The 57,201-nt window shown below is 60.9% G+C and carries 51 protein-coding genes (2 of these 51 running past the window's edge); 24 read left to right on the forward strand and 27 right to left on the reverse strand.

What is annotated here, in order from left to right; all coding sequences use genetic code 11:
* From IAE77_RS21830 to IAE77_RS21840, 4 genes are all read right to left on the reverse strand, one after another.
* A protein-coding gene (locus IAE77_RS21830) for a PQQ-binding-like beta-propeller repeat protein (protein ID WP_294231333.1) crosses the window boundary here: on the reverse strand, positions 1–445 show its 5' end (the start). 770 nt of this gene lie to the left of the window's left edge; the window shows 445 of its 1,215 coding nt (coding positions 1–445); its start codon is at positions 443–445; the stop codon falls past the left edge of the window.
* A 9-nt stretch (positions 446–454) separates the two neighbouring features.
* Positions 455–1,495: a tRNA (adenosine(37)-N6)-threonylcarbamoyltransferase complex transferase subunit TsaD gene (gene tsaD / locus IAE77_RS21835; RefSeq protein WP_294231336.1), complete on the reverse strand. Its 1,041-nt coding sequence runs from the start codon at positions 1,493–1,495 to the stop codon at positions 455–457.
* 615 nt (positions 1,496–2,110) lie between these two features.
* Positions 2,111–2,308 (reverse strand): CPXCG motif-containing cysteine-rich protein, encoded by a 198-nt coding sequence (locus IAE77_RS30960; RefSeq protein WP_345781007.1) that lies wholly within the window; start codon positions 2,306–2,308, stop codon positions 2,111–2,113.
* 72 nt (positions 2,309–2,380) lie between these two features.
* Entirely contained in the window at positions 2,381–5,080 is a 2,700-nt protein-coding gene (locus IAE77_RS21840) for a PQQ-dependent sugar dehydrogenase (RefSeq protein ID WP_294231339.1), read from the reverse strand.
* An 88-nt stretch (positions 5,081–5,168) separates the two neighbouring features.
* Here IAE77_RS21840 and IAE77_RS21845 point away from each other — a divergent pair, with 88 nt between their 5' ends.
* The 4 genes from IAE77_RS21845 to IAE77_RS21860 all read left to right on the forward strand — a co-directional run bounded on the left by IAE77_RS21845 (position 5,169) and on the right by IAE77_RS21860 (position 8,338).
* Positions 5,169–6,047, forward strand: a complete 879-nt coding sequence (locus IAE77_RS21845) for a hypothetical protein (RefSeq protein WP_294231341.1) — start codon at positions 5,169–5,171, stop codon at positions 6,045–6,047.
* Positions 6,048–6,137: 90 nt separating this feature from the next.
* The gene (locus tag IAE77_RS21850; RefSeq protein ID WP_294231343.1) at positions 6,138–7,139 is read left to right on the forward strand and encodes a sugar phosphate isomerase/epimerase; all 1,002 of its coding nucleotides are present in this window, start codon (positions 6,138–6,140) and stop codon (positions 7,137–7,139) included.
* A 115-nt stretch (positions 7,140–7,254) separates the two neighbouring features.
* On the forward strand, positions 7,255–7,845 hold the full coding sequence (locus IAE77_RS21855; RefSeq protein ID WP_294231345.1) for a Uma2 family endonuclease: 591 nt from the start codon (positions 7,255–7,257) through the stop codon (positions 7,843–7,845).
* Positions 7,846–8,050: 205 nt separating this feature from the next.
* On the forward strand, positions 8,051–8,338 hold the full coding sequence (locus tag IAE77_RS21860; RefSeq protein ID WP_294231347.1) for a hypothetical protein: 288 nt from the start codon (positions 8,051–8,053) through the stop codon (positions 8,336–8,338).
* A gap of 22 nt (positions 8,339–8,360) precedes the next feature.
* On the opposite strand, the gene IAE77_RS21865 is transcribed toward IAE77_RS21860, so the two are convergent.
* Positions 8,361–9,728 (reverse strand): neutral/alkaline non-lysosomal ceramidase N-terminal domain-containing protein, encoded by a 1,368-nt coding sequence (locus IAE77_RS21865; protein ID WP_294231349.1) that lies wholly within the window; start codon positions 9,726–9,728, stop codon positions 8,361–8,363.
* 71 nt (positions 9,729–9,799) lie between these two features.
* Between IAE77_RS21865 and IAE77_RS21870 the strand changes: the two genes are divergently transcribed.
* On the forward strand, positions 9,800–10,780 hold the full coding sequence (locus IAE77_RS21870; RefSeq protein ID WP_294231351.1) for a hypothetical protein: 981 nt from the start codon (positions 9,800–9,802) through the stop codon (positions 10,778–10,780).
* A 3-nt stretch (positions 10,781–10,783) separates the two neighbouring features.
* Here the strand turns inward: IAE77_RS21870 and IAE77_RS21875 are convergent, their stop codons facing one another.
* A complete protein-coding gene (locus IAE77_RS21875; protein ID WP_294231352.1) occupies positions 10,784–12,001 on the reverse strand; it encodes a PQQ-binding-like beta-propeller repeat protein in 1,218 nt (405 codons plus the stop codon).
* Positions 12,002–12,139: 138 nt separating this feature from the next.
* On the opposite strand from IAE77_RS21875, the gene IAE77_RS21880 reads away from it, so the two are divergent.
* The 3 genes from IAE77_RS21880 to IAE77_RS21890 all read left to right on the forward strand — a co-directional run bounded on the left by IAE77_RS21880 (position 12,140) and on the right by IAE77_RS21890 (position 16,143).
* Complete coding sequence (locus IAE77_RS21880; protein WP_294231354.1) at positions 12,140–14,509, forward strand: Tex family protein; 2,370 nt, start codon at positions 12,140–12,142, stop codon at positions 14,507–14,509.
* A gap of 21 nt (positions 14,510–14,530) precedes the next feature.
* Positions 14,531–15,472, forward strand: a complete 942-nt coding sequence (locus IAE77_RS21885; RefSeq protein WP_294231356.1) for a DUF1186 domain-containing protein — start codon at positions 14,531–14,533, stop codon at positions 15,470–15,472.
* A gap of 89 nt (positions 15,473–15,561) precedes the next feature.
* Positions 15,562–16,143, forward strand: coding sequence for a hypothetical protein (locus IAE77_RS21890; RefSeq protein WP_294231358.1), 582 nt, complete (start codon positions 15,562–15,564; stop codon positions 16,141–16,143).
* Positions 16,144–16,228: 85 nt separating this feature from the next.
* Here IAE77_RS21890 and IAE77_RS21895 read toward each other — a convergent pair whose 3' ends face one another.
* The 7 genes from IAE77_RS21895 to IAE77_RS21925 all read right to left on the reverse strand — a co-directional run bounded on the left by IAE77_RS21895 (position 16,229) and on the right by IAE77_RS21925 (position 22,651).
* Positions 16,229–16,459, reverse strand: coding sequence for a hypothetical protein (locus IAE77_RS21895; RefSeq protein ID WP_294231360.1), 231 nt, complete (start codon positions 16,457–16,459; stop codon positions 16,229–16,231).
* A 143-nt stretch (positions 16,460–16,602) separates the two neighbouring features.
* A complete protein-coding gene (locus tag IAE77_RS21900) occupies positions 16,603–17,331 on the reverse strand; it encodes a hypothetical protein (RefSeq protein ID WP_294231362.1) in 729 nt (242 codons plus the stop codon).
* Between the two features lie 212 nt (positions 17,332–17,543).
* Positions 17,544–19,010, reverse strand: coding sequence for an ammonium transporter (locus tag IAE77_RS21905; protein WP_294231364.1), 1,467 nt, complete (start codon positions 19,008–19,010; stop codon positions 17,544–17,546).
* A 14-nt stretch (positions 19,011–19,024) separates the two neighbouring features.
* A complete protein-coding gene (locus IAE77_RS21910; protein ID WP_294231367.1) occupies positions 19,025–19,726 on the reverse strand; it encodes a hypothetical protein in 702 nt (233 codons plus the stop codon).
* A gap of 22 nt (positions 19,727–19,748) precedes the next feature.
* A complete protein-coding gene (locus IAE77_RS21915; protein WP_294231369.1) occupies positions 19,749–20,036 on the reverse strand; it encodes a hypothetical protein in 288 nt (95 codons plus the stop codon).
* A 200-nt stretch (positions 20,037–20,236) separates the two neighbouring features.
* Positions 20,237–21,499: an efflux RND transporter periplasmic adaptor subunit gene (locus IAE77_RS21920; RefSeq protein ID WP_294231371.1), complete on the reverse strand. Its 1,263-nt coding sequence runs from the start codon at positions 21,497–21,499 to the stop codon at positions 20,237–20,239.
* 72 nt (positions 21,500–21,571) lie between these two features.
* The gene (locus tag IAE77_RS21925; protein ID WP_294231373.1) at positions 21,572–22,651 is read right to left on the reverse strand and encodes an alanine--glyoxylate aminotransferase family protein; all 1,080 of its coding nucleotides are present in this window, start codon (positions 22,649–22,651) and stop codon (positions 21,572–21,574) included.
* A gap of 136 nt (positions 22,652–22,787) precedes the next feature.
* Between IAE77_RS21925 and IAE77_RS21930 the strand changes: the two genes are divergently transcribed.
* On the forward strand, positions 22,788–23,561 hold the full coding sequence (locus tag IAE77_RS21930) for a hypothetical protein (protein ID WP_294231375.1): 774 nt from the start codon (positions 22,788–22,790) through the stop codon (positions 23,559–23,561).
* A gap of 4 nt (positions 23,562–23,565) precedes the next feature.
* On the opposite strand, the gene IAE77_RS21935 is transcribed toward IAE77_RS21930, so the two are convergent.
* Entirely contained in the window at positions 23,566–24,465 is a 900-nt protein-coding gene (locus IAE77_RS21935; protein ID WP_294231377.1) for a TIM barrel protein, read from the reverse strand.
* 46 nt (positions 24,466–24,511) lie between these two features.
* On the opposite strand from IAE77_RS21935, the gene IAE77_RS21940 reads away from it, so the two are divergent.
* The 5 genes from IAE77_RS21940 to IAE77_RS21960 all read left to right on the forward strand — a co-directional run bounded on the left by IAE77_RS21940 (position 24,512) and on the right by IAE77_RS21960 (position 29,117).
* Positions 24,512–25,294, forward strand: coding sequence for an SDR family oxidoreductase (locus tag IAE77_RS21940; RefSeq protein WP_294231379.1), 783 nt, complete (start codon positions 24,512–24,514; stop codon positions 25,292–25,294).
* A 98-nt stretch (positions 25,295–25,392) separates the two neighbouring features.
* Positions 25,393–26,304, forward strand: coding sequence for an ROK family protein (locus IAE77_RS21945; protein ID WP_294231381.1), 912 nt, complete (start codon positions 25,393–25,395; stop codon positions 26,302–26,304).
* A gap of 86 nt (positions 26,305–26,390) precedes the next feature.
* A complete protein-coding gene (locus IAE77_RS21950) occupies positions 26,391–27,170 on the forward strand; it encodes an SIS domain-containing protein (RefSeq protein ID WP_294231383.1) in 780 nt (259 codons plus the stop codon).
* Between the two features lie 12 nt (positions 27,171–27,182).
* The gene (locus IAE77_RS21955; RefSeq protein ID WP_294231385.1) at positions 27,183–28,004 is read left to right on the forward strand and encodes a hypothetical protein; all 822 of its coding nucleotides are present in this window, start codon (positions 27,183–27,185) and stop codon (positions 28,002–28,004) included.
* A gap of 75 nt (positions 28,005–28,079) precedes the next feature.
* Positions 28,080–29,117: a methionine synthase gene (locus IAE77_RS21960; RefSeq protein WP_294231389.1), complete on the forward strand. Its 1,038-nt coding sequence runs from the start codon at positions 28,080–28,082 to the stop codon at positions 29,115–29,117.
* Between the two features lie 175 nt (positions 29,118–29,292).
* Here the strand turns inward: IAE77_RS21960 and IAE77_RS21965 are convergent, their stop codons facing one another.
* Together IAE77_RS21965 and IAE77_RS21970 are read right to left on the reverse strand one after the other, a co-directional pair.
* Positions 29,293–30,123: a protein phosphatase 2C domain-containing protein gene (locus IAE77_RS21965; RefSeq protein ID WP_294231391.1), complete on the reverse strand. Its 831-nt coding sequence runs from the start codon at positions 30,121–30,123 to the stop codon at positions 29,293–29,295.
* Positions 30,120–31,229 (reverse strand): aldose epimerase family protein, encoded by a 1,110-nt coding sequence (locus IAE77_RS21970; RefSeq protein ID WP_294231393.1) that lies wholly within the window; start codon positions 31,227–31,229, stop codon positions 30,120–30,122. The genes IAE77_RS21965 and IAE77_RS21970 overlap by 4 nt, the downstream gene beginning before the upstream one ends.
* Before the next feature lie 216 nt (positions 31,230–31,445).
* On the opposite strand from IAE77_RS21970, the gene IAE77_RS21975 reads away from it, so the two are divergent.
* The 4 genes from IAE77_RS21975 (at position 31,446) to IAE77_RS21990 (ending at position 36,214) form a co-directional block, all read left to right on the forward strand.
* Positions 31,446–31,721: a hypothetical protein gene (locus tag IAE77_RS21975; protein WP_294231395.1), complete on the forward strand. Its 276-nt coding sequence runs from the start codon at positions 31,446–31,448 to the stop codon at positions 31,719–31,721.
* Positions 31,714–34,803, forward strand: a complete 3,090-nt coding sequence (locus tag IAE77_RS21980; protein ID WP_294231397.1) for a protein kinase — start codon at positions 31,714–31,716, stop codon at positions 34,801–34,803. Before IAE77_RS21975 ends, IAE77_RS21980 begins: the two co-directional genes overlap by 8 nt.
* Positions 34,800–35,495 (forward strand): sigma-70 family RNA polymerase sigma factor, encoded by a 696-nt coding sequence (locus tag IAE77_RS21985; RefSeq protein WP_294231398.1) that lies wholly within the window; start codon positions 34,800–34,802, stop codon positions 35,493–35,495. The genes IAE77_RS21980 and IAE77_RS21985 overlap by 4 nt, the downstream gene beginning before the upstream one ends.
* 71 nt (positions 35,496–35,566) lie before the next feature.
* On the forward strand, positions 35,567–36,214 hold the full coding sequence (locus tag IAE77_RS21990) for a transposase (protein ID WP_294231401.1): 648 nt from the start codon (positions 35,567–35,569) through the stop codon (positions 36,212–36,214).
* 55 nt (positions 36,215–36,269) lie between these two features.
* Here IAE77_RS21990 and aspS read toward each other — a convergent pair whose 3' ends face one another.
* The gene (aspS, locus tag IAE77_RS21995) at positions 36,270–38,105 is read right to left on the reverse strand and encodes an aspartate--tRNA ligase (RefSeq protein ID WP_294231402.1); all 1,836 of its coding nucleotides are present in this window, start codon (positions 38,103–38,105) and stop codon (positions 36,270–36,272) included.
* 114 nt (positions 38,106–38,219) lie between these two features.
* On the opposite strand from aspS, the gene IAE77_RS22000 reads away from it, so the two are divergent.
* Both IAE77_RS22000 and IAE77_RS22005 read left to right on the forward strand, forming a co-directional pair.
* Entirely contained in the window at positions 38,220–39,716 is a 1,497-nt protein-coding gene (locus IAE77_RS22000) for a sulfatase (protein ID WP_294231404.1), read from the forward strand.
* 339 nt (positions 39,717–40,055) lie between these two features.
* On the forward strand, positions 40,056–40,652 hold the full coding sequence (locus tag IAE77_RS22005) for a sigma-70 family RNA polymerase sigma factor (protein ID WP_294231406.1): 597 nt from the start codon (positions 40,056–40,058) through the stop codon (positions 40,650–40,652).
* Between the two features lie 52 nt (positions 40,653–40,704).
* On the opposite strand, the gene dtd is transcribed toward IAE77_RS22005, so the two are convergent.
* The 3 genes from dtd to IAE77_RS22020 are packed head-to-tail and all read right to left on the reverse strand — an operon-like array spanning position 40,705 to position 43,365.
* On the reverse strand, positions 40,705–41,157 hold the full coding sequence (gene dtd / locus IAE77_RS22010) for a D-aminoacyl-tRNA deacylase (RefSeq protein WP_294231408.1): 453 nt from the start codon (positions 41,155–41,157) through the stop codon (positions 40,705–40,707).
* 39 nt (positions 41,158–41,196) lie between these two features.
* The gene (locus IAE77_RS22015) at positions 41,197–42,120 is read right to left on the reverse strand and encodes an amidohydrolase family protein (protein ID WP_294231410.1); all 924 of its coding nucleotides are present in this window, start codon (positions 42,118–42,120) and stop codon (positions 41,197–41,199) included.
* A gap of 12 nt (positions 42,121–42,132) precedes the next feature.
* Positions 42,133–43,365 carry a thymidine phosphorylase gene (locus tag IAE77_RS22020; protein WP_294231412.1) on the reverse strand — a complete coding sequence of 411 codons (1,233 nt, stop codon included), beginning with the start codon at positions 43,363–43,365 and terminating at the stop codon, positions 42,133–42,135.
* 69 nt (positions 43,366–43,434) lie between these two features.
* On the opposite strand from IAE77_RS22020, the gene IAE77_RS22025 reads away from it, so the two are divergent.
* Complete coding sequence (locus tag IAE77_RS22025) at positions 43,435–45,864, forward strand: PSD1 and planctomycete cytochrome C domain-containing protein (protein WP_294231415.1); 2,430 nt, start codon at positions 43,435–43,437, stop codon at positions 45,862–45,864.
* A gap of 10 nt (positions 45,865–45,874) precedes the next feature.
* Here the strand turns inward: IAE77_RS22025 and IAE77_RS22030 are convergent, their stop codons facing one another.
* The 6 genes from IAE77_RS22030 to IAE77_RS22055 form a co-directional block, all read right to left on the reverse strand.
* A complete protein-coding gene (locus IAE77_RS22030; protein WP_294231417.1) occupies positions 45,875–46,648 on the reverse strand; it encodes a hypothetical protein in 774 nt (257 codons plus the stop codon).
* A gap of 60 nt (positions 46,649–46,708) precedes the next feature.
* Positions 46,709–48,118: a pyruvate kinase gene (gene pyk / locus IAE77_RS22035; RefSeq protein ID WP_294231418.1), complete on the reverse strand. Its 1,410-nt coding sequence runs from the start codon at positions 48,116–48,118 to the stop codon at positions 46,709–46,711.
* Between the two features lie 83 nt (positions 48,119–48,201).
* A complete protein-coding gene (locus tag IAE77_RS22040) occupies positions 48,202–49,086 on the reverse strand; it encodes a TatD family hydrolase (RefSeq protein WP_294231420.1) in 885 nt (294 codons plus the stop codon).
* Positions 49,087–49,144: 58 nt separating this feature from the next.
* Entirely contained in the window at positions 49,145–50,827 is a 1,683-nt protein-coding gene (locus IAE77_RS22045; RefSeq protein ID WP_294231422.1) for a Do family serine endopeptidase, read from the reverse strand.
* 195 nt (positions 50,828–51,022) lie between these two features.
* Entirely contained in the window at positions 51,023–52,003 is a 981-nt protein-coding gene (locus tag IAE77_RS22050; RefSeq protein ID WP_294231424.1) for a Gfo/Idh/MocA family oxidoreductase, read from the reverse strand.
* Between the two features lie 38 nt (positions 52,004–52,041).
* A complete protein-coding gene (locus IAE77_RS22055) occupies positions 52,042–53,340 on the reverse strand; it encodes a PQQ-binding-like beta-propeller repeat protein (protein ID WP_294231426.1) in 1,299 nt (432 codons plus the stop codon).
* A 116-nt stretch (positions 53,341–53,456) separates the two neighbouring features.
* Between IAE77_RS22055 and IAE77_RS22060 the strand changes: the two genes are divergently transcribed.
* Positions 53,457–54,188: a metallophosphoesterase family protein gene (locus IAE77_RS22060; RefSeq protein WP_294231428.1), complete on the forward strand. Its 732-nt coding sequence runs from the start codon at positions 53,457–53,459 to the stop codon at positions 54,186–54,188.
* A 7-nt stretch (positions 54,189–54,195) separates the two neighbouring features.
* On the opposite strand, the gene IAE77_RS22065 is transcribed toward IAE77_RS22060, so the two are convergent.
* Entirely contained in the window at positions 54,196–55,800 is a 1,605-nt protein-coding gene (locus IAE77_RS22065) for a cellulose synthase family protein (RefSeq protein ID WP_294231431.1), read from the reverse strand.
* Positions 55,801–55,847: 47 nt separating this feature from the next.
* Here IAE77_RS22065 and IAE77_RS22070 point away from each other — a divergent pair, with 47 nt between their 5' ends.
* Both IAE77_RS22070 and IAE77_RS22075 read left to right on the forward strand, forming a co-directional pair.
* On the forward strand, positions 55,848–56,642 hold the full coding sequence (locus IAE77_RS22070; protein WP_294231432.1) for a class I SAM-dependent methyltransferase: 795 nt from the start codon (positions 55,848–55,850) through the stop codon (positions 56,640–56,642).
* A 126-nt stretch (positions 56,643–56,768) separates the two neighbouring features.
* On the forward strand, positions 56,769–57,201 hold the 5' end (the start) of the coding sequence (locus tag IAE77_RS22075) for a Calx-beta domain-containing protein (protein WP_294231434.1). Its footprint extends 8,468 nt past the window's final position; the window shows 433 of its 8,901 coding nt (coding positions 1–433); it begins with the start codon at positions 56,769–56,771; the stop codon falls past the right edge of the window.

Consider the following 57,201-nt stretch of genomic DNA (forward strand, 5'->3'; position numbering starts at 1 on the left):
AATCGAGCTCGGCGACGGTGTCGTAGCGCCAGCGCAGCTCGCCCGTGTCAAAGTCGAGCGCCTCCACGATGCCTTCCGGCCCGTGAGTGACGACTTTTCCTTCCGCAATGCACGGAACCGCCCGCGGGCCATTGTCGAAGCCGAAACTGTCGCGGTAGTTCGTCTTGTAGCTGTGCTTCCAGATCGGTTGTCCATCAGCCGCGCTGAGCGCCTCAGTGGTCATGGCGTCGTCCTGGCGGTAAAAAACGATCACGCGACCTTTGGCGACGACAGCGCCTGCGAACCCCGTTCCGAGGCGGCGCTGCCACACGATCTCCGGTTCCACGTCGCCACGGATTTCCTTTTCATCGACTGCCGTGCTGGTGCGATTCGGGCCGAGAAACTGCGGCCAGTCGCCGGCCTGGAGGGTGGAGACGGCGCAGAAGAACAAAAGGAGGGAGCGCATGGCGGGAGATCAATCAACGAGGGACAGATTGGGATTCACATCTGCCTCCAACGGCGAGGTGTGACCGGCATTGAAACGTTGCACAGCGGCAAAAGCGATCATGCCGGCATTGTCGGTGCAGAGATCAGGCCGTGCGAGCAGCAGTTGCAGTCCTTCCTTGCCACAGCGTGCGGTCAGGGCTTCGCGCAGGCCACGGTTGCAGCTCACACCGCCGCTGACGGTCACGAGTGTTTCACGACTGCGTTTGGCGGCGAGCACGAGCTTCTCCACCAGCACCTCAATGATGGCCGCCTGAACGCTGGCGCAGAGGTTGGTGAGTGTCTGCTCGTTCTGCAGATCGAGTTTGGGCAGCTCATAGAGCACGGCGGTCTTCAATCCGCTGAAGCTGAATTCCAGGCTGGTGCCGTCCAGGAAGCTGCGTGGAAATGCAAAGGCTGCGGGATCGCCTTGGCGGGCCAGTTTGTCGATCTCCGGGCCGCCAGGGTAGGGGAGGCCGATCATTTTGGCCACCTTGTCGAATGCCTCGCCGGCGGCATCATCCCGCGTGCGTCCGAGCAGTTCGTAGCGGCCCGTCTCACGCACATGCACGAGCATCGTGTGACCGCCGCTGACGATCAGTGCGACGCTGGGCCGCACGGGGCCGTTTCCATTCATGAAGGGTGAAAGCAGATGACCTTCCATGTGATTCACGGCGAGAAACGGCTTGTTCTCTGCCACGGCGAGGGCCTTGGCCATCGAGGTGCCGATCAGCAACGAACTGACGAGGCCGGGCCCGCTTGTGGCCGCGAATGCGGCCATGTCGCCCAGTTCTTTGCCGGCATCCGCCAGCACCTGCTCCACCAATGCACGGGCGTGCAGGATGTGATTGCGTGAGGCCACCTCCGGCACGACGCCGCCATACTGGCGATGAATGTCGATCTGCGAGGCGATGCGGCTCGAGATCAACTCACCATCCAACGTGCACACCGCAGCCGCAGTCTCGTCGCAGGAGGACTCAAGGGCGAGCAGGCAGTGCTGGCTGCGGGGTTCAGGAGGCTCGGTGCTGGACATCGGGATGTTGATGAGTCGCTGCGATCCAGATTCAAGCATCCAGTCACCGGCATCCAATAAAAAAGCCGCCGTTCCCCGGTTGGGTAGGGAACGGCGGCGCAGATTCAGTTATTCCTGTCAGATCAGTGCTTGTGGCCTTCCTTGCAGCAAGCCTTGCCGTCTTTCGAGCAGCAGGCGGACTTCGCTTTGGCGTCGCACGTGGCACATTCTTTCTTCGTCGCGCAGGATGCCAGAAGCATCGAGCTGGCTGCGAGGAGAACAGAGGCAATTCGGATCATTGAAGTGATCAGATGTAAGATTGAAAGTCTGCCGCTTTGAACGGCGGATCACTTACTTGCCGGTCTGCATCGGAGGCGGGGGCGGAGGAGGAGTCTGCTGCTGGCAGGAGCTAAGGACGGCGGAAGCCGCGATGAGGGTGAGGATAGCGAGTTTCATATGTGTGGGTGTTAACCAGTTATTTGAGATGCCCATCCACCAGACTCCTGGCAGCGGGATTTTCGAGAGTAACGACAACTTCTGCTTTTGCAAACATCCAAAGTGATTTCTGTGAGAAAACACATAGGGCAGGGGCGCATGAGAGAAACTTGAGAATGCTGGAATGTCAGGAACGTCATCTCAGCCAAAAACACCGGCGGCTCCCAGCCCATATGCGTTTCCAGTGATCTCGCCACCGTCCTCGTCGAAGTAGATTCGCATCGGCCGGCAACAGACTTCGCAGTCGTAGTCCACATCGCATGGCACCTCTTGTGCCGCGGGCGCTGGGACGTCGAACTCTTCAAAACAGCTTGGACATGTCACGGATACAGCATGCATCCGCCTCAGAACGCATCTCGCTCGTCCGTCAGATGTATGATTTTTCACCAGCCTTCATCATGCGGGCAGCCTTTATTTCAAACTCGCGAGAAAGGCGATCAAATCCGCCGCCTCCTGCTCCGTCATCGCTTGCAGCAAGCCTTCCGGCATGAGTGAGGCAGGCAGCACTTTCTGGCTGCGGATCTGGTCCCGCGCAAAAGTCTGCGGCTGGCCCGTGGGTATCTTCAAGGTGACGGCGGCGTCACCTGGATTCACCACAAAGCCTGTTTGAGCTCCACCGTCCTTCAGGGTGAGCATCCACGTTTCGTAGCCCTTTGAGATGACTTTGGAAGGCTGGTGGATGCTTTCGAGAATCTGTTCGCGGCTCAGGCGTGATCCGACCTTGCTCAAATCCGGCCCAAAATCGCGACCGCTGCCATTGATGATGTGGCAGGCAAGGCACGCGGCCATTTTCCCGGTCATGCTGACGAGTTCGGAGCCACGCTTCGCATCGCCCTTCGCGGCGAGCAGCTTCTTCGCATCGAGATTCATGCCGAGCGTCTTCACGCGCTGGTCGTGGGGCAGGAAACCCTCGAAATAGCATGCGATCTCGGGATTCGCATGTTTCGCCAGCGTCGGATCGAAGGTCTCCCCGGCACGATGGAACGCATTGGCTGCAAGCAAGGCGTCGGAGGGAGATTCGACTTTTTCCGGGCCCTCGGTCTCCTGGCCTGCCGCGATCCAATCCCACAGCAGCCGGAAGCCGTCGGGATCGACTTCGCGGGCACCGATCATGGGCATGTGGCCGGTTCCGCTCCGGGCGATGCGGGCCAGCAGCACGCTTTGATGCGGCTTTCCAGGAGCGATGATGCGGGCGTCCGTCAACGACAGGTCACCGCGCACCGGCTTTTCGTCGAGCAGCATGGCCTCTGTCGTGGGGAGATCGGCGTTCACCATCAATTGCACGCTGCCGCCGCCGTGCCGGCGATGGCAGTGGGCGCAGTTCGCGTGGAGCCAGGAACGTGCACGGTCCTCCAGGGAGGCCCTTTCATCGTGGCTGGCGACGAGGCGTGTTTTCAGACGCTCGAAGAACGGGCCGTCAAAGATCGCAGCTTCCTCCGTCTTGCTTCCACCGATGCTGGCGAGTTGATCCGGCTGGAAGCCGATCGTGAAGCCGCTCCAGTTCGTGTGGCAACGGGCACATTCCGCGCGGCCGTGGATGCGCCAGGGCTGTTTTTCAATGGTGAACTCCTCGCCATCGGCACCGACGAGCTGCGCCTCTGTTCCTGTGTCGTTCCAGCGATATGAGTAGCCATTCCACGTCTCGCCATCGAAATGCAGCACCTGCGTTTCGATGCGTTTCTGTTTCAAACTGATCGTTCGTGCCAGCACGGCATCCACCGGCCATTCCACCTTGTAGTTGGGCTTCGCGGGATTGCCGCTCGTCGTGGTTTTGATCTTCTGGCCTTCCGGCAGGGCCACAAACCGTTCTGCACTGGCTCCGTCCTGCCACAGCGGCTCGGTGATTGAAAATGGCAGAACGCCTGCCGCCGCTGTTTGCGATGCTGTGTCGGTGAACAGGCCGGTTTCGCTGAGTTTGCGCGGAAACTCGCTCGGTTTGCCGACAGCGGGATTCCGGGCGAGTCGATAGACACGCGTGTCCTTTTCCCAGTTCATCCAATACAACTCACCATCCCCGCTCTGCCCGAAACTGACAATCTTGTGCGGCGTGTCGGCGATTTCCTCGCGTCGTGTGACTTGCTTGCCATCGTGCCACAGCGCCCAGATCTTGCCCGTTTCATAGTCGCCGTAGATGTAGGCATCGCGCAGTTCGGGAAAGCGGCTGCCGTGGTAAACGTAACCGCCCGTGATGCTCGCAGCCTCGGTGTGCGGATGTGCCGCGACGGGCGGGATGATGTCGCCAGGCCCTTTCAGTTCCGGCATGATCGGCTGGCTGGCCTCCATCGTACTCCACCCATGATTGCCTCCCTTCGGCACGAGGTGAATCATCTCCCACAGCTCCCAGCCGACGTCGCCGCACCAGAGCCGGCCTTTGGGATCAAAACTGATCTTCCACGGATTGCGAAAGCCGAAGGCGTAGATCTCCGGGCGTGCGTTGGGCGTCGCGAGAAACGGATTGTCCTTCGGGATGGCATACGCCTTGCCGTTTTCCTCGTGATCCACGTCGATGCGCAGGATGGAGGAAAGAAAGTCGCTCAAATCCTGCCCGGTCTTCAGCGAATCAGGCGGCGAAGGTGCGGTCGCATCGCCCGTGGTGCAGTAAAGCATGCCATCTGGGCCAAATTGCAGATGTGCGCCATTGTGACCGCCGCTCAACCAGGTGAGCAGCACCGTCTCCGACTTCGGATCGAGCACCGGTGGGTCCTGCTGCGTTAGTTTGAAGCGCGAGAGCTTGCTGCCATCCGGATTCTTGTCGCCCTCGACGTAGGTGATGAAGACGAAGCCGTTCTCACGCCACTGCGGATGAAACGCGATGCCATAGCCGTAGCTGAGCGCCGGATGATCCGGCTTGAGGTCAATCAACAGGTCCTTCTTTGTGGTGTCGGGCGAGTCTTTGAAGGTCCAGATCTTGCCGTTCTTCTCGACCGCCGCGAATCGGCCGGCTCCGGGCACCATCTGCATCTCCAGGCCGTCATTCAGCGCGATCTGTGTGAACACCTGCTCGGGCACATAGGGCTTGGGAGCCTCCGGTGATCCCTGAATGTGCGAGGTGGTCCATTGAGCCTGCGCGGCCAGGGAGAGTGCGGTGAGGTATGCAAAAACGCGGAGCATGCGGCATCATGGAATGAGCGGCCGCAGTTCGCCAAGCCTGAAAATCCAGGATTGTGCCGATGATGGAAATTCGGGTATGACTTCGATCATGAAGCTCCTGCATTCCTTTGCTTTCTGTGTGCCCCTGGCCTGCGCGAGTGTCCTGTTCGCGGCAGACAGCACCCAGCGACCGATGGTTCTCAGCAAAACGCAGCTACTGCGTTTCAACACCGTCATTCGCGAGAACCGTGAGATCCGCGTGGAGAACGGCCGCTCGAAGCAGGTGAATGCCAAAGAGACCGCCGATGTGACCACCCGCTATGTGCAGCGACTCAATCTTCTCCGGCGTGTCGCGGGCGCAGGAGCGGAGGAAGTGCGAGTCAGCGAGTTCATGGGCGAGCTGTCGCATTTTAGAGCCAGGCCCGGGCAGAATCCGCCGCCGAATGAGCAGCCGTCCACACTCATGGGCAGAACCTTGCGTGTGCGAAAGAACAACGCGGGCTGGGTGTACGAGATCGCCGAAGGCAAGCCGACACCGGAGGAACGGCAGACGCTCGACCACCTCGCCTTCACTGCGGGCCTTCTCGACCTGCTTTCAGTCTGCATCGGCAACGAGCCGCGGAAACTGGGGGAGACCTGGAGGGCGGACATTCCCTCTCCTCGCGGCAAGGCGGCCGGACAGGCGGTGCTGAAAGAGGTTTCCTGTGTCTTTGCGAAGCTCGATGCCCAGCCCGACGCCAGCCTTGCCACCATCGTGATCTCCGGCGTCCTCAGCCTGGAGCGCCCGATGGGCTACAATTCGCATGTGGAAATCACCTTCGACGCCACGCTCGTCCGCCGGCTCTCCGACATGCTCGACGTGGATATGAAGATCAAGGGCACCTACGTGCTGAAGGGAGAGGCAAACATCGCCGGCGTGGGCAAAACCGAGCTCGACTTCAATTATCCCTACACCCTCACCCGCACCCTGAAGATCGAAGACAAATAGCCGCCGCCCGCGCAAAAATTCGTCATTCCACATTCGACATTCGCCATTCTTTCTCCTTCTTCCCGCCCTCCATTCAACCTGACACACACCATGCCACGCCCCGTCACTCTCTTCACCGGCCAGTGGGCCGATCTTTCCTGCGACACCATGATCCAGAAGGCCAAGTCCTTCGGTTACGACGGCGTCGAGCTCGCCTGCTGGGGCGACCACTTCGAAGTGGACAAGGCCGACCAGGCTTACTGCGATGCCAAACGTGCGAAGCTGAAGGCCGCTGGCATGCAGTGCCACGCCATTTCCACCCACCTCGTCGGCCAGGCCGTGTGCGACAACATCGACGCCCGTCACGCGCAGATCCTCTCGCCCGCGATCTATGGCGACGGCAATCCTGAAGGCGTGCGTCAACGTGCCGCCGAGGAGCTCATCAAGACCGCGCATGCGGCGAAGCGTTTCGGCGTCAGCGTCGTCAACGGCTTTACCGGCAGCAGCATCTGGCACCTCGTGTATTCCTTCCCGCCGAACCTCCCCGGCCAGATCGATGCCGGCTACGCCGACTTCGCCAAGCGCTTCAAGCCCATCCTCGACGAATATCAGAAGCTCGGTATCCGCTACGCGCTCGAAGTGCATCCCACCGAGATCGCGTTCGACATCGCCAGCGCTGAGCGTGCCCTGCAGGCCATCGACTACCATCCCGCCTTCGGCTTCAACTACGACCCCAGCCACTTCGGCTACCAGGGCGTCGATTACGTGAAGTTCCTCTACAAGTTCAGCGACCGCATCTTCCACGTGCACATGAAGGACGTTTCCTGGGGCATCGGCGACGGCACCGTCGGCGTCTTCGGCGGCCATGTCGATTTCCACAAGCCTTCCCGCTACTGGGACTTCAAGTCCGTCGGCCGCGGCAAGATCAACTTCGAGCTCATCATCCGCGCCCTCAACGACATCGAGTACGGCGGCCCGCTGAGCGTCGAGTGGGAAGACGGCGCCATGGACCGTGAATTCGGTGCCACCGAATCCGCCGCCTTCTGCAAGAAGATCGACTTCCCGCCTTCGAAGATTATCTTCGACGCCCAGTTTGCTGAGGCGAGCAAGTAAAGTGGTTCGCGCAGTCCCCTGTGCGGCGCCTGAAACTCTCCAACGGCCCGGAATGACCTTCCGGGCCGTTTTTTTGACTGGCTCAACTCTGCGGGAGGCGTAGCCTCCCAACATCATGGCCATCGTCAAAAGCGTTCGCAAACACACCGTCGAGGAATACTACGAGCTCGAAGAGAAAGAGGTGTACAAGAGCGAGTTCTATGATGGCGAGATCTTTGCCATGGCCGGCGGGTCGCCAGAACACAGCCTGATCGTCGCCAGTCTGCTTCGTGAACTGGGCATCAGGCTCAAAGGCAAGACCTGCACGCCTTACGACAGCAACCTGCGCATCAAAATTCCCGCCACCGGCCTCGTCACCTATCCCGACGCCTCGGTCTTCTGCAAAAAACTCGAGTTTGATCCAAAGGACAAGCGCCAGCAGACGGCCATCAATCCCACCATCGTCTTCGAGGTGCTGTCCAATTCAACCGAGAGCTATGATCGTGGCAAAAAGGCGGAGAACTACCGCCAGCTCGACTCTCTCAAAGCCTACGTCCTCGTCTCCCAGACCAGCCCCCACATCGAGATCTACGAACGCCACGGCGACGGTTTTTGGTTCCTCACCGAGGCCAAAGGCCTCGATCAAGAGCTTTCCATCAAGAGCCTCGGCCTCAAGCTTCCGCTCGCCGAGGTCTATGACCGCATGAAGTTCGGGAAGCAGAAGTGAATCAAAGACCGCTTTTTGCAGTTCTTTGGATGCCATCAAACAGCCAATAGTCACAATGAGTGAAGCGCCTGTCCATACGGAATCACCGAGTGCATCAAAGCATTCACGGGCCTGTTCACACGAGGTCCGGTTTCGTTGGAGGCTGATTGTCTATCTTTCAGTTTGGCTCCTAGCGGCAGCCGCATTTCAGATTTTTCTCCGGCCGATGGGACTGACCGAAACGACTCTTACTCCCTTGCAGCAACGCGTTCAATGGCCAATGTATGCGCCGATCATGGCTGTGGCGGGACTGGCGCAGGCGGCGACATGGCCTGCTTCGGCCGGAACCAGCAACGCCGTTGCTGCAGTCACAGCCTTCGCGATTCACGCAGCCCTGATGCTCCGTTGTGATGGGCGTCGTCACTTGCTCATGTTGACGACCGCGCAAGCACTGCTGCTTGCCATCGCGGTCACCTACTATGTCCGCTGGTCTGAGCTTCCCACAGGAGCATAGGCGCGGCTCAGGTTGGGGTGGTTTAGTTCCGGGGCGTGTCGTTCAAATCTGTCCGCAACTCCATCACCGTGCCGACGATGTGCTCCTCGGCCTTGTCACTCCAGCGAGTTGGGTGTGTGCCATAAATCATCGCCCCGCCGCCCTCGTATCCGCCTTCCTGCCAGATGCGCAGGCTCGGGATGTAGGCCATCACGTCGTTGGTGTAGCCGCTGACCCACACGATCGGGTCCTTGATGTCCTTTTTCAGTCGAAGAGAGTAATCCACGACGACCTCGCCTCCGAGTGTGACCCAGGTGAGTTCGCTGCCGAGGCGCAGTACCTGCACGGGATACGGATAAGTGGGCGACAGCGGCCCTTCATCGGCGATGCGCTTCAACACACGCGTCGCATGCGTGGCCTTCCACTTGTCGGTCGATTTCTGCTCCTCCAGAAGCTGCTCTTTTGTCGGCAGCGTGTCGTAGGCCAGCGGGACCTCACGATACGCGGCGCGTATCGGCCCAGTGAGGCGCTGCATGTGCGTTTCGAGCGCGGCCTGCACAGATGTCGCCAGTGATTGGCCGTGCTTCTGCGCCAGTTCCATCGTGCGCCGTGGATATGGATTCTGATCGCCGCTGCAGCCGTTCGCAAACATCGCCACAGCACCCGGATGCGCATGCTCGATCTCCTGCTGCGCGTAACCCGCATAGTCACCGCTGAACTTCTGATGTCCGAGCGTCGTGCAGTGACATGCGTAGCCGAACACAATGGCGATCTCCTTGCCCTCGGCACTCGCCGCCTTCAAGACAGGCACGGTTTGATCCACCGGGCCGTTTGGATTCGGGAAATTGTTCCAGCCGCCTTTGCCATCCGGCGTGCGGCGGTTCATCGAAACACCGCAGCGCGCCGTGCTGTAGTCGAGATGCGCGGGCACGGACTTCTGAATCGACTCACCCACCAGCCGGACCAGTGTGTCTTCCAGCTTCGAGGTGTATTCCGCCGCTTCCTTTTCACGCAATGCGACATCATCAGCCCCATGAATGCGGCTCGTGCGCAGTTCCGGACCGCTGTGCGTGTGCGAGGCGTTGATCGCGAGGTTTGCCGGCTCGATGCCGTGCTCCTTCTTCACGCGTTCGGCCACCGCGAGCCGCAGATTTCTCGGCACGCCGATCAAATCCATCGTGATGAGAGCGAACTTGGCCCCGGCCTGGTCCGTGATCACCAAAGCCTTCGCGAACAGGTCGAGTTCCACACCTTCCGATGGCTTTGTGCGTGCCGCGTAGCCCGCCATCCACATCGACTTCTCCGGAGTGATCTTTGCCGAGGCGGCTCCGGCTTTCCATGCCGGTGTTTCAGCCACCGGTGCGGCGGCGATGACGAAAACGGCGAGGAGGAGAGGCAGCCAAAGTTTCATGCACACGGGTAAGCAGTGGCTGCCCTGCTTCTTTCCTTGCCTCGCTGATTCAAAACCGGAACAATCCGCGCATGAAAACAAGAACGCGGCTTTCAGCATGGGTTTACCTGGCGGTACTCGTGGGCATCTTCACCCTTCAGAAGACATGGGGTGGCATCGTCCGCAGCGGACCGATTCCCACACCTGACCAAGCCATCGGTGACCTGACGCGGGCGACGTCGCTCGAACGCTCGACCTTCGCGAATGACAAGGCGTTCTTCACCCCCATTCGCAAGCCTCAGCCGGGCGACTGGCTGGCTGAGCACGATGAACCCGGCCAGACCGTCCTCGAGTATCGTCTGGGCTTGTCGGCATTGAAACCGACACCGGAACAGAAGGCTCTCTACATGTTGCCGCTCGGGCAATTCGAGCCCGGCAGCCCTTCTCTCGCCAAGCTCCGTGAGTTCGGCGCTGCCTTTTTTGGCATGGAGACACGGCTGTTGAGAGTGACGGCTGTGGAGAAGGTGCCCGCCAAACGCCGCATATTCGGGCGGCCCCCGAAACGGCAGCTTCTCTCCACGGACATCCTCGAGTGGCTGCCTGGCGTCAAACCGCGCGACGCTTACTCGATCATCGCCGTGACGATGGAGGACTTGTATCCCGACGAGGCCTGGAATTTCGTGTTCGGCCAGGCGACCTTGCAAGGCGGGGCGGGCGTGTTCAGTTTTGCACGCTACGACCCGGCATTTTATGGCATCAAACGAGATGAGCAGACGCAGGCGCTCATTCTCAAACGAAGCTGCAAGGTGCTGGCCCACGAAACCGGCCACATGTTCGGCCTGATGCATTGTGTGTTCTTCGAGTGTCTCATGAACGGCTCAAATCACCTCGACGAGACAGACACGAGGCCGATGCATCTTTGCCCCGTGTGTCTGCGCAAGCTGCAACTCAGCTCAGGTTTTGATCTCCTGAAACGCGAGGAGGCGCTGCTGAAGTTTTTCGAGGCCAATTCGATTACAGACGAGGCAGCTTGGTCGCGCCGCTGGCTGGAAAAGCTCCGCTCGGCCAAATGAGGCTCACCACAACTTCCACGCGACAAGTTGTTTGTCATCGCGTGCGAACAGACGGCTTCCTGCGAAAGCCGGATGCGCCCAAGTTTTGCCGATGATCTGCCAGCGAGTCAGTTCTTCGCGTTTTTCGGGCGTGAGTGCCACATAGACGAGTTCGCCGTCGGCATTGAGCAGCGCGGCGAGATTCTTCGACTCGTCCATCCATACGAGGCTCATCTGGGGATTGCGATCCTTTGGTGTGAGCGTGTTGTCATCGCTCCAGAGGATTTTGCCGGTCTTGAGCTCGAAGGCCGGTAATCCGCGATTTTTGTCGAGCATGTAAACAACGCCGTCTCTGAACAATGGAGCCGACATCAGCCCGCAGATGTCGGTTTCATTCTCCCATAGCAATTCGACGCCTGTTCCGAGCCGGAAGGTTTTCGCGCCGTGCCAGTAGCCGGAAACCATCAGCACGCCGTCATGAAACAGCGGCTGGGCGATGCTCACGCCATACGTGATCTTGTAGGGATGCACCCAGTTCACCGCACCCGTGTCCGGATTGAGGCTCTGCACATGTTCCGGCCCCCAGGCGATGAGTTGTCGTGCCCCGGCATGAGAAATGATCTCCGGTGTGCAGTAGCCCGCTTTGTCAGGCCCTCCGCGCCACACTTCTTTGCCGGTGTTCTTGTCCAAAGCGATGACTGATCCGTCCTTCGCTCCGACGTGCAGCAGCACACGATCTCCATCGAGGACTGGTGAAGCGGCAAAACCCCACGTGGGCACCTTTGCTCCGCAGGTTTCGACGGTGTTCACCTCCCAGATCGCTTTCCCTGTCGTTGCGTCCAGGCAAACCGCCACACCCGTGGCTCCCAGCGCATACGCCCGTCCTTCACGGATGTTCACGGAGGTGCGAGGCCCGGTGGCGTAATCCATGCTGCCGTAGCTCACTTCCCATTCGTGCTTCCACAGTTCCTTGCCGCTCTCGGCATCGAAGCACAGCATGCGTTCGACTTCTTTCGGCGTTTTCAGGCGATCCATCACATAGACGCGGCCTTGGCTCACGGTCACGCCGCCGAATCCAGCGCCGATGTTCGTTTTCCACATCTGTTGTGGCTCTTTGTTCGCAAAATCAGCGGGAAGGCCTTCGGGATTCCAGCGTCCATCGCCGTTCACGCCACGCCAGCGCGGCCAGTCCTGGGCGTGGAGTGTTGTGGTGAGCGCAAGCAGGCAAAAAACTTTTTTCATGCGTGCTCAATACGCATGAAGGCGTGTCAAGCATCGCGCTGGACAAAAGTTTTTCACACGTGGTGTTCCTCTCTTGCCGTGCCTCATGCATGCGCTACCTCGAACGTCCCAACCCCACCCCTTTCGATTTTCCCAACCATGTCTTCTGCTGCAGAACTGAACATCAACGTCGCCCATGTCGAACGCATCGCTGGCGAGCTGAAATTGAAGCCGATCCAGGTCGGCGCGACGGCCAAACTGCTCGCCGATGGCGCGACGGTGCCGTTCATCTCGCGTTACCGCAAAGAAGCGACCGGATTGCTCGATGAAGTGCAGATCCAGAACATCCAGGAGCGTCTCGGCCAACTCGTCGCGCTCGATGATCGCCGCACGGCCATCGTGAAGTCGCTCGAAGAGCGCAAGCTGATGACCGACGTGCTGCGCGCGAAGATTGAGAAGGCGGACACGATGAACGCGCTGGAGGACATCTTTGCGCCCTTCCGTCCGAAACGACGCACCAAGGCCACCATCGCAAAAGAGAAGGGTCTGGAGCCGCTGGCGGACTTCATCGAGCAAAACGTGCTCACCGCCGGAGTCGATCTCGATGCCGAGGCAGGCAAGTTTGTGAAGCTGGAGGCCGAAACGGATGAATTGAAGGTCAAAGACGCCGCCGAGGCGCTGGCCGGAGCCCGCGACATCATCGCCGAGCGCATCAGTGACACGGCAGAGGTGCGTGCGTCGCTGCGCAAGCTCTTCGCCGAGAGCGGCACGGTCACTTCCAAGGTGATGTTTGGCAAAGAAGAGGATCCAGAAGCGCAGAAGTTCCGCGATTACTTCGACTGGACGGAACCGCTCAAGTCCATCCCATCTCATCGCATGCTCGCGATCCGTCGCGGAGAAAAAGAAGGCTTCCTGCTCATGCGCATCCAGCCGTTGGAGGCCGATGCGGTGTCCTTGGTCGAGCGTCTGGCGGTGAAAGGCAACAACGCCTGCTCGGCGCAGGTGAAACAAGCCGCACAGGATGCCTACAAGCGTCTGCTCAGCTCCAGCATGGAGACTGAGGCACGCCTTGAATCGAAGAAGAAGGCCGATGCGGAGGCGGTGAAGGTCTTCGCTGACAATCTGCGCGAACTGCTGATGGCCGCGCCGCTCGGACAAAAGCGCACGCTGGGCATCGACCCAGGCTTCCGCACGGGTTGCAAGGTCGTCGTGCTGGATGCGCAGGGACAGCTTCTCTACAACGATGTTATTTACCTGCTTGGGGATGGCAACAGCCTCGTGCACGCGAAGAACCTGCTGCTCAATCTCATCGAACGTCACAAGATCGAAGCCATCGCCATCGGCAACGGCACCGCCAGCCGTGAGACGGAGATGTTTGTGAAGAAGATCGGCGTTCCGGCCTCGATTCCGGTCATCATGGTGAATGAAAGCGGCGCGTCGATCTACAGCGCCAGTGAAGTCGCCCGCGAGGAGTTCCCAAATCACGACGTCACCGTTCGTGGCTCCGTGTCCATCGCCCGCCGTTTGATGGACCCGCTGGCGGAGTTGGTGAAGCTCGATCCCAAATCCATCGGCGTGGGTCAGTATCAGCACGATGTCGATCAGACCATGCTGCAGGGCAGCCTCGACAACGTGGTGATCAGCACGGTGAACGCCGTGGGCGTGGAGTTGAACACGGCCTCGAAGCAGCTTCTCAGCTACGTCTCCGGCCTCAACAGCGCCCATGCGGCGAACATCGTGGCCTTCCGCAATGAGAACGGCGCGTTCAAGAGCCGCAAGGATCTGCTCAAGGTGCCGCGGCTCGGTGAAAAGGCCTTCGAGCAGGCGGCTGGCTTCTTGCGCATTCGCAGCGCGCCCAATCCGCTCGACTCGAGCGCCGTGCATCCCGAGCGTTACGCACTGGTGGAGAAGATGGCGGCCGATCTCGGCTGTGGCGTGGCCGATTTGATGCAGAAGCCGGATCTGCGCGCGAAAATCGACCTCAAGAAGTATGTGAGCGCCGACGTGGGCCTGCCGACGCTGCAGGACATCATGAACGAACTCGCGAAGCCGGGACGTGACCCGCGCAAGCAGTTCGAGGTCTTCAATTTCGCCGAAGGCGTGAACGAGATGAAGGATCTCACCGTCGGCATGAAGCTGCCGGGCATCGTGACGAACGTGACGGCGTTTGGCGCCTTCGTGGACATCGGCGTGCATCAGGATGGCCTCGTGCACGTCAGCCAGCTCGCCGATCATTTCATTCGCGACGCCGCAGAGGTCGTCAAAGTGGCCCAGCGTGTGACCGTGACGGTCACGGAAGTCGATATTCCGCGCAAACGTATCGCCCTGAGCATGAAGTCGAAGCCTGACTTCGAGAAGAAGCAGGGCGGCGGCGGCCCACGGCCCGCTGGTGGCGGTCAGGGCGGCGGCCAGCGCAGTTTCGGCGGCGGTGGCAATCGCAGTTCCGGTGGAGGCATGGGCAATCCATTTGGCGGCGGCGGAGGCGGTGTGGACTGGTTCACAGCCGCGGCGCAGAAAGGAAAGAAGTAACACAACGAACGCCCACGGCTCATGAGCGACATTGAATCCACAACTCCAGCACCGGACGAAGCAACCGACATCGCCACGCAGATCGTGAGGGCGATTCTTGCCGCGCCCGCGCACGTGAAGCCTTTGGAGGTGCTGAAACTCGTGTCGGAGCATCGGGAGGCCATGATCCCGGAGTTTCAAGGGGCCATTGATGACGCGCTGCAACTGTCGCGTCAGGGGCTGTTGCAGGAGCTGGGAGACTGGGTGCTGCCCGGCTACGCCACGGCTTTTCTCGCCGAATGGAAAGTGTCCGGCACGCATCAGAGGCTGCTGGACATCCTCAAGATGAAGGATGCGGACCGGGAGTGGCTGATCTCCGACGCGCTCACCGAAGACTGGCCGCAATTGCTTGCCGCCACTTTCGAAGGTGATCTGGCCCCCACGACCGAGGTGGTGCTGAACAAGCGTCTGGACGAGTTCGCGAGAGCGATGCCAGTGCACGCTGTGGGAAATCTCGTCCATGCAGGCATTGTGTCACGGGAGGCTGGCGAAGCGTGGTTCGGGATGCTCTTTGACAAGCTGGAACGAAAGGAAAGTTACTGCTGGGCGAAGCTGGCGCTCGTCGTCGCTGATCTGAAGATGGTCGAACTGCTGCCGAAGGTGAAAAAGGCCTTTGAGCGCGGTTTCTGCGACGAATATGTCGGCGGACCCTACGCTGACATCGAACTCGCGGCCCAAGGCGGCAACCCATGGGAAGAACAAGGCATGGTGTGGCGGGACGAATTCCAAAAGCCCGAGGTGGATGCCACCAAGATGATCTGCCGGTGGCCCTACTACTCCGCAAAGCGGCCCGATTTCGGGAATCACAAGGTCGGTGAGAAAAAGAGCCCCACAGTGACTCCGACGAAAGTCGGCCGGAACGAGCCGTGCCCCTGTGGCAGCGGAAAGAAGTACAAGAAGTGCTGTGGCGGTGCGGGTGGCTGAGTGCCGGTGCTTTGTGAAGGAATTGCGGTCTTGGGTCACTCCGATCTTGCCACTGGCGAGATGCCTTTTACGCTCCGCCACTTCCTTCCATGAAGCTTTCCCTGGTTCCAGCTGTTGTTCTGCCGTTGTTGCTCACTCAATGCGTCGATCCCTATTATGGACCACCAGGTCCGGGCGGCTATGGTCCCCAGGGTGGGCCCTATCCCGGCTCTTACAGGCAGGACCTGCGGGAGCAGGGCAATCAGGTGAACCGGCTGGCCTACGAGCGGGGTTTGCAGGAGGGCCAGAATGATGCACAGGCACGGCAAAGCCAGAACTACAACCGGCATCGCTCCAGTTTTGATCACAACACGGAGATGGCCTTCCGCGATGGCTACAATCAAGGCTACAGCCAGGCGAGCAGCCGCCTGGGTGGTGCTTATCCTCCGAACAGCGGCACGTATGTTCCGGTGCCGCCATCACAGCCACAGGCAAATGATCCCACCTACAACCAGGGCTACGACTACGGCCTGCGGGATCTGACAGGCGGCCGGCAGCCCGATCCAGCAGCGCATGTGGGGCGCTACGATCCGCGTCATCGCTCCAGCTTTGAGCGTGGCTACTACGATGGCTACAATTCACGGTCGAACCAGGGAGCACCGGGTGGCTCTGGTGGTCTTTGGTTCCGTTGACCCGCCGTTGTCGCATGGGCCAAAAAAAACACCGCCGGGACGACCAGCGGTGTTTTTTTCAAATGAGTCTGACAGAGAGTGTGGCTTACTCCTGGGCGGCAGCTTCGGGAGCGGCGGTCTCAGCGACCACTTCGGCCCTCGGCTTCGCAGGGGCCTTCTTGGCGGCCGGCTTCTTCGCGGGTGCCTTCTTGGCGCCTTTGTCGGCCTTGGCGCTGCGGGCCTTGCGGGAGATGCCTGCCTTGGCGAGTGCCTTCTTGCGTGCGAGGTACTTCTTACGGCGGCTGCGTTTGATGACTTTGTTGAGTTGCTGACCCATGATGGATAGTGATCGGTTGTCGTTTGCGGTTTTGAGGGCGGCAAGAGTTCCACCGATCAAGGTTGAATCAAGACCAAAAGCAACCGCAGGCCGGTTTCCCGGGCTGCGGTGCTGGAGAGAGAAGGGGCTGCTGGAAACGGGGCTTACTGCTCTGATTTGGGGCTTTCGGTCCTGGGTTCCAGTTTCGATTCCGCGTTGTTGGCTGCCTGCTGGGTCGGCGGGACTTTGAAAAGCTTGCCGGTGTAGGGGCATTTCACCGTCTGACCAGGACCCATGCCGGAGACGTCCACGAGCTGCGTTTTCCCCGCATAGGGACTGTTCACCATGTTGGCGCGGCCGGGAACGGGGGCACCGTAGGGCAGGTCGGCCACTGCTTTTGGGGCTGCGGGGGCTGGAGCATCGCTCCTCGGCGTGGTGGCGGGACCAGGCGTGGGCGGATCGTTCCTGACGACTTTCGGCGCAGGCTCTTCCAAGGGAATGCTCACCCGAGGGGTCGGTTCGCTGACACGCGGACGCGGGGCCGGACGGCTGCTCTTGTAAGGAGGAGTGGCGCTGTAGTAGCGGCTCGGCGTCGATGTGGAGGTGGATGGGGCGTAGTGGATCCGGTTGGGCATGCCGGAGCTCCAGTTTGAATACCACGTGTTCGATGGACGCGAGTAACTGCGCGTCGCATAACGCTGGCGATAGGACGAGCCGGTGTGGAATGGCAGGCTGGAGTGGCCGGTGGAGTAGTTCAGGTAGGTCAGCAGTCCGTTGGACTGGATGTACCGCCAGGCCTGACGCGGCGGCATCGAGCATTGGCACAGCAGCAGTGCCGCCATCAACGCGACGAACGCGCCGGAAACGCGCTGGAAGTCGGGGTGCGTTTTCATGATCGGATTGGTTTAAGAGGTGAGGAACGAAGAACCTGCGAGCACAGTGCTGGCAGCCCTTAATTCAAAACCATTCTGACAGGACGCCGTGTGGCAGGCAAGGAATCTGAGCTGTGGCGGACAGTGAAATCAGTCATGGTCATCTGAGTTTTCATAACCACCAGCCTGACTATTCGAAAACGCGGAGATGGCCCGACGCACGCGTCGATTTTTCAGGCCTGCTCGGTGGTCTGGAAGTCGGGGTAGGCGTTCGCGGCGTGTTCGGAGAAGTCCAGGCCATCAATCTGTTCCGTGTCGGAAGCCCGCAGCCCGACCAGCAGGTGCACCGTCTTGAAGATCGCGAAGCAGATGATGAACGACGTGAGCGTGACAGCAAATGTGCCCAGTGCCTGCACGCCCAGTTTCTGCACGTCAAAGCCGCCTTGATCGAACAAGGCCACGCTGAGGGTGCCCCACCAGCCGTTTGCAAGATGAACGGGCACGGCACCGACCGCATCGTCGATCCTCAGGCGTTCCAAGGCGATGGTGGCCACCGTGGTGACGATGCCCGCGATCAAACCGACCACCAAGGCGGAGGCGGGGGAGATGTTCGCGCAACAGGCGGTGATGCCGACCAGACCGCCGAGCGATCCATTGAGCGTGATGCCCACATCCGGCCGGCCTTGCACGAACCACATCGAGATCATCGCCGCGAGCGCCCCTGCGGCCGGTGCGATGGTGGTGTTCACGGCGATGCGGCCGATCGTGCCATTGCCGATGAGCGTGGAGCCGGCATTGAAACCAAACCAGCCAAACCACAGGATGAAAACACCCAGCGCGGCCAGCGGAACATTGTGCCCTGCGATCAACCGAGGCGTGCCGTCCTTCGCAAAACGCCCGTGTCTTGCCCCCACGACCAGGATGCCGGCCAGCGCACAAGCTCCGCCGCAGCCGTGCACCACCGTGGACCCCGCGAAATCGACGAAGCCCATGGCTTCCAGCCAGCCCTTCTCACCACCGACGCCAAACGCTCCGCCGAAGCTCCCCCAGGCCCAATGTCCGCCGAGCGGATACACCAGTCCCGCCAGCAAGCCGGCATAGACGAGGTAGCCGACGAACTTCGTGCGTTCTGCCATGGCACCGGAGACGATGGTGCAGGCGGTGCCGGCAAACACGACCTGGAAGAACCAGAAGGCCCACAACTGGTCGTCCGCGCCATGATTGGACAGCCAGAAGCCGTCGGAACCGATCCAGCCTCCGGCCGAGGTGCCGAACATCAGCCCGAATCCCAGGAACATGAAGACGATCGCGCTGATGCAGAAGTCGAGGAAGTTCTTCATGATGATGTTGATGCTGTTCTTCGCGCGGGCGAACCCCAGCTCGACCATGGCAAAACCCGCCTGCATCATGAAAACCAGCGCACCGGCAAGGACCATCCAAAGCGAGTTCAGATTCACCTGCACAGTGTCCACATCTGCCATCGTCGCAGCGCTCGCCGGTGCCGCCGGGGCAGGTTCGGCGGCGGTTTGAGGAGCACCGCTTTTCACCGCCTTCGCCACTTCATTAAGTGTGCCCTGGCTGGCGTCGAGCTTCTGAATGATGGTGTCGAGCCTGGCTTCGATCCGGTCGCTCTTTTCCTGGGCTGACAGTGGTGAGAGCAGGGCAAAAGCGGCCAGCAGGCTGAGTGGGAGATGCTTCATGAGGCGGGAGGTCTTCAAATGTTCAGGTGTTCGATCGCCGCATCGAGTTCGACGAGGAGCTGGCGGCGTTTCGAGGTGTTCGGCACGTGTTCGATGACGCTGACCGCCAGTTTGCGCACGGCGGCGGCATTGAGGCGATAGGGGTCGGGAATCTGCGCCTCGGTGATGGTGCGCTGGATCAGATTGATGGCCTGCGCACGTCCCATGACCTTGCCCAGGACGCTTTCCACGCACTGACGGACAGCGCCCCATTGATTCACCGTGGTCTCGGCTTTTTCCGTGATCTGGGCCAGTGCTCGCGGGCTGGTGACGACCAGTTCCTCGATGCCATCGGCCGAGGATGGAGCGGCGGGCTGCAATTCAGACGACGCGGCAGCCAGAGGGCCGGCGTGGTCATTCAACATCACAGAGGCAGCACTCGCGGCGAGATCGGGATCGGCCCTCGCGGTCAGGAAGAAGAGCATCACCGCCTCTCCGTGGGCCACGATCAGCAGTCCGCCGCCATCGAACTCCATGTAGATCTGCCGGATGTTCCGGCGCACCTGGCGGTAACCGTCGAGCATCTGCACGATGATCTCGCGCAGATTGTCCGCCCGCGTCTCGGAGAAGGGCATCTGGCGGTGGATGGTGTTGCGACCTTTGAAAAGCATCACGCCTGCGACGCCATCGAGACGTTGCAACGCGGCTGCGGCGGTGATCACGGGACTCAAGCTCATGAAATGACGGGAGAGGGCGGGATCAGCGTGCCAGGGCTTCGCGCACCTGCTTGATGGAACGGCGATGACTGCTCACCGAACCGTGCCACCTCCCCGGCTGGGTGGCGCTGATGGAGGTCTGTCCGTCACGATCCTCGACGATCGCCAGTTCCAGCCGGCGCATGCCGAGCGTCTCGGCCAGTTTGTCGGTGAAGTAGCCGACGTATTTGACCTCGCCCGCAAAACGCTGGGCAGACTCCGCGTCGCCGCCCGTGAGCGTTTCGCGTCCCTGGTGGGACTCCATCTTGATGAGACCAGGATCGGGTTCCATGGGGACGATGTTGGCGGGTTGCAGGCCGGCATGCCGGCTGCTGGAAATCGGAATGATGCGTGTTGGTTCCATCCGGGTGATCCCGGAAAGCATTACACGTGCCAGCTTGCTGATCCTGCTGTCAGCGTTCTGTAAGAGTCTGCCGCAAAGGAGGCTTGTACCGCACCTTGGAAGACGTCGTCAGTTGCGCAGGCCGCCCGTCACGGAATCGGCTTTGCCTCGGGCGTGAGCATGGCTGCCTTGTTCTCCGGCTTCTTGCGGTTGGCGACCTTTTCACTCGCTGGCACGCCGTCGATCACCGGATTCACCCGCGCACCGTCCGCAGGGAAGGGGATCGGCGTCAGGCACAGCACGTCGCCTTCCTTTGGGGCCTTGGCGGACTTTGCGGAGACGACAATTTGTTTTTCCGTGCCGAAGACAGGCTCCACATTCATGCGCTTGAGCGTGTTTTGCGCGGTGATGAGGATGATCTCGTCACCGGCTCTCACGGCGGCGCGAGGAATGATGAACACATCATCCAGCGGCTCGCCCTCAATCTCTGCTTCGACGAACTGGCCGATTTTCAGCGGTGGGGCGCCATCGGCCCGCTTGGAGAAGGGATTGTCGATTTGCGCGACGGCCGTGGTTTGACGCGTCTCGGCATCCAGGGCGCTCTCGACACGCACCAGGCGGCCCTCCCAGACCACTGGCTTTCCTGCGGCCGTCGTGCGCAGGCGGACCTTGGCGGCGACCGTGGGCTGTTGCGCATCACGGTAGTGCTCTGGCAACTGGAGATGCTGGCTTTCCCGTTCTGGCAGTGGCAGCCGGATTTCGACGAAGTCCGTCGCGAAAATGCGCCCCAAGGTGCTGCCGGGCGTCACATACTGGCCCACATCGGCCGCCTGCTCCAGCACCTGGCCGGCGTAAGGGGCGCGGATGACCGTGCGCTGCACATCGCGCTCGGCTTTGACCACCCGGGCCTCAGCAGCTGCCAGATCCGCCTTCGCACGGGCTACCTGAGGGCTGCGGGTGACCAGTTCGCTCGGCGCTCCCTGGCGTCCCAGTGTTTTCCAGTTTTCCAGGGACTGCTCGGCCTTCGCCTCCTCCTCCGCCACCGTCACCTTCGCCAGCGCCACCGAGGCTTTCGCCACGGTCACGGCCGTTTCGTAATCCACGGGGTCCAGTTTCACCAAAACCTCCCCCTTCTCGAAGAAACCGCCTGGCCTGAACGACGGGCTGACCTCCACGATCATTCCCGCCACCTCGGGAAGCAGTGTGCTGCGCGTGCGCGGCTGCACCGCTCCCTGGGAGGCCACCCGCACAGGGTAACTCGTCTTCTTCAGCGTGATGCCCTCCACCGTCACCAGCACGGAGCGCGTCTCCATCGTCGGCATCTCCGGCCTGTGCGTCAGCAGCCACCAACCATACCAGCCGCAGACAGCCAGGATGATCAGAGGGAGAAGTGCGCGGATGATTTTAACCATGCGAAAGGTAGAACGCCTGAAAATGCGCCTGGATTCAACCCGCGCACGAATTAGTCCGCGAAACCGCGTGAATCACAGCTTCGCGAGGCTGTCGTCCAGCGCGGCGATGACCGTGCTGATGCTCGCCTCGGTCTCGTCGCCCATGTTCGAGACGCGGAAGGTCTTGCCCTTCAGCTTCCCGTAACCGCCGTCGATGATCATGCTGTGGTTCTTCTTCAGCAGGGCGATGAAGGCCGCCACGTCGATGCCCTTGTTGTTGGCGACGCAGGTCAGCGACTTGGAGCGATAACCTTCCGGCGCGAAGAACTCGAAGCCGTTGCGGCGCACCCATTCGTGAACCATGCCGTTGAGCTTGGCGTGACGCGCGTAGCGGTTGTCCACGCCCTCGGCGAAGATCTTGTTGAGCTGATGACGCAGGCCGTAGATCAGCGAAATGCACGGCGTGCTCGGCGTCATGCTCTTCTCGCCGTTCGCCTTGAACTCCAGGAAGTCGAAGTAGTAGCCGCGGTCATTGATCGTCGCCGCACGCGCCATGGCGGCCTCGCTGGCGGTGAAGAGCGCGAGGCCCGGAGGCAGCGCGAAGGCCTTCTGGCTGCCCGTGAGCAGCACGTCCAGGCCGAGTTCGTCGAAGTTCACCGGCACCGTCGTGAAACCGGACACCGAATCCGTGATGAACATCACCTCGGGATACTTCTTCTTCAGCGCCGCGATCTCCGCGATGGGGCTGAGCACGCCGGTGGAGGTTTCGTTGTGGATGAAGGTCACCGCGTCGAACCCGCCCGTGGCGAGACGCTTGTCGATCTCCGCCGCCAGGATCGGCTGGCCCCATTCGACCTGATAGGCCTCGGCTTCCTTGCCGCAGCGCTTGGAAACGTCCAGCCACTTGTCGGAGAAGGCCCCGTTGCAGCAGTTCAGCACCTTTTTCTTCACCAGATTGCGGATCGAGCCCTCCATCACGCCCCAGGCCGAGGACGTGCTCAGAAACACCTGCTGCTTCGTGCCAAACAGCGTCTGCAGCATCGGCTGGATCTCGGCATACAGGTCCTGGAATCCCTTGCCGCGATGCCCGATCATCGGCTGCGCCATCGCAGCGTAGGTGTCAGGGCTGACTTCAACGGGTCCAGGGATGTAAAGTTTGACGTGGGTGCTCATGCTTTGGGGGGAAGGGAGCGCCGAGTGTAGGGCGCTCAGGCACCCGCGCAAGAGCGAGAAAACCCTGATTCGGGGCTCAAAACCGCGTTGAATTGTGTGACTTGACGCGTGTTGGCCCATTTCATAGAACCAGAGGATGAGACTCTTCACAATTTGTCTTGGTGCCGCCTACGTTCTCGGGTGCGCCTATGGAAGTATTCAGGGCGGGGATTCCAAAATCATCGACTTCACGAAATCCTCCAAAGAGGACCCAAGATTCACCTTTGAGCCAGCAGAGAAGCTCGATCTTACGACTCAAGGTCTCGGGAGGAGCGGTGCTCCGACCTCATTGGTTGATGGCTCATTTACCACGACGCCGATTGCTGTCGGTCTCGCCTGGCGACCACTGAGGCAGCTCACTCTCAGAGCCATCATTTCCCCACCACCGCAACCCTATGAGTATGGCGATGGCCAGAAGGGAAAACCATGGCGTGGACAGCTTTTCGTTCGTTACAGCCCCGACAAGAAACATTGGTCCACCTGGCAGGCACTTGAAATTGTCGCCGCGCCGAAAGAGGGCGACAAAGGAACTCAATTTCGTGTCAGTTTGTGGATTCCTGAGATCGAGAGGAGAACGTATGACGCCTTCTATGACGAGTATCGAAAACTCGATGTGGCTTGGGCTAGCGATGAAGAGGCGATGGTGAAATGGATTCTGGAAAAGCAGCCTGATTTTTTCTCAAAGCACCTGCCGTTTATCGGCTACGTCCAGTTTCATTTTGAAGCGCCATTTCACGGCGGGCAGCGTCTCAAATCCTTCGAGTACAGCAGCACTTGGGGGATGTCTGGCCTGGCGACGATTCCCAAAGACCCAATTGCGAGAAAGCATAGCGAAGGCCCATGGCGCTTTGATGCCACGAAGGAGAAGTAAGGCTTCACGCCCACCCAAGCCACTCCTTCAGCGTCTTCATATCCCGCAGATGCGCCTCGCGGAATCCCTTGAGCACCGCCGCGTCCTTCGGATCGCCTCCGAGATACTCGACATGCAGCGAGATCGGGCCGCTGTAGCCGGTCTTCATGAGCATCTTGCCGTACGCCGGGTCCACCTGGCCTTCGCCGAGCGGCACGGTGACGAGCTTGCGCCCCTCCCACTTGTAGTCTTTGAAATAAGCCGCGCCGATGTGGTCTTTGACGAGGTTGAACTCCAGCGGCCAGGACTTCCCGCCCTCGCAGGTGGCGTGCAGGATGTCGAAGGCGAAGCTGAACTCCGCCGCCGGATACTCCCGCATGATGGAGAAGATGTCCCACACCGGCGCGCCAAAGTAATCCTGCCCGCTGTGATTCTGAAACATCGGCTGGATGCCGATCTCTTTGCACAGGGCCACGAGGTCTTTGATCTTCGGCCGTATGGCCTGGAGCTGCTCCCAGATCGGCTGCTTCAGGTCGTATTTGAAGTAGTTCATGCGGAAGCGCTTCACGCCCAGCTTCGCCGCCGTGCTCAGCACCTCCTCCGTGCGCTGCTCCGCGCTCACCTCGTTGATGCCGGAGGTCATGATCATCATCTCGAGGTTTTGCTTTTTCAGCGCTTCGACAAATTTCGGCAGCTCATCCACCACTTGCTCCGGCGTGATGTGCCCTGCCTTCGGACGAATCGGCGCCTCGATGCCATTCACGCCCATCTCCGCGCCCAGACTGGCGATGTCGTCATAGCTCAGGCCGATGAGATGCTTCGTGAAGAAGCAGATCTTGTTTTTCACTTTCGGCGTTTCCGCCAACAACGGAGCGGTAAAAGCCAAAGCGGAGAGGTTGCCAAGAAAAGCGCGACGTGTGTTCATGAGAGGCAGCTTGAACGCCACCGTGCGCTCGACTCCTTCACTCATCATGCATTCCATTTCCGGTCAGAACATCGTCATCATGGGCGGCACGACGGGTCTAGGCCTTTCCGCCGCGAAAAAACTCGTCGCCGCCGGCGCGAACATCGTCGTCACTAGCCGCACGCAGGCCAAAGTCGATGCCGCGCTGGCCGAACTCGGCCCGCAGGCCCGCGGCTTCGCCGCCGATGCCGCCACGCCGGAGGCTGCCGAGCGTGCCGTGGCGATGTTTGACCGGCTCGACGTGCTCTACCACGTCGCGGGCGGCAGCGGACGCTCGAAAGGCGACGGCCCGCTCCACGAACTCACCGATGAAGGCCTCGACTACACCCTCGACCTCAATTTGAAGTCCGTCGTGCTCTCGAATCGCGCCGCGATCCGTCAATTCATCCAGCAAGGCACCGGCGGCGTCATCCTGAACATGGCCAGCGTGCTCGGTTACTCGCCCTCGCCGAAGTTTTTCGCCTCCCACGCCTACGCGGCGGCAAAAGCGGGCATCATTGGCTTCAGCAAATCCATCGCCGCTTACTACGCCCCGCAAAACATCCGCGTGAACGTCATCGCTCCTGCACTCGTCGAGACACCGATGTCTAAACGCGCCGCGACGAATGACGACATCATGACCTTCATCAAAACCAAGCAACCCCTCGACGGCGGCCGAATCGGGCATCCCGACGACTGCGATGCCGCCGCACTCATGCTGCTCAGCCCCGATTCCAAATTCATCACCGGCCAGGTCCTCGCCGTCGATGGCGGATGGAGCGTCAGCGAAGGTCAGATCCATGCTTCTTAACCGCTGATAAGACGCTCATTTGACGCTGATGGATCGGATATTAGCGTCATGTCAGCGTCACATTAGCGGTTTCCAATTCTCCACATCCAACCTGAAACTTGAAACCTGAAACGTTGAACTTGGCCATCGGCATCGACCTCGGCGGCACGAACATCAAAGCCGCGCTCGTGGGCACGCAGTCCGCGAAAACGCTCGCCACGCTCTCGAAACCCACGCGTGATGGCGAATTCGACGGCGATACGCCACGTTTCGCCCTCACCGTGCGCGAGATCGTGAGTGAATTCGAAGCGCAGGCAGGCCGAAAGCTCGCCGTCGGCCTCTCCGCACCCGGTTTGGCGAATCCGAACGGCCAATGCATCGACTGGATGCCTGGACGCATGCACGGACTCGAAAAGTTCAATTGGTCCGCCTTCCTCGAACGCGACTGCCGCGTGCTCAACGACGCCCACGCCGCCCTCCTCGGCGAAGTCTGGGCCGGAGCCGCGAAGAACTGCCAGGATACCTTCATGCTCACTCTCGGCACCGGCGTCGGTGGTGCGATTTACAGTGGCGGACGCCTCCTCAGCGGCAAGATCGGTCGCGCCGGTCATCTCGGCCACATCAGCATCGACTCGAACGCCCCGCGCGACGACTTCAACACGCCCGGCAGCCTTGAAGACGCCATCGGCAATCAAACCATCGCCCAACGCGGCGGAGGTCGCTACGCCACCACGCATGCGCTGCTCGATGCCTATGCCGCGGGCGATGAACATGCCAAAAAAGTCTGGCTCACCTCCGTCCGCCATCTCGCCGCCGCCATCGCCTCGCTCATCAACGTCCTCGATCCCGAACTCATCATCCTCGGCGGCGGCATCGCCACTGGTGCGAAGGAACTTCTTTTCAAGCCGCTCCAACAAGCTCTCGACACCTTCGAATGGCGTCCCGGTGGCAGCCAAGCCCGCATCGTGCCTGCGGAGCTAGGTGACAGCGCCGGGTGCCTCGGTTCTGTTTTCAATCTACTTAACCGCTAATTGGACGCTGATTTAACGCTAATATCAGAATCCCATATCAGCGTCCTGTTAGCGTCTTATCAGCGGTTCAAAAATCTCATTTCTCCATGACTCCAGCACTCCAATACCTCGAAGCCTCTGAACGCCTCCTAAACCGCGTCCGTGACCAACTCCCCCTCATCCAGCAGACCGCCGACCTCTTCGCGAAGACCATCCTCGCCGGCCAAATGGTCCACGTCTTCGGCTCCGGGCACAGTCGCATCCTCGTTGAGGAAATGTGGCCGCGATACGGCTCCTTTCCGGGCTTCAATCCCATCGTCGAGCTCTCACTGACCTTCCACAACCTCGTCGTCGGCGCGAACGGCCAGCGCCAGGCCATGTTCCTCGAAAACGTCAGCGGTCTCGCCAACCGCATCCTGCGCAACTTCGACCTCCAGCCCGGCGACAGCGCGCTCGTCATCTCCAGCAGCGGCTGCAACGTTGTCCCCGTCGAGATGGCCGAGGAGTTTCAGAAACGCGGCGTCAAGGTGGCCGCCATCATCAGCACCACCCACAGCGTAGCCAGCACCAGCCGCCACCGCGACGGAAAGAAGCTCCAGGACTTCTCCGACATTGTCCTCGACACCGGCGCCCCCGTCGGTGACGCCATGGTGAAAATCGAAGGCCTCGACACACCCGTGGCCCCCGGAAGCACCGTCGGCGGCTGCCTTCTCGTGAACGCCATCAAAGCCGAGGTGGCAGATCGTCTCACCAAAGCCGGCCAACCACCGAAGGTGCTGACCGCTGGAGCCGTTGTCGGAGCCGCGAAGGCCACCGAGCTGTTTGAAGCCGCTTATGATGAGCACGCGCGACGCATTGCGAGGTATTATGCGAAGCTGGGGGTATGAATTAACCATGCCATGCGCCTTCACTACTATTGCATGAGCCATCTCGGATTGCCCCTTGAGTCGTTCATGGGCGTTCATCCCCTTCTGAAGGGAGATTCTTGGGTGACGGAAGACCTTTCGATTGGCGATGTGGGACTCCGTCCTCCCAAACACACTATGGAAGACCGCCTCTCATCCTTGGATTGGATGACACCTGATCTCGAAAGCGAATGGGGTATTGATAACCTTCGACAATACGAAGATCTCGCCAGCCTGTTCGAGGTTGCGGGTGATGGCGATGGGCATCGTTATTACCTTTCGACGGTTTCGCGGCAATTCTACGTCTGGTGGCGCTTCGGGCCTCAGCGCGTCACCCCCTGCAATCTTGGGAGCGATAATTTTATCGATTGGCTGGTTGAGCAGTATCCAGAACAGCCAAAGGGGCGTTCCTGGACAACATTTGCCGCCTTAGGGGAGCCTGAATCTGTGAAGTTGCCGAATGGAGAAGAGACGAGGATTCGACTGGGGAATACTTCGGGATTCAGTTGCGCGCATAACACCTGCTTTCCGCTTGCTGAGATAGAGGCGCTCGCCTCCGAGGTCTTGTCCGATCCAGTTGTTTATCGCAACGAAGAATCGTATTCGGCCCTTGATCCCGCCAGACCGTTGCTGATTGAGGCGTTCCACAATCACAGAGGTTTTTACACCCATATGCATCTCTCAGCGAACAACCGAGCCATAGCGGACAAAGATTTTGTAGCCCGAGTTGTATCGTTTCAAAAGTCGTTGTTGGCTGCTGGTTTTTGCCACCCAGACAGTCGTGAACTGTCGCGAATACCCAGCGACTTTCTGTAACTTACCGCCCGAGCGGTTGTTCTTTGCGGCTCGCTTCTCGCAAAGCCTCAATGCATGGCGTTTCATGCGCACACCATGAAATCCCAACCGCTTCGCACCTCTGTCATCGGCAGTTATCCTTTTCCGGGCTGGCTTGAATTTTCCGCGCAGCACCTCGGTAGCTTCGGGACGGCTGACATCGCTGAAATGCAGGACGATGCGGCGCAGGTGGCGATTCAGGATCAAATCGCCTCCGGGCTGGATGTCGTCACGGATGGCGAACAGACGCGTTTTGATTTCAACTTGTCGTTCTACGGCTTCATCGAAGGCATCGCGCTTGAACCGGTCAGTCCGCGACGCTTTGGGCCGCCCGCACACGATCAGCGTGGCAAACACGAGATCGTCGGCGAACTGCGTGCGCCGCGTGGACTCGGCGCGGTGGAGGAATTTCAGCGTTTGAAGCGTCTCGCGGCCCACACGGGCAAACGTCTCAAAGTCTCCGTCCCCGGCCCCTACACACTCAGCGGTCGTCTTTCGCCAAATGCGCAATACAAAGACCGCTACGCGATCACCGAGGCGCTTCTGCCCATCGTGAACAAGGAGATCGCCGACCTCGTTGCCGCAGGTGCGGAGGAAATCTGCGTCGATGAACCCAGCATGAGCTGCTACGGCTACCGCGAGGACACGAAACGCTTCGTGGACATCTTCAACCGCACCGTCGCCAGCGGTTACGGCAAGGCCCGCATCTGCACGCACCTGTGCTTTGGCAATTTCAAAGGCCATCCTGTCGGCTGGCGCAAATACGCGCCGCTTTTCCCCGCCTTCCTCGATCTGCACTGCGACGAAGTCCACGTCGAGATGGCGAACCGCGAATACGCCGAGCTGGATGTCATCAGGCCGATGTCCGAACGCTACGACGTCGCCGTCGGCATCATTGATGTGAAGAGCTACCACATCGAGACGCCGGAGCAGATCGCCGATGCCGTGCGTGCGTGTTTGAAACATGCGCCAGCCGACAAACTCGTCTTTGCACCGGATTGCGGACTCAGTCAGACCGCACGCTGGGCGGCGAAGAAGAAACTGGCCAGCATGTGTGCAGGTGTGGAGATAGTGAAGAAGGAACTCGGTCTGTAGGCCGCAAAATAACCGGATGGCATTCAAGAGCGCTTGTCGTTTTGGAGTGCTCCAGCCCCTGGAGCTTTTCGCATGCCCTGGGACGCTCTAAAGCGCCAGAGGGCTGGCGCACTCCAGGACGCTGCCGCGACTCACGTGAATGTCATGGTTAACGCGGTTCAGACAGGCACGAATCTCACGCGATCTTCACCACACCGACCGTCGTGTTGTCCTGTCGGTCGTTGTTGATGCGGCGGATGGCGAAGATGATGGCGTCGGCGATTTTGTCCGCCGTCGTGTGCTTGCCGAAGCTGAGCAGCTCTTCCAGCGCCTTGTGTGTGAGGGTGAAGATGCCGTCGCTGGCGGCGATGACGATGTCGCCTTTCTTCAGCGCCATCGGCTCCGGTGGCGCGTCGATCATGGCCAGCGGATGGCCCAGCAGCGCGGCCTGAAGCGTGTGACGGTCGGGATGATTCGCGGCTTCTTCGGCGGTGATCTCTCCGCGTTCAGCACGGGCGTCGATGAGCGGAGAAAGGCTGTGGTCGGCGTTGATGCGCTTCAACTCGCCTTCGCGGAAGAGAAACAACGGAGAATCACCCACGCTGATCCACTGCATGGTCTGCGGCGTCACGAGGACGCCGAGCATCGTGGTGCCCATCGGCGGCGCCACGGCTGGCATGCGGCTGGTGATGATGCCGAGGGTTTCATTCGCGGTCTCGACTGCATGCTTGAGCTTCCAGCTCGGCGGGCCGTCCTGCTCGTGATAGGCACGCACAAAGGCATTCACGCCGATGTAGCTGGCCACGCTGCCACCGGCATGGGCTCCGAGGCCATCGCCCACGACGAGCAGAAGACGCTCCAGGCTGCGCTCCTCGGGTTCAGCGGCATCGGCGAAGGCGTAATAGTCCTCCTGATTGTCACGACGGCCGCGATACTGCCGCGCGGCAAAGTCCTGCTCCTGCACGAACGCAGGCGGCTGGGTTTCAAACAGGGGAACTCGGTCGGTTAATACGGTGGTGGCGCTCACTCGGCTGAAAACTGGTAAATCGTGGTGCTTTGAAAAGTATCGCCCGGGCGCAGAATCACGCTGGGGAAGCTGGGCTTGTTCGGGCTGTCGGGATAATGCTGGGTTTCCAGGCAGAAACCGTGACGGGCTTTGTAAACATGCCCGCTCTTGCCGTTCACCTCCTTGAGATGGTTTCCGGTGTAAAGCTGCACACCGGGCTCTGTGGTGCGCACCATCATTGCACGCCCGCTGGCGGGATCTTTGGCCGTGGCGGCCAGCTTCATGCCGCTGCCGGCAAGAACGTAGTTGTGGTCGTAACCAATGCCCTGGATCAGCGGGCGGAAGTCCGCACTGATGCGTTCGCCGATCTTATGGGGCGTGGCGAAATCGAGCGGCGTGCCTTTGATGCTGACGATCTCGCCCGTGGTGATGAGATCATCATCTGTTGCTGTGATCTTCTCAGATGGAATCGTCAGTTCGTGACCCAGGATGTCGCCACTGCCTTCGCCAGCGAGATTGAAATACGCGTGGTTGGTCAGGTTCACGACCGTTGGCTTGCTGGTGGTGGCCCGGTAGTCGATCTGCAGGCCATTGTCCTTCGTGAGCGTGTAGGTGACCGTGCATTTCAGCTCCCCGGGAAAGCCTTCCTCGCCATCGGCGCTCGTGTAGGTGAGTTCCACGCCATCCGTGACCTCCTTCGCACTCCACAGCTTCTTGTCGAAGCCGATCTTGCCGCCGTGGATGTGGTTCTTGCCGGAATTGGCGGTCACTTTATGCTCCACACCGTCGATGGTGAACTTCGCCCCGCCAATGCGGTTGGCGTAACGACCGGTGATGCAGCCGAAAAACGGGTTCTTGGCGAGATAACCATCCAGAGAGTCAAATCCGAGCACCACATCGGCGAGCTGGCCCTTTTTGTCCGCCACCTTCAGGGAGACGATGTAGCCGCCCCAGTTCGTGATCTTCGCCTCCATGCCACTGGCATTGCGCAGCGTAAAGAGCCGCACTTCCTCGCCGGAGGCGGTTTTTCCCCACACGGCGGATTCCACAGAAGCGCTGGCGGCAGAGGACAAACCGGTGATCGACATGAAGGAGAAAAGAAGGGCTGGGAGCGCGGAAAAGCGCATGGCTGGTCGGGGGTGGTGCAAGGCTGATTCTGGCCGGGGAGCCGGAGCTTCGCAAGGGGGGAAAGCGGGCTGCCGAAGTTGCCCACTTCCTGCGGACGAGGCGGGGTGAAATCCTGTTCCGCAGGAACAAGACAACTTTTTCTGTAACCTCCGCCGCCACGCTCCTCAACCACTGGTCAACACTCGCTCTTGCGAGCAAAACTCACCCTGAAACTCATGAAACACTGGAAAACCAAACTCTTTGGCGACAACGCCTTCAACTTCTACAGTTGGATTCTGGCCGCCGTGCTCGTCTTCGTCAGCTCCACCCGCTATATGCTTGCCGGCGCTCGGGCTGAATCGGCCCAGGTGATGCAGCGAGACATGCTACTTGGCATTTACATCGTGCTCCTCGGCTGCTTTGGGCTGCTGCTGCAAAACTACCTTGCCCGGCTGGCGGTGAAGCTGGAAAAGACCACGGACTCCAAACCTGCCGCCCCCACCCATGAGTGATCCCTTCCACGGTCTCGATCCCGCCGGTCTCATGGCCGCCGCCGCGATGCCGACCGATGGCGACGCGGACACACTTCCGCTTCAGCGGGCGGATCTGCCTTCGCTGGAAGAAATCGCCGCCGCGTTTCCCGATCTGGAGATCCTCTCCCTCATCGGCCACGGCGGCATGAGCGCCGTCTTCAAGGCACGCCAGCCGAAGCTCGACCGCATCGTCGCTCTCAAAGTGCTGCCGAAGTCCCTCGCGGCCACGCCGGGCTTCGCGGAGCGATTCAATCGCGAAGGCCGCGTGCTCGCCCGTCTCAGCCATCCGAGCATCGTCGCGGTGCATGATTTCGGCGAGAGCGGTGGCTTCGCATATCTCATCATGGAGTTCGTCGATGGCGTGAACCTCCGCCAGGCCATGCGGGCGGGCCGTTTCACGCCGGAACAAGCACTGCGCATCATCCCGGCCATCTGCGACGCACTTCAATTCGCGCACACGCAGGGCGTTTTGCATCGCGACATCAAACCGGAGAACATCCTGCTCGACACCAGTGGTCGCGTGAAGATCGCCGACTTCGGCATCGCGAAGATCCTCGATGAAAAAGGCGGCGACACGCTGCTCACGCAAAGCGGCGCCAAGCTCGGCACCGCACCCTACATGGCTCCAGAGCAGATCGAGCAACCGAGCAGCGTCGATCATCGTGCGGACATCTACAGCCTCGGCGTCGTCTTTTACGAGATGCTCACGGGCGAGCTGCCTCTCGGCCGCTTCGCCGCGCCGTCGGAGCTGTCCAGCGTCGGCGGAAACATCGACGAGATTGTGTTTCGAGCGCTGGAGAAGGAACGCACACGCCGTCAGCAGAGCGTGGGCGAGTTCAAAACGCAGGTCGAGGGTGCTGGAGTCTCTAGACCAAGCCGAAGATGGAATCCCGGCGAACCCTTTGAGTACAAGTCGAAGCGCAAGCTCTGTGGGCTGCCGGTGCTTCACATCGTGCATGGACGCCATCCAGCGACAGGCAAGGCGCGTGAGGCGCGCGGCTTCTTTGCTTTTGGAGATCGGGCCTACGGCGTTTTTGCCTTTGGCGGCATCGCACGCGGCATCGTGGCTTTCGGCGGTTTTGCGTGTGGTATTTTCGCCATCGGAGGTGGTGCGGTCGGCCTCATGGCCTTTGGCGGCGGCGCTCTCGGGTTGCTGTTTGCCCTGGGTGGACTCGCTGTAGGTACCTTTTCAGCTGGCGGACTCGCCATCGGCATCTGGGCCTTCGGCGGGCAGGTGTTGGCCTATCAGGGCTTTGGTGGCGTGGTGAACGCTGTGCATGAAATCAAGAGCCTCCAGGCGATGCCACGGCCCATAAGTGAGATCGCGTCCATTCTTTCGCATTGGGGTATCTTCACCGTGGTGACTCAGATGACATGGCCGGTATCGCTGGCACTTTATTGGATCGTCGCCCGCTGGGCGCACACGCAGGCCGCCATCGAAGCGGGTGAAAACCCGCCCAACAAGGATGCGCCAAGTGTCTTCTGGCTGCTGCCGGCTTTGATGACTGCCAGTCTGGTTTTTACATGGGTGTGCTTCCAATGTTTTGGCGGCGGCGCTGCGGGCGTCAGCCAGCTATTGATTCCGACCACTATCTCGTGCAGCGGCCTGCTGCTTTTCCTGATCGCGCTGCCCCTGTGGCTGCGCCTCGTGCCGATGAACTCCTTTTACGGCGTGCGCCTGCCGTCCACCTTTGCCTCCGATCAGCGCTGGTATGAGGTGAATGCCGTTTTCGGCAAGCACCTCTTCATCTGGTCGCTGCTGGTCATCGGCGCGGGCATCGCAGGCTTTTATCAACTGCCACGGCATCAGGATGCGTATGCGTGGGCATCAATCACGCTCACGCTGGTGGCGGTCGCAGCGTCGATAGTGGCAACGCTGTGGTGGATGCATCAGCATCCCGTCAATGCACCAGCGCGGAAGAAAAGCCGGCTGATGTCGTGGAGCGGCCAGGCCGTCAGTGCCGTGGTGATTGCCATGTTCATCAAGTCCTTCATCGCCGCAGCCTACCGGTGTCCAAACGGCAGCGAGCCCGGCGTCATCAAAAACAGCCACTGGATCGCGTCGCATCTCGACACCGGCTTCACCGGCGGCGATCTGATCCTTTTTCAGCACGAGAGCGGCCAAATCTGGATCGCCCGTGTCGTGGCACGCGAAGACAAAGGCCTGCTGCTGAAACGCGGCGGCGTGGCAGAGGAGTTCTTCATGCCGTGGGACAAGATCGTGGGGAAGATGCTGTTTTCGCACTTTTCACCGGATGTGATCAAGGACACAGGCAGCTCAATGTCCGTGCCGCGACAGACGGTGACGGAAGGCACCTCCAAAGCTTTGGACAAGGCTCCTGTTCTTCGATTCACACGCATCAAACGCAACGGCACCGACTGGCAATGGCCGGTGTATTCAGCCGATGGCAAGCCGCTGGACGATGAGGAGTCCAAGCGTCTGATCCGCGCATCGGTCGGTAATGGCGTGGAGTCGCAGAACGCGGAGGATTGCTGGCTTGAGCTCTGGTTTGAGCATCCTGACTTTGATCGCCACAGCCAGTTGCGTATCGATGTGGCCGGCCCAGACGGCCAACCGCTGAATGATCGAGACACCAGCACAGCGACTCCAGGATGGGTCTCGACACGTCCCTACCCCGCGCTGTCCAGTTGCGTCATCAGCCCGGGGCGGGCCGGCAAACTCCCTTCTTCGGTGCAGATCACGCTGCGTTATAGCATCGGCCTGTGGCGGAAGGGCAGCGTGCTGCCCTCCGACTACAACGGCTCCATGTCGTTTGGCGACGGCTGCCTGCTCGCGGCCTTCGGCGATGATTCAAACCATCGTGCATTCGTTTCGTGGTCGAAGGGGCAAGACGACTGGATGTATGATGCGGCTGTCAGATTGAAAGATGGTAGCCAGATCGGCTCCTCCGGCTGGTCGCGCTCCGGTCATCCTGGCAAAAACATCGTTGAGAGTGTCTCCTTCCCGGTGCTGCTGCGTGAGGTGGAGTCTTTCCGCATTCGCAGCCGCCGAGTGGCCACCATCACGTTTCCCCAGGTGGTGATTCCACCGCTTCCATGACTTCCTCCTTCCACGACACCCGCTGGACGCTCGTGTCACGCTCGCGTGGCAGTGACACGCAGGCTGCGGCGGCGCTGAACGAGTTGTGTGAGGCCTACTATGCGCCGGTGGTGGCGTTTTTGAGGCGGAGCGGTCGCGAGGACGATGCGGCGCGGGAGCTGGCGCATGATTTTTTTGCCAAACTGCTCGCCGGTGGCGCGATGGATGGCGCGAGGCCGGAGCGCGGGAAATTTCGCAGCTACTTGCTCGGGGCCTTGAAGCACTTTGCGGCCGATCAGCGGGACAAGAAGCGTGCGGAAAAGCGTGGTGGAGGTGTGGAGCATGCTGAGATCGACGCAGAGCATGAAATGGCCGATTTGGCCGCTGAATCGCCGGATTGGGCCTTTGACCGGCAGTGGGCGCTGACGGTGCTGGCCAGAAGTTTGAGCCGTTTGGAGGCTGAAATGACCGCCGAGGGCAAAGATGCGCATTTTGAGGCCTTGAAGCCGTGGTTGACCACAGACTCGGATTCGACGCCGCAGGCCACCGCAGCCGAAAAACTCGGCATGAGCATCGAGGCGGTCAAAGTGGCCATCCACCGGCTGCGGAAGCGCTTCCGCGACAGCGTGAAGGCCGAGATCGGGCAAACGGTCAGCGAAGCCGGCAGCGTTCGCGAGGAACTCGATGCGTTGATGAGCGCCTTGCGAAAGTAGGTCTGTTGCGCCGCAACAAACTGGTTCGGGGTTCCCGGTTGCGGCGCAACTGGCTTGCTTTACGCTCGCGCATGGAGTTTCGATTTTTCGATCCATCGGCGAAGACAGAGGTCACACACGGGCATCTGCCGCATTGGGAGCAGATGAATGCGTTTTACTTCATCACCTGGCGGACGGCGGATTCGATTCCGGCTGATGCGCTCGAGAAGTGGCAAGCCGGGCGTGAGGCATGGTTGTGGTCTCATGGAATCGATTCAGCGCTGGAAGACTGGCAGCGGGAGCTGGAGTGTCTGCCAGAAGCGGAGCATCAGGAGTTTTATCGTCTTGTCACCACGAAGTGGCATTCAATGCTGGACGAATGTCATGGCGATTGCGTGCTGCGGAGGCCGGAGTTGAGCGAGATCGTCGCTGAGAACATGCTGCATCAAGATGGCATCAAGTATTCCATGGAGGCATTTGTGGTCATGCCGAACCATGTACATGTGCTGGCGGGTGTTGCCGGACGCGGTGAGATGAAACGGTTGTGCCGGAATTGGAAGCGCTATACGGCAGGACGCATCAACGCAGTGCTGAATCGCGAAGGGCAGTTCTGGCAATGGGAGATCTTTGATCACGTCGTGCGCAGCGAGGCGAGCTTGAGGAGGTTCAGGGAGTATGTCGTGAACAATCCTGTGAAGGCTCGCTTGAAGGCCGATGAGTATCGAGTGTGGACAAAGTAGGCCAGTTGCGCTGCAACTGGCAGTTCGGTAAGACTCAGTTGTGGCGCAAAATGAGCTACTTTGCTTCCGGTTGCGGCGCAACCGGACTACTTTTTTCCTTCCAGGTGCTCTGGATGTAGATCTCGCGGAGCGTCTTGAAGTCGATCTGCGTCGGGCTGTCAGTCATCAGGTCGCTGCCCTTGTTGTTCTTCGGGAAGGCGATGACTTCACGGATGCTGTCCTCGCCGCTGACGAGCATGGCGATGCGGTCGAGACCGAGCGCCAGACCACCGTGCGGAGGTGCGCCGAAGCGGAAGGCGTCGAGGATGTGGCCGAATTTGTGAGCTTGTTCTTCTTCATTCACGCCGAGGACGCTGAAGAGCTTCGCTTGCAGATCCTTTTCGTGGATTCGGATGGATCCGCCGCCGAGTTCATAGCCGTTCAAGACGACGTCGTAGGCTTCAGCGCGGACTTTGGCGTATTCACCGGCTTCCATGAGCGGGATGTCTTCCGTTTTCGGACGCGTGAAGGGATGATGCACGGCCACCCAGCTCTGCGATTCGGCATCGTGGGCAAGCAGCGGGAAATCGACGACCCACAGGAAGTTCAGCGCGGTGCTGCCTTTGGTGAGTTCGGTCATGTTGGCGATCTCGACACGCACGCGGCCGAGGATGTCACAGGCCTCCTGCCAGGTGCCGGCGTAGAAGAAGACGATGTCGTTTTCCTCGACGCCGAGCTTGGCGATGAGCGCCTTCTGCTCGTCCTCGCTGAAGAACTTCCAAAGCGGAGATTTGTATTCGAGCACGCCGTTCGCATCGCGCTCCACCTTGATGAAGGCGAGCTGCTTCACCTTCATGCCGGCCTGCGTGGCGATCTCGTTGAGACGGATCATCTGGCCGGTGGTGATGCCCGCGAAGCCCTTCGCGTTGATGGCGCGGACGACACCGCCATTCTCGATGGTGCTGCGGAAGATTTTGAAGCCGCTGTTCGCGAAGACATCGGCCATATCGACGATCTCGTTGCCGTAGCGCGTGTCCGGCTTGTCGGAGCCGTAGCGGTCCATGGCTTCTTGATACGTCATGCGCGGAAAGGGCGACGGGATGTCGCGTCCGGTGCCCGCTTTGAACATGCTGACGAGCAGGCCTTCGACGAGGTTCACGATGTCATCACGCTGGATGAAGCTAGCCTCGATATCGATCTGCGTGAACTCCGGCTGGCGGTCGGCGCGAAGGTCTTCATCGCGGAAGCAGCGTGCAATTTGGAAGTAGCGCTCCAAACCGGCCACCATCATGAGCTGCTTGTATTGCTGCGGGGCCTGCGGCAGCGCGTAGAACTTGCCGGGGTTCAAGCGGGCGGGCACGAGGAAGTCGCGGGCGCCTTCCGGTGTCGGATTGCTGAGGATCGGCGTTTCGACTTCGATGAAGCCGGCGGCGTCGAGATGATTGCGGGCGGCGTTGGTGATCTTGTGGCGCGTGCGGATGTTCTTGTTCATGCGCTCGCGGCGCAGGTCGAGGTAGCGGTATTTCATCCGCATGTCCTCGTTCGAGAGCTCGCGATCGAGCTGGAAGGGCAGCACATCGGCCTTGTTAAGCACTTTGCACTCGGTGGCGACGATTTCGACATCGCCGGTGCCGAGTTTGGCGTTTTCGGTGCCGGTGAGACGCGCGGCGACCTTGCCGGTGATCTGCAAAACGTCCTCGTCACGCAGCGTGTGGCTCATCGCGGCGAGTTCGGCGTTTTCCTCCGGGCGGAAGACGACCTGCGTGAGGCCCTCGCGGTCGCGCAGGTCGATGAAGATGACGCCGCCATGGTCGCGGGCCGAATTCACCCAGCCACAGAGCGTGACGTTCTGGCCGATGTGCTCTTTGCGGACGGCGTTGCAGTGGAGGGTGCGGTAGGCGTTTGGGATCATGGCGGAAAAAGGGCGCGTAGAGTCGGCATTTTCGGCCTGGGCGCAAGGGGGAAGGCGGGTGCAAAACGAGGCTTCGGGGCAAGGTCGGCAGCAGGCAGTTCGTTCCCTCTGGCCATGTTTTGGAAGTCACTTTTGTTCCTGGGTTGCCTGTCGGTCGCGGTGAGTGCCGCGGAGAAGCCGAATGTGGTGTTTTTCCTCGTCGATGACCTCGGCCAGCGCGATCTGGGCTGCTACGGCAGCACTTTTTATGAGACGCCGAATGTGGACCGCCTGGCGAAGGAGGGCGCGTTGTTCACGAACGGCTACGCGGCTTGTCCGGTGTGCTCGCCATCGCGCGCGGCGGTGCAGACGGGCCGCTGGCCGCAGCGCACGGGCGTCACGGACTACATTGGCTCGCCTTTGAAACCTGAAGGCTGGAAGCGGAACACGATCCTGCTGCCCGCGCCGTATTCGGATCGGCTCGCGCATGAGGAAGTGACGTTGGGTGAGATGATGAAGGACGCGGGCTATGCGACCTTCTTCGCGGGCAAATGGCACCTCGGGCCCGAAGGCTGGTTCCCGGAGAATCAGGGCTACGACATCAACAAGGGCGGCATTGACCGCGGCGGTCCGTATGGTCCGGGGAAATACTTCGTGCCGTATGGCAATCCGCGCCTGCCCGATGGCCCGCAGGGTGAGCATCTGCCGGATCGTCTGGCGACCGAGGCATGCCAATTCATCGACGCGAACAAGGCGAAGCCGTTTTTCGCCTTCTTCTCGTTCTATTCGGTGCACACGCCGTTGCAGTCGCGCTCTGATTTGCAGGCGAAGTATGAGGCGAAACGGCAGAAACTCGGCCTGGAGGCCAAGTGGGGTCGTGAGGAGCCGCGTGATGTCCGTCTCGTTCAGGAGCATGCCGTCTATGCTGGCATGGTGGAGGCGATGGATCTCGCCGTGGGCAAGGTGCTGGCCAAACTGGACGAACTCGGCCTCGACAAAAACACGCTGGTCATCTTCACCTCCGACAATGGCGGTCTGAGCACGAGCGAGGGCTGGCCCACATCGAATCTGCCGCTGCGGGGTGGCAAAGGCTGGCTCTACGAAGGCGGCATCCGCGAACCGCTGGTCATGCGCTGGCCGGCGGTGTTGAAATCCGGCCAGACGATCGAGACGCCGGTGTGCGGGCCGGACTACTTCGCGACGTTGATGGATGTGGCCGGTGGCAAAACGTCTGCGAAGATCGATGGCATGAGCCTGCGCCCGGTGCTCGAAGGCAAAGGCGATCTCCCGGAGCGTGCGTTGTGCTGGCACTATCCCCATTACGGCAATCAAGGCGGAGCTCCAGGTGCGGCGATTCGTCGTGGCGACTGGAAGCTCGTGCTTTGGTATGAAAAGCCGGACGCGCCGGAGCTTTACAACCTGCGCGATGACATCGGCGAGAAGAATGATCTCGCTGCAAAGGAGCCGGGACGCGTGAAAACCTTGCACGCCGAGCTGCAAGCCTGGCTGAAGGACGTGGGTGCCGTGATGCCGGGCAGGAACGCGGCGTTCGACCCTGCCAAACCCGACGGCCGCGAGGCCAAGCGGCCGGACGGCAAAGCCAAGGCGAAAAGGCCCGGGAAAAAGCAGTGACCCGAAGCGGTCGCGTGAGGGCCGGTCCTCCACGGGTGCAAGCAGGGCTTTGTGCCGTGGCTCAGGCATCGGCCGTGCCGCGGCCGGCACTTTTTGCCCTCGCGGGCTCCGCCGCACCGTCGTCCTGCCGGGGTGGAACAACCCGCAGGGTGTCATCGCGTGATTTTTCGCAGGGCTTTTTGCCCGGCGACCTGCGATTGGATGGTTGGACAAAACAACCGCAGAGAGTCTATGAAATTAGACAAAACGGGCCACAAAATTCGACAAATGGAAACAAAACTTTGACGAATGGCCGGTTTGTCGCAACAATCTGCCCATTAACCTCACTTCTTACCTGCCATGATTGCGATCGAACACCCCACTGAAGTAGATCCCACCGTCGAAGAAGACATCCGCCTGCTGAAGCGCATCGCGGAGCGCGACGCCGCCAGCTTCCAGGCCTTCTACAAGAAGTACAGCGGCCTCATCTTCGCCTCGATCTCCAACGTTTTGAACGATCACCACGACACCGAGGACGTGATGCAGGAAGTGCTCGTCCAGGTCTGGAACAAGGCCCACCTCTACGAACCCCGCAAAGGCAAGCCGCTGACCTGGCTCACCACGCTGGCCCGCAACCGCGCCATCGACCGCATCCGCTCCAAACAGCGCCGTTCCAGGCTCAACGATGACTTCGAGACCGAGAACAAGAAGGACCAGTTCGAGTTCGAGCCGTCCGGCCACGAGAACCTCGTGTACAAGGAGCGTGACACCATCCTGCACCACGCCGTATCAAGGCTGACGCCCGACCAGCGTGAGGCCATCGAGCTGACCTATTTCAGCGGACTTACCCAGGCGGAGGTGGCGGAGCGCCTGCACGAGCCTCTCGGCACGATCAAAGCTCGCATCCGTCGCGGCGTGAACCGCCTCGAGACTTTGGTGAAGCCGCGTCTGTCCTGATTTCATCCCCCAGAACCATGCGAGAGGCGGACTTCGGTCCGCCTCTTTCTTTTTACTCTCTTGCCCGCGAGTCGATGCAGATCGTCACCGGACCGTCGTTGACGAGCGCCACCTTCATGTCCGCGCCGAAGACGCCGCGCTCGACTTTTTTGCCCAACTCGGTCTCCAGCATCGTCAAAAACTGCTCGTAGAGCGGGATCGCGATTTCGGGACGTGCGGCGCGGATGAAACTCGGGCGGTTTCCTTTCTTCGTGCTCGCATGCAGTGTGAACTGGCTCACGACGAGCAGTCCGCCGCCGATGTCCTTCACGCAGAGGTTCATCTTTCCTTCCGCATCGCCAAAGATGCGCATCTGCGTGACCTTCTGCACCAGCCATGCCGCATCATCGACCGTGTCGTCACCTTCGATACCTGCGAGAATCATCAACCCCGCGCCGATCTGGCCGGTGATCTGACCTTCGATGGTGACAGAGGCTTCGGAGACGCGTTGGATGACGAGGCGCATGATGCGAATGACGAATGACGAATGACGAATGGGGGCGGGCTATTGGCGTTCGATCCAGCGGTAGGCGGTGAGGGAGTTTTTCCAGAAGTACTTTTCGCAGGCTTCGGTGCCTTTGGAGCGGAAGAAGTCGTCCACGATCTTGAAGACGACGTCGTAGGGCGCGCCTTTGTCGGAGACGGGCCAGTTGCTGCCGTAGATGAGGCGGTCAGGGCCGAAGGTTTCCCAGAGATGGTCGAGGACGGGCAGGTAGTAGGCGGTGTCGCGGGGGGCCTGGCCGGGTTCGCACTTCACCTGCTCGACGAGCGCGGAGACCTTCATGAACACGTTTGGCTGTTTGGTGATGGAGCGGATGTTCTCCTTCCATTCCGGACGCAAGGCCTTTGGATCGCCGGAAGCACCGAGGTGGTTGATGAGCACGCGCAGATCCGGCACATCGGCCGCGAGCTTGGCGGCGTGCGGCAGATAGTTCGGGCCGCCGTTCAAGTCGAGTTCGAGGCCGTGTTGCGCGAGCAGTTTGGCTCCGGCGAGCACGGAGTCATGCTTCGCCTCATCGAGCAGGAAATTGCCGCTCCAGCGAATGCCGCGGAAGATCGGATTGGCAGCGAAGCGCTTCAGGTTGGCGGCGAACTCGTCCCCGGGATCGAGATGGCCGACGAAGCCGACGATGGATTTCTCCTTGGCCGCGAGATCGAGAATGCACTGGTTGTCCTCCACCAGCGGACTGGCCTCGACCACGACGGTTTCCTTCACGCCATGCGGTGAGGCGACGGCGAGCCAGTCCGCAGGCAGCACGGTGCGATAGAGCTTTGTGCCTTTGCCTGGCCACGGCACACCGCCCGGACGCGTGGGGTCGTAGAAATGCGTGTGGGTGTCGATGATGCGCGTGGCTGGCGCTGCCGCCTGTGTGACTTCGGGAAGAAGGGCGGTTGCGGCGGCGGTTTGAAGGAAACGACGGCGGTTCATGGCAAACAAACGTCAGACGATCTCGATGTGCTGCGGCAAAACGTCGAGCGCGATGGTCAGCGCCTTCTTCGTGCGGGCATGGACGCGCAGCAGCACATCGCCCGACTGAACTTGAGTGCCTGTCTTGGCGATTTGATCGCAGCCGACGGCGAAATCGACGGGATCGGCGGCTTTCGAGCGGCCAGCGCCGAGTTCGAGGACGACGTGGCCGATGCCGCCGGCGTCCATGCGTGTGAGCACGCCGCTGGAAGTGGCTTTAAGTTCGCCGATGATCGGGGCGCGATGCACGGAGGTGATTTTTTCGAGGGAATCGACGCTGCCGTCCTGCAAGGCGACCATCTGCTGGAATTTCGTCCACGCATCGCCGCGATGAAGCATCTGCTGAAGGTCGGAGCGTGATGAAACGGCGACGGCGGAAGCGAGATCGAGCACAATGTTCTCCAAATCCTCCGGGCCTTCGCCTTTGAGGCAGCGCACACATTCGGCGACCTCAAGAGCGTTACCCGCGGACTCGCCGGTGGGTTCGTTCATGGCGCTCAAACGCACGCTGGAACGCACGCCGAGTGCATTGCCGACGCGAACCATGCTTTGCGCGAGTTGGTGCGCCTGTTCCTCCGTCTTCATGAAGGCCCCGCTGCCGTATTTCACATCGAGCACCAGGCGGTTGAGGCCCTCGGCGAGTTTTTTGCTCATGATGCTCGCGGTGATGAGCGGGATGCTCGGCACGGTGCCGGTGACATCGCGCAAGGCGTAGAGTTTTTTGTCCGCCGGACAGATGCCGGCGGTCTGGCCGACCATGGCGCAGCCGACCTGGTCGATGACCTGGTGGATTTCCACTTCCGTGAGCTGCGTGCGGAATCCGGGGATGCTTTCCAGTTTGTCGAGCGTGCCGCCGGTGATGCCGAGGCCGCGACCGGAGATCATCGGCACCCAGACTCCGTCACAAGCGAGCAGCGGTGCGAGCACGAGCGAGGTTTTGTCGCCAATGCCGCCGGTGCTGTGCTTGTCCACGCGCATGGGATCGTGCTCGTTCCAGGCGAGCATCGTACCGCTGTGCAGCATCGCGTCGGTGAGCGCGGCGGTTTCCTCCGGCGTCATGCCGCGGAAGTAGATCGCCATCGCGAGCGAGCTCATCTGATACTCCGGCATGTCCCCACGTGTGAAGGCGGCAATGACGGCGTGGATTTCCTCGTCGGTGAGGACACCGCCGTCGCGCTTGCGCTCGATGAGGGTCGGGATGTGCATGGGGCATGCTAGGTTCGGCCATGGCTTGCTGGCAACAGCGAACCGCAACGGATCGTATGATGCAGGCCCATGTTTCGTGCCGCTTTTTCCCTCCTTTGCCTGACTTCTGCGCTTCTAGCGGCGGAAATCGACTTTTCGCGCGACATCCAGCCGATCCTCTCGGAGAACTGCTACCACTGCCATGGTCAGGATGCGAACGAGCGCAAAGGGGACCTGCGGCTTGATGTGGAAAAGGAGGCGAAGGCCGCCAGGGCGGTCGTGGCGGGCAAAAGCCACGAGAGCACGCTCATCGAGCGCATTTTGAGCACCAATCCCGATGAGGTGATGCCGACGCCGAAGAGCAATCGCAAGCTGACCGAGGCGCAAAAGCAGTTGTTGAGGCAATGGATCGACCAAGGTGCGAAATGGGGCAAGCACTGGGCGTTTGAGCGGATTGAGAGGCCAGAAGTGCCGGCAAATGGCGCGAAGAACCCGATTGATGCGTTTGTACGGGCCAAGCTGGCGGAGAAGGGGATGAAGCCGTCGCCGAAAGCAGCGCCGGAAACCCTGCTGAGGCGTGTGGCGCTCGATTTGACCGGTTTGCCGCCGACATTGGAGGAATCGAAGGAGCCGTATGACAAGGCGGTGGAACGACTGCTGAGTTCACCGCGGTTCGGGGAACGTTGGGCGTGGGACTGGCTGGATGCGGCGCGGTATGCGGACACGAACGGCTACCAAGGTGATCCCGAACGCACGATGTGGCCGTGGCGTGACTGGGTGGTGAAGGCGATCAACGAGAACATGCGCTATGACCAGTTCACGATCTGGCAGCTCGCGGGTGATCTGCTGCCGAATGCGACGAAGGAGCAGAAGCTGGCGACCGGTTTCAATCGCAACCATATGATCAACGGCGAGGGCGGCCGCATTGCGGAGGAAACACGCGTCGAAAACGTGATGGATCGAGTCGAAACGACCAGCACGGTGTGGCTTGGCCTCACGATGGGCTGCTCGAAGTGCCACGATCACAAATTCGATCCGCTGACGATGCGTGATTACTATGCGCTCTACGATGTCTTCAACCAGACGAGCGAGGACGGCAAAGGACGCAGCGGCCAGGCCGCACCGGCGATGGACATCTCGACGCCAGCCGAACTCGAACGTGCGAAGAAGGCGGGCGAGAGAGTGAATGCCATCGCAGCCGAGGTAGAGGCGTTTGAGTTGAAGAAGTTTCCTCGTGCCGCGGGCAAACCGCTGACTGAATCGGATGCGATCAAGCTGCCGGGCAATCTGCCGGCCTACATCGCCAAAACGGAACCGAAGAAACGTGGTGTGGACCCGCTGCTGGAGGCGGTGAGTTATTTCAAGGACAAGGACGCAGACTACTCAAAGCTGCTGCAAAAGCTGCTCGCCGCGGTGCGGGAGAAGGTTTTAGCCACGAACAACGTCACGAAGGTCATGGTGATGGACACGCTGGCCCAGCCGCGCGAGACCTTCATGCTGGAGAAGGGCGCGTATGACAAGCCAACGATCGCGAAGGCGAGTTTCAGCGTTCCTGCGAGCCTGCCACCGATGCCAGAGGGTGCACCGAGCAATCGTCTCGGTCTCGCAGAATGGATTGTGAGCCGCGACAACCCGCTGACGGCCCGCGTGACGGTGAATCGCTTCTGGCAGGCGTTCTTCGGCGTCGGGCTGGTCAAGACGGCAGAGGATTTCGGCGTGCAGGGTGAATCGCCTCTCCATCGCGAACTGCTCGACTGGCTGGCGGCGGAATTCATCGAGAGCGGCTGGGATGTGAAGGCGCTGATGCGCTTGATCGTGACGAGTGAAACCTATCAGCAGTCATCGAAGGTGACGGATGCACAGCTTGATCCAGAAAATCGCCTGCTGAGTCGCGGGCCGCGTTTTCGCATGCCTTCGTGGATGATTCGCGACCAGGCGTTGTTTGTGTCCGGTTTGATGAAGGAGCAAATCGGTGGTCCGTCGGTGAAGCCTTATCAGCCGGAGGGCATCTGGGAGGAGGCGACGTTTGGAAAGAAGAGCTACGTGCAGGACCACGGGGAGGCACTGTATCGGCGCACGCTTTACACCTTCTGGAGGCGGATCGTGGGCCCGACGATGCTGTTCGACAACTCGGCACGTCAGGTCTGCACCGTGAAGGCCACCCGCACGAACACGCCGCTGCATGCGCTGGTGACGATGAACGACACGACGTATGTCGAGGCGGCCCGTGCGCTGGCGCAACGGGTGCTGCTGGCAAGTCGTGGTGATGAAGCGGCCGCATTGAACCATGCGTTCCGCCTGGTGACGTGCCGGGTGCCTTCGCCCGAAGAAACGAAACTGATGAGCTCACGTCTTGAGCAGTTGCGAAGGCAGCAGGCGGCGGATCGTGCCTCTGCGTTGAAGCTGCTGGCCGTGGGTGAGTCGAAACGTGATGAATCCATCGATCCGGTGGAACACGCCGCATGGACCGGTCTGGCGCTGATGCTGCTGAACCTGGATGAAGCAGTGACGAAGGAGTGAGGCCGGCCGGTCAGAAGCTGATGTAGCCTGTCGGCACGGAAGCATTCGGCTTCAATTTGAAGTCGCGATCCACGATGCAGGGAACCTCCGTGATGGCCATGATCTCCTTGGTGAACTTGCCATAGGTGTCGGGGCTGGCTTCGGTGAAGAGGATGTTTCCGGCAGCGTCGTGGATGATCAGCACGTAGCCCACGCCTTTCACGCCGAAGGCCGAGGCGGCGCCCACGCTGTAGCTGAGGCGGACGGGCGTGGTGGACTGGACGATCTTGGACTGGGCGCGGATGTTCACTTCAAAGGCTTCCTTTTGCAGGATGATCAAATCGCTCCCGGGGAGTGAGCTGTCCCGGCCGAGGGTCACGACCACGCCGCGGGCATCTGTGAGGTCGCGGCTCACCTCGCGGTTGTTCAGATTGAAGTTGTAGGACAGTTCGATGACCCGCATGCCGAGGTCGGAGCCACGGCTGCGTTTGGAAGGCAGTGTCTGGCAGGTGATGCTGAACTTCTGAGGCGGGGCTGCCGGTGACGGTACTGCCGCCATGGGCTTTTCTCCGCCATTCTGTTCCTGCCAGCTCTGGATGTAGGCGTTGTCTTCCTTGCAGAGCGTCTTGCGATTCACCACGAGGGGCTGTTCGTCATTCAGGCGCTTCAAGGTCACGTCCTCACCTTTGACGGCGGTGATCTCAGCTTCCAGCAAGGTGCCCGCGAGGCTGACGAAAACGCGCGATTCCGCCTGTGCCACGAGAGCGAGGGCAAGAATGAGGATGATGAGAGGAAGTCTGCGCACGGCTGTCAAAAACGGTTACGACGGGCGGCGGGTGAAATTGCAGCGCGTTCGTGACGTGGATCAAGCTTCGCGCAGCAGAATGGCATCGACGTTGACGCCGTCATAGAGGGCATCGCTCAGGATGACGAGCGGGTCACCGGCCTTGATGAGGCCCTCGTGACGCAGGTGATCGAGCGCCTCGCGGATGCTGGTCTCCGGCTGTCCTTCGGTGAATTGGAGCACGAACGGGTGGACGCCACGCGCCGTTACCAGCGTGCGGGAGACATGGAGATTCGGCGTGAAGGCGAAAATGGGGGCGTATTCCGGCCGCTGGTGCGCGAGGAGATGCGCCATGACGCCACGGATGGTGAAGACGAGCAGCTTTGAGCCTGGAATGCTGTTGGCGAGCAGGATGGCCGCCTTGACGGTCTTGTGCTTGTTCGTTTTGAGCGGGGCGTCGCTGGCAAACCGGCCGGAAGGGTATTTCTGCTCGATGCGGCTGATGACGGTGTCGAGCACCTCGACGCATTTCTCCGGATAGCGGCCAACGCTGGTCTCGCCGCTGAGCATGACGCAATCGACCTGCTCGATGACGGCGTTGAAGATGTCCGTGACCTCGGCACGGGTCGGGACCGGGTTTTCGATCATGCTTTCGAGCATCTGCGTGGCCACGATGACCTTGCGGCCGTGGTATGAGCAGCGCTCGACAATCTGGCGCTGGATGAGGGGCAGATCCTCGATGGGGCACTCGCTGCCGAGGTCGCCACGGGCGATCATGATGCCGCCGCTGGCCTCCACGAGGGCATCGATGTTGGTGAGAGCCTGCTGGTTCTCGATCTTGGCGATGACGCGGGCCTTGCTGCGTTTCTGCTCGAGCAAAAGCTGCAGGTGCTGGATGTGGCCGGGTTCGCGAGCGAAGCTGAGGGCGAAGAAATCGACGCCCAACTCGACGCCGAGATCGAGATCCGCGTAATCCTTCTGTGTGAGCGGCGGCAGGCGGACGGGAATGCCGGGGAGATTGATGTGCCGGCGTGATTTCATCTCGCCCTTGGTCATGACATTGCCGATCACGCGGGTCATCGAGACCTCGGTGGCCTTGATCTGGATCATGCCGCCATCGACCATGATGGTGTCGCCCGCTTTGAGGTCCTTCCCGAGGTCGGGGTAGTTCACGCTGACGGAATAATGCGTGCTGGGCGTGATCTCCGGCTTGCAGCGGAACTCGACGACGTCGCCTACCTGAAGCTGCCATGGCTGCTCGACATCGCCGGTGCGGATGCTGGGGCCGGTGAGGTCCATGAGCACGGCGATCTCACGTTTGGAAGCCGTGGCGGCCTCACGGACCCGTGCGAAGACGGTGCGCACCCAGTCGTGGGAGGCGTGGCTCATGTTCAGGCGGATGACATCGGCACCTTTGGCGATCAGCGAGGAAATGACTTCAGGACTCTCCGTGGCGGGCCCGAGAGTGCAGAGGATTTTGGTTTTGCGCATGGACGGCATGGGGGAGAGCAATTGGCGGGCCAGAGAAGGGGTGCAAGGTTGAATGACGAATGACGAATGACGAGCGGGGCCGGTCAGGGGCCGAAGAGGGTGTGGTAGTTGGTGGCGAGTGTGGCTTCAAGCTGTTCAAGGGGCATGTCGCGCGTTCTGGCGAGCAGTTCGTAGCTCACGCGAAGGTTTGCCGGGTGGTTGAGAGAGGCACCATCGGCGGTTTTGAGCGGGTGCGGGTTCAATTCGTCCGGCGGCCACATGTCTGGGGCGTCGGTCTCGGCCAGCAGGCGGTCGAGGGGCACATGGTTGAAGACTGCGAGCTGCGCGGTTTTGCGTGGATGGCCGAAGTAGGGGGAAAGGGAGAAACGGGCGCCCATTTTGACGAAGGTCGGAATCATCTCGGCGGGGCCGCCATACGAGTGCAGGAGAAATCCCCGACGAGGCAGCTCTGCGGCTCGAAGCGTCTCCTCCAGCAGCCCCGAGGCACGCAGGCAGTGAATCGTGGCCGGGCGGTCGAGTTCGACGGCAAGGGCGATTTGGGCGCGAAAACACTCGAGTTGGGCGTCGATGTCCGGGTTTTCAATCCACCGATCAAGGCCGATCTCACCGACAACGGCTGTGGGATGGTCTTCGAGCTGTTTGCGCAGGTTCTGGAGCCAGTGTGGGCCGCGTTCTTTCACATACCAAGGGTGGAGGCCGAAGGCGGGCCGGATCCACGGGTGATTCCGCGTCAACTCGGCGACTTGCGGCCAGTCTTCCTCGCATGAGCCGTTCACGACCATCTCCGCGATCCCGCTTTGCGAGATGGAGGCGGTGATTTCATCCCGCCAAGGGTCGAGGCGCTCGTCCTGGAGGTGATTGTGGGCGTCGTAGAGCATGACGAATGACGAATGACGAATGACGAATGACGAATGACGAATGACGAATGACGAATGACGAATTGGGGCGATGGCGGTTGTTTTGGGCAAGAAAAAGCCCGCGCACGCTGGATGAGCATGCGCGGGTGGGAAGGGGAGGGGAATGAGATCAGTTGTTGCTGATCATGAGGAGCATGGCGTCCCCTTTGCGCCAGACACGCAGAAGGACGGTGCTGTCACCGCTTTTCGCGAGGGTGCGGGCTTCCGTGGCGCTGGTGACGGGCTGGCCGTTCACCTGGGAGATCACGTCTCCTTCCTCCACACCGGTGGCCGCGGCACGGCTGTCGGGATCGACTTTGGTGACGATGATGCCATCCACCTTGTCGGGAATGTCATGGCGCTCCCGCAGGGCCTTGGTGAGGTTTTGAACGGTGACACCGCTGACGAGTTCGGACGTGTTCTCCTGCTGGCGTGGTGTGGCACGCGGGATGCCACGGGAACCAGGTCCGACTTCCGCCAGTGCTTCTTCCGGCAGGGCTTCAAGCGTCGCAGTGACGGTCATGGGCCTGCCGTTGCGGAGCAACTCGACCGGAACGGACGTGCCGGGCTTTGTGCCGCTGACGATGAGACGCAGGCGGCTGCTGCTTTCCACCTTCTGGCCGTTGATGGAGGTGATCACGTCCTGAAGCTGGATGCCGGCCTTTTCCGCCGGTGATTCCGCTCCGACCATCATGACGACCGCGCCGCCCTGCTCCTTCATCTTGAGACGTCCGGCCATGGCAGAGTCGAGATCGGCGATCGACACCCCGAGGAAGCCGCGTTGCACAGCGCCGTCGTCGAGCAAATCCTCGACGATGTGGAGGGCCATGTTGATGGGAATGGCGAAACCGATGCCCGCATTCATGCCGGAGCGGGAAAGGATCGCGGTGCTGATGCCGACGACGCGTCCCATGGCATCGACGAGCGGGCCGCCGGAGTTGCCCGGATTGATCGAGGCGTCGGTCTGGATGAAGTCCTCATAGCCACGCATGCGGCCTTTGGCGACGATGCCCTCATCGCTGCGACCGAGGGCGCTGACGATGCCCTGGGTGACCGAGCGGCTCAGCTCCATAGGCGCACCGGCGGCGAGAACGACATCACCCACGCGGATCTTCGAGCTGTCGCCGAGCGTGGCAGGCTTCAGGCCCGTGGCTTCGATCTTGATGAGGGCCACATCGGTGAGCGGATCGGTGCCGATGACCGTGGCGGTGTAGTTCTGCTTGCCGTTGCCATCGGATTCGACCGCCACCTCGATCTTCTTCGCATCGGCGACGACGTGGTTGTTCGTCATGATGTAACCGTCGGTGGTGATGATCACACCGGAGCCCACGCCGCGTTGCTGGCTTGATTCATCGTCAGGATCCGGCTGCTGCGGGCGCTGCGGCTGGCCGCGACGGCCGCGAGGGTTGGGAGCAGGTTCCTCGTCATCGCCAAAGCCTTCCGGCATGCCGAAGAAGCGATAGAAGAATGGCCGGAGCTGTGGAGGGATCTCGTCCACATCGGGTGTTTTGACCGGCGTGGAGGAATAGATGGTGACGACGCTGGGCAGGATCTTGTCCACCACGGAGGCGTAGCTCATCTGAAGCTGGCCGTTGTTCGGAAGCGGACTGACATCCTTCGAGATCTTCGCCTCAAACCCAGGCGCGGGCTTCTGGGACGCGGAAGGCAGCAGCGGTGGCGGTGTGGCCGGCGCGGCGGGAGCTTGCGCGGGCTGCGCTGATGGCGCGGCTTGTTGCGCACGAACATGAGGCAGGACGGCGGCCAGCATGGTGGCACAGACGGAGACGGTGCGGATGCGGGGGAGAGTTTTCATGTTGGGTTGGTTGGTTTTTGGAGTGCTTCGCACGAAGGCTGGGCACGCCATAGAGACGGATCGGCAGAGGGAATGTTGAAACAATTTCGAGGGAAAGAAAGGCCGGCTTTCCTTCGAAACACGGGCATACAAAGACCTGCTTCCAGGTCGTTTACGCGTGTCACCTGCCACAGGGACGTCTGATTCCCACCCCGGCTATTTGCGGGCTTCGGCGACGGCCTTTTCCATGACCTCCTTGAGCGTCACGTCCGCGCCGTTGCGGCGTTTGCTCTCATCAGCCGCCTCCATGAAGGCATAGATCTCGAGTGTTTCCTCAGGCGACACCGGAGTGATGCCGGTGCGGAAGAAATGCACGACGGAGAACAGCAGCGGGTCGTAGCCCTCGTATTTGCCGACGGTGTCATCCGCGCCCTTGTCGCCCGTGGCTTTGCCGCCGTAGCCCTTGGCCTCCGTGTAGGTGCCGGTGCGTGCGCCTTCCCAGGTGCCGGTGACGGTGATCTTGCCATCGGCCGTGGTGCCGCGCTTCACACCCTGGCAGCCGGTCCCCATGATGGTGAAGAGTGATTCGACGCCGTGGATGCCATACCAGAACAAATCGGGGTGGCTCGGCTCAAGACTCGCGGGGCTGGAGGTCTCCGCGCTGCTGACGCGGCCGATGCTGCCCTTGCGCACGGCCTGGGTGCTCTTGCCAAAGCGCAGTGATGACGATGAGAAGACCGGGATGCCGGTCTTTTTCGACGCGTCGTAGATTCTGATCGCATCGACGAGGGTTCCAGCGACGGGTTTGTCGATGAAGACTGGCTTGTGCGCTTCGAGGCAGGGAAGGACCTGCTCCAGATGCACGCGGCCGTCGTTGGATTCGAGAAACACCACGTCCACTTTGTCGAGAAGGGCGTCGATGCTCGGGACGATCTCGACGCCGAGTGCTTTCACTTTCTCCGTGTATTCCGGCACGCGTTTGGTGCTGGATTCGATGTCCTTCGAGCCCTGCGGATAGGCCGCCACGACACGCACGCCCATCACCTCCGGAATCTGCGGCGTCGTGTTCAGCGTCTTCGTGAAGGCCAGCACGTGGGAGGTGTCGAGGCCGATGATGCCGGCGCGGATGTGCTGGGCGGAGGCGGTCAGGGAGAGCAGCGCCAGGGCGCCGATGACGAGAAACAGTTGGCGAATCATGGGCGATGACTACGCGCCCGGCGCGGCCGCCTTTCGGCTCACTTGGAGCCGATGCAATACACCGCCTTGTCGCTGCGCAGGATCAATTGGTCGCCGCTGATGGCGGGCGTGCCGTTGAACTGCGAACCGTCGAGCGAAAGCACGTTGTGTCCGACGATCTGGAATTTCGGCTGCGCTGCGAGGATGTAGGCGCCGTTTTTGCGTGAGATGCAGACCAGTTTGTCGCCAATGAGGACGGGCGAGGCATAGAAGGGCTTCCCGCCGCCACGACGGCCGCCACCTGAGCTGCTGTTCTCCATGACGCGTTCGCGGAACACTTCCTCGCCGGTCTTTGCATTCATGCAGAGGGCGAAGCCCTGGTCGTTCACCACGTAAAGATGGCCGTCCTTGAGGATGGGTGTCGGCACATAGGAACTGCTGGCACTGTTCCAAAGGATCGCGTTGGCGGTGATGTCGCCTTTGCCGCCGAGCTTGATCGCGGCGCTGCGTGTGGCGGGATAGCCGCCGAAGACGTAGGCCGTGCCGCCGCCGGGAATCACGCTGGGGGAGACGTTGCCGCTGAGTCCGTGCACCGCATACCAGCGCAGTTTGCCGGTCTCGGGGTTCAGGCCCCACAACTCCTGCGGCACGGCGATGACGAGGTCCGTCACGCCATCACGTTCGATGAAATTCGGCGTGCCGTAGGCCATGCCGAACTCGCCTTCGGACTTCCACAGGATCTTGCCGGTCTTTTTGTCGATGCCGATGATCGCCTGGGCCTCATCGCTGGCATTGATGACGAGAAGATCGCCATGGAGCACGGGACTGGCCGCGGAACCCCAGCGTGTGCGGCCGGAGCTCGTGCCGCAGGAGGTCTGCCACAGTTGTTTGCCGTCCATGTCGAAGGCGAGGGCGCCACTCTTGCCAAAGAACACATACACGTGCTCGCCATCGGTCACGGGTGTGTGTGTGGCGTAGCCGTGCTCCGTGATGAATCCCTGCCAGGGGTCTTCCTGGGCTGCGGTGGGCACTTTGGCGTCCCAGATGAGCTTTCCATCGGCACGATTGAGGCAGACCAGATGCCGGGTGAGCTGGCTCATATCGTTGGCCCCCTCCTTGTCGCCATATCCGGTCCAGCAGGTGACGAAAACCTTGTCACCATGCACGATCGGGCTGGAGGAGCCAGGGCCGGGCATTTCCGCCTTCCACACGATGTTCTCCGAGTCGCTCCATTTCAGCGGCACGGCGGATTCAGCCACAACCGCAGCTCCAGTCGGGCCGAGGAATCGCGGCCAGTCGGTGGAGGTGGCGGCGTGAAGCGAAACGGAGGCGAAAAGGAGTGCGGTCAGCGATTTCATGGGGGCGGGGAACCCCGGCCGCTGAAAAAAGTTACGCCTGAGTCCATCTCACGCCTTTGCTGTGCCTGTGCACCACAGAGGTTGTTCGTGGGGCGAAGAGGGTGTTTGATCCGCTCATGTCGCATCCCACCGCGTTCATCAGTGACATCCACGCGAATCTTCCCGCCTTGCAGGCGGTACTGGCGGACATTGCCTCGCAGGGCGTCACGGACATCATCTGTCTGGGAGACGTCGTCGGCTATGGCGGCCAGCCCGGCGAATGCATCGAACTGCTGCGGGAGCGGGCCATCCCGTGTCTGAAAGGCAATCACGACGCCATGGCCGCAGGAGATGACAGCCTGCTGGCAGGTTCGAGTGCAGCCGCCCGCCAGGCGATTGAGTGGACACGGGGCGTTCTCAGCTTCGATCAGCGTTGCTGGCTGGCGGAACTGCCGATGACGTCGCTGCATGCTGGCTTCGAGACCGTGCATGCGTCGCTGGATGAGCCGCAGGAATGGAACTACGTGATGAACGTGGCGGACGCCGGCCTGCATTTCCGCCACCAGCGGCTGCCGCTGTGCTTCATCGGGCACACCCATCGTCCGGCATTTTGGGTCGAAGGCGAGAGCATCACACGCGACATCACCAGCATCGAGGCGGTGAGTTCGTCACGCCGCCAGGTGATCAACGTGGGGTCGGTGGGGCAGCCGCGGGATTACGACGAACGTGCCTGTTATCTGCTTTACCGACCCGGACAGCAGGACGTGTGGTGGCGGCGGGTGTCGTATGACATTCCGGCGGCCCAGGCGGCGATCAGATCGGCCGGTTTGCCTTCAAAGCTCGCGTTCCGCCTCCAGATGGGGCAGTGAAACCGGCTCAGGCCGTCACCGGAGCCGCCTGGAAGCGTTCCATCGAAAAACGCTTCATGAGTGATCCCATCGCCACGAAACCGAAGCCGAAGAAGAACAGCAGCAGGAAGGGAATGGAGCCCCACTGGCCGCGCTGGCCTGCGAGGGCGATCATCCAGCCGAAATAGCCGGTCAGGACCACCTCAATCCACAGCGCGATCGATTTGCCTGCCTTGTAGCGGGCTTTCTTCACCGCAGCCTGCGCCTTGTTTTCAACTCCGTATTTCGGTGTGCGGACAAAGTCGGAGGACTTGTTCAGCAGCGCCTCCAGCACGGCCTTGCCGTTGTTGATGCTCATGCCGATGCCGAGCGCGAGCAGCAGCGGCACATAGGGCAGCGTCTTGATCCAGCCGTAGCGCGTCTGCGCTCCCTGGGCGGTCATGTAAAACACCACGACGGAGAAGGAGGCGAAGAAGAACACCGGAACATCGACAAACACCGCCTTGTGCCAGGAGCTGCCCATCACGAAATTCGCCGGATACATGAGCACCAGCGTGCACAGGGTGAGCAGGTAGGCGAAGTTCGAGGTGAGATGCGCGGTGGCTTCGAGCTTCAGCGGCAGCGGGATGTCGCTGCGCCAGATGTCGAGCAGGATCTTTTTGCACACCTGGATCGAGCCCTTCGTCCAGCGGTGCTGCTGGCTCTTGAAGCCGTCCATGTCTGGCGGCAGTTCGGCCGGGACGACGACATCTTTGAGATAAATGAACTTCCAGCCTTTCAACTGGGCGCGATAGCTGAGGTCGAGGTCCTCCGTCAGCGTGTCGTGCTGCCAGCCGCCGCCATCCACGATGGCCTGCTTGCGCCAGATGCCGGCGGTGCCGTTGAAATTGAGGAATTCGCCATGGCGGCTGCGGGCGGTCTGCTCCAGCACCAGGTGGCCGTCCAGAAACAGGGCCTGAAGGCGGGTGAGCAGGGAGAAATCCTTGTTCGCGTGGCCCCAGCGAGCCTGCACCATGCCGACTTTCTCGTTCGTGAAGTGATGGATGACCTGTTTCAGGTAATCGGGCTGCGGCTGGAAGTCGGCGTCAAAGATGCAGATGAAATCACCCTTCACGAAGGGCATCGCCTCATCCAGGGCGCCCGCTTTGAAGCCGTTGCGGTTGGTGCGGTGGCGGTACTCGATGTCCAGGCCCCGTGCGGCATGCTCAGCACTGAGTTTTTCGGCCAGGGCGGCGGTTTCGTCGGTGGAATCGTCCAGGACCTGGATCTGCAGGCGGTCACGCGGGTAATCCAGGCCTGCGACGCAACGGAGCAGGTTCTCGACCACGTCGTATTCGTTGAAAATCGGGAGCTGGATCGTGACGACAGGCAGTTCGGTGAATTCCGACTTCGGCTGCGGGGCGTTCTTGCGATGTTTCCAGAATTGATACAGCACCTTGATTCTGTGCGCGCCAAAGGCGGACAGGGCGGTGAAAACGAGGATGTAGCTGGTGAGCCAGAAGGGATTATCCCACACAATCATATCGGGGAGGGCGGCGGGCGACGGGGGCGCATCAATCTCCACCGTTGTCACCGGGTCAAGCAGCAAATCGGGTGCCAGCAGAGCGCTGATTTTCAGGGATTTGTAAGCCATGGCCGCTCCGTTCTGGCGCGGCCGCACCGGCTCGCCATGATGGCCGGATGCCCACCGAAAACCGCGACTGGTATGACACGCCGCTCTATTACGACATCGTCTTTGATGACGGCACTGTGAAGGAGGCCGCGTTCCTCGAGGCGGCTTTCCAGAAACATGCGGTGCCGGCCAAAGGCCGCCGGCTGTTCGAGCCGGCCTGTGGCAGCGGCCGGCTGGCGCTGGAAATGGCCCGCCGGGGCTGGGAGGTCAGCGGTTTCGACGGGAATGCCCACATGATCGACTTCGCCCGGGAGCGGCTGGCCGCCTCTGGATTGAAAGCACGGCTGTGGGAGGACTGGATGCAGAGTTTTGAGCTGCCGAAGGGCGTGAAAGGCGGATTCGACCTCGCCCACTGCCTGGTGAGCACCTTCAAATACCTGCACTCGGAAAAAGATGCCGCCGAATGCCTGCGCCGTGTGGCCGCATCGTTGAGGAAGGGCGGATTGTTCGTGCTGGGCGTTCATTTGACCGACTATGACCGCCAGACCGCCGAACATGAGCGCTGGGTGGCGAAACGCGGGAAGGTCGAGGTGGTCTGCAACACGCACACGTGGCCCGCCGACCGCAAAACGCGCCTGGAAAAGCTGCGGACCCGTCTGCAAATCACCGATGGCAGCCGGAAACACATGCAGGAAACGCACTGGCAGTTCCGCACCTACAGCGCCGCCCAGTTGAAGGCGCTGCTGCGCAAGGTTCCGGAGCTGGAGCTGGTGGAATGCTACGACTTCACCTACGACATCGATGATCCGCGTCGTTTTGACGACAGCTACGCCGATGTGCTTTTGGTGTTGCGCCAGCGGTGACCTCCAGCAGCAGGCTTGACTGAAATTCGGCCGTTCTGATAGGATTTCGCGCAAATGGCGGGTGTCGCTGAACAAGGCCTCTAAGGAGCATGTCTGCGCACTCGTTGTCCCGACCCCAACCCCATCATGCGCAACCGACTCCTGCTGTCTGCCGCCACGGCGCTTCTGCTAGGCCTTGGCCTTTATTTTAGATCGGGCGGAGAGGAAAAAACACAAGGCAGACAGCCAGCGCAGGCCGGTTCGCGTTCCAAACCGGCTGAACTGGCGAGGGTGGAGGTGCCTGCGGCTGTCGCTGGGCCAAACAAGCTCAAGATCGATGTCGCGGGCACTCCTGCCGCAGGGGAGGCCGATATTTTGGCGGCGTTTGATGCCTGGACGGCGGAGTTCATGAAGGCTGATGCGGCGGGAAGGGCGGGATTGATCGCCAGAGGCGTGGAACTGGCCGCCGCGCGTCGTCCAGTGTTCAAGCAGCTCATCATGGATGATCCGCGCAATGCGCTCGCCCGTGCGGTGCCGATGGTGGTGCGGCAGAATCTGCCCGCCGCCGTGCTGGCGCTGC

It is taken from the genome of Prosthecobacter sp. (assembly GCF_014879935.1).
Taxonomy (GTDB): domain Bacteria; phylum Verrucomicrobiota; class Verrucomicrobiia; order Verrucomicrobiales; family Verrucomicrobiaceae; genus Prosthecobacter.

Coding starts and splice junctions, on each gene's coding strand:
- IAE77_RS21870 (WP_294231351.1), top strand. CDS start 9,800: ATGAAAACAAGAACGCGGCTTTCAGCATGGGTTTACCTGGCGGTACTC.
- IAE77_RS21990 (WP_294231401.1), top strand. CDS start 35,567: ATGGAGTTTCGATTTTTCGATCCATCGGCGAAGACAGAGGTCACACAC.
- IAE77_RS21915 (WP_294231369.1), bottom strand. CDS start 20,036: ATGGAACCCGATCCTGGTCTCATCAAGATGGAGTCCCACCAGGGACGC.
- IAE77_RS30960 (WP_345781007.1), bottom strand. CDS start 2,308: ATGCATGCTGTATCCGTGACATGTCCAAGCTGTTTTGAAGAGTTCGAC.
- IAE77_RS22015 (WP_294231410.1), bottom strand. CDS start 42,120: ATGAACCGCCGTCGTTTCCTTCAAACCGCCGCCGCAACCGCCCTTCTT.
- IAE77_RS22060 (WP_294231428.1), top strand. CDS start 53,457: ATGTCGCATCCCACCGCGTTCATCAGTGACATCCACGCGAATCTTCCC.
- IAE77_RS22000 (WP_294231404.1), top strand. CDS start 38,220: ATGTTTTGGAAGTCACTTTTGTTCCTGGGTTGCCTGTCGGTCGCGGTG.
- IAE77_RS21950 (WP_294231383.1), top strand. CDS start 26,391: ATGACTCCAGCACTCCAATACCTCGAAGCCTCTGAACGCCTCCTAAAC.
- IAE77_RS21885 (WP_294231356.1), top strand. CDS start 14,531: ATGAGCGACATTGAATCCACAACTCCAGCACCGGACGAAGCAACCGAC.
- IAE77_RS21970 (WP_294231393.1), bottom strand. CDS start 31,229: ATGCGCTTTTCCGCGCTCCCAGCCCTTCTTTTCTCCTTCATGTCGATC.
- IAE77_RS21900 (WP_294231362.1), bottom strand. CDS start 17,331: ATGAAAACGCACCCCGACTTCCAGCGCGTTTCCGGCGCGTTCGTCGCG.
- IAE77_RS21920 (WP_294231371.1), bottom strand. CDS start 21,499: ATGGTTAAAATCATCCGCGCACTTCTCCCTCTGATCATCCTGGCTGTC.
- IAE77_RS22020 (WP_294231412.1), bottom strand. CDS start 43,365: ATGCACATCCCGACCCTCATCGAGCGCAAGCGCGACGGCGGTGTCCTC.
- IAE77_RS21850 (WP_294231343.1), top strand. CDS start 6,138: ATGCCACGCCCCGTCACTCTCTTCACCGGCCAGTGGGCCGATCTTTCC.
- IAE77_RS21875 (WP_294231352.1), bottom strand. CDS start 12,001: ATGAAAAAAGTTTTTTGCCTGCTTGCGCTCACCACAACACTCCACGCC.
- aspS (WP_294231402.1), bottom strand. CDS start 38,105: ATGATCCCAAACGCCTACCGCACCCTCCACTGCAACGCCGTCCGCAAA.
- IAE77_RS21890 (WP_294231358.1), top strand. CDS start 15,562: ATGAAGCTTTCCCTGGTTCCAGCTGTTGTTCTGCCGTTGTTGCTCACT.
- pyk (WP_294231418.1), bottom strand. CDS start 48,118: ATGCGCAAAACCAAAATCCTCTGCACTCTCGGGCCCGCCACGGAGAGT.
- IAE77_RS21925 (WP_294231373.1), bottom strand. CDS start 22,651: ATGAGCACCCACGTCAAACTTTACATCCCTGGACCCGTTGAAGTCAGC.
- IAE77_RS22055 (WP_294231426.1), bottom strand. CDS start 53,340: ATGAAATCGCTGACCGCACTCCTTTTCGCCTCCGTTTCGCTTCACGCC.
- IAE77_RS21985 (WP_294231398.1), top strand. CDS start 34,800: ATGACTTCCTCCTTCCACGACACCCGCTGGACGCTCGTGTCACGCTCG.
- IAE77_RS21955 (WP_294231385.1), top strand. CDS start 27,183: ATGCGCCTTCACTACTATTGCATGAGCCATCTCGGATTGCCCCTTGAG.
- IAE77_RS21940 (WP_294231379.1), top strand. CDS start 24,512: ATGCATTCCATTTCCGGTCAGAACATCGTCATCATGGGCGGCACGACG.
- IAE77_RS21880 (WP_294231354.1), top strand. CDS start 12,140: ATGTCTTCTGCTGCAGAACTGAACATCAACGTCGCCCATGTCGAACGC.
- IAE77_RS22050 (WP_294231424.1), bottom strand. CDS start 52,003: ATGATTCGCCAACTGTTTCTCGTCATCGGCGCCCTGGCGCTGCTCTCC.
- IAE77_RS21975 (WP_294231395.1), top strand. CDS start 31,446: ATGAAACACTGGAAAACCAAACTCTTTGGCGACAACGCCTTCAACTTC.
- dtd (WP_294231408.1), bottom strand. CDS start 41,157: ATGCGCCTCGTCATCCAACGCGTCTCCGAAGCCTCTGTCACCATCGAA.
- IAE77_RS21935 (WP_294231377.1), bottom strand. CDS start 24,465: ATGAACACACGTCGCGCTTTTCTTGGCAACCTCTCCGCTTTGGCTTTT.
- IAE77_RS21840 (WP_294231339.1), bottom strand. CDS start 5,080: ATGCTCCGCGTTTTTGCATACCTCACCGCACTCTCCCTGGCCGCGCAG.
- IAE77_RS21930 (WP_294231375.1), top strand. CDS start 22,788: ATGAGACTCTTCACAATTTGTCTTGGTGCCGCCTACGTTCTCGGGTGC.
- IAE77_RS21860 (WP_294231347.1), top strand. CDS start 8,051: ATGGGACTGACCGAAACGACTCTTACTCCCTTGCAGCAACGCGTTCAA.
- IAE77_RS21960 (WP_294231389.1), top strand. CDS start 28,080: ATGAAATCCCAACCGCTTCGCACCTCTGTCATCGGCAGTTATCCTTTT.
- IAE77_RS21845 (WP_294231341.1), top strand. CDS start 5,169: ATGAAGCTCCTGCATTCCTTTGCTTTCTGTGTGCCCCTGGCCTGCGCG.
- IAE77_RS22005 (WP_294231406.1), top strand. CDS start 40,056: ATGATTGCGATCGAACACCCCACTGAAGTAGATCCCACCGTCGAAGAA.
- IAE77_RS21855 (WP_294231345.1), top strand. CDS start 7,255: ATGGCCATCGTCAAAAGCGTTCGCAAACACACCGTCGAGGAATACTAC.
- IAE77_RS22070 (WP_294231432.1), top strand. CDS start 55,848: ATGCCCACCGAAAACCGCGACTGGTATGACACGCCGCTCTATTACGAC.
- IAE77_RS21980 (WP_294231397.1), top strand. CDS start 31,714: ATGAGTGATCCCTTCCACGGTCTCGATCCCGCCGGTCTCATGGCCGCC.
- IAE77_RS21895 (WP_294231360.1), bottom strand. CDS start 16,459: ATGGGTCAGCAACTCAACAAAGTCATCAAACGCAGCCGCCGTAAGAAG.
- IAE77_RS22065 (WP_294231431.1), bottom strand. CDS start 55,800: ATGGCTTACAAATCCCTGAAAATCAGCGCTCTGCTGGCACCCGATTTG.
- IAE77_RS22045 (WP_294231422.1), bottom strand. CDS start 50,827: ATGAAAACTCTCCCCCGCATCCGCACCGTCTCCGTCTGTGCCACCATG.
- IAE77_RS21905 (WP_294231364.1), bottom strand. CDS start 19,010: ATGAAGCATCTCCCACTCAGCCTGCTGGCCGCTTTTGCCCTGCTCTCA.
- IAE77_RS22025 (WP_294231415.1), top strand. CDS start 43,435: ATGTTTCGTGCCGCTTTTTCCCTCCTTTGCCTGACTTCTGCGCTTCTA.
- IAE77_RS21910 (WP_294231367.1), bottom strand. CDS start 19,726: ATGAGCTTGAGTCCCGTGATCACCGCCGCAGCCGCGTTGCAACGTCTC.
- IAE77_RS21865 (WP_294231349.1), bottom strand. CDS start 9,728: ATGAAACTTTGGCTGCCTCTCCTCCTCGCCGTTTTCGTCATCGCCGCC.
- tsaD (WP_294231336.1), bottom strand. CDS start 1,495: ATGTCCAGCACCGAGCCTCCTGAACCCCGCAGCCAGCACTGCCTGCTC.